The organism is Ensifer sp. EB106-03-01-XG145 (assembly GCF_058792075.1).
In genome coordinates this window covers 1,626,087-1,666,911 of sequence record NZ_JBYTEC010000001.1, presented here as the reverse complement: position 1 = coordinate 1,666,911, position 40,825 = coordinate 1,626,087, and the positions used below count along the sequence as shown (strand labels likewise).

Below are 40,825 nucleotides of genomic sequence, written 5' to 3'. Positions count from 1 at the left end.
TCGTCTATCGGTTAGGACACCAGATTTTCATTCTGGGAAGAGGGGTTCGACTCCCCTAGGGCGTGCCACTGTGTTGAATTTCTCCCCCACATCTCCAATATAGCTACGCAGCAAACTTGCGCTTGCGGCTCACTTTCGATCGAATCTCGCGACCTTGTCGCCGGAGCGATGCAGTTGGATTTATGTCGTCGTTTGCGCTGAAAAAGCATAATATCCGCAGCTGAATTGCTCACGGCCGCAAGACTGCGTTGCAAGTTCATCAGTCAGAAGCATGGGCGCCCATCGTCTAGCGGTTAGGACGCCGCCCTCTCACGGCGGCAACACGGGTTCGAGTCCCGTTGGGCGTGCCAATCCCTGCTCGCAAGAGCACCAGCCGCCGCTCAAATCTGAGCGATTCCTGTTCGGCGAGGTTACAGGGCCCTCGCCGCATCCGTGACGCGTAGCTGCACGCGGCGCTGACCTTGCCAAAGGTCCGCCGAGACCGAACCCGCCACATGAATAGACGTGCCGCGGCTCGCGAGCAGGAAATCGCCGAGTGGCGTCTCCGTTGCCCGGAACGCTATGCCGTCGAGCCGGCTGCCGTCCTGGCCCTCCAGCGTCACCTTGATGTGGTTGGCGCCCACCTGCCGGCTGTCGCGCAGCCGATGCTGCGGGAAGGCAAAGACCGGTTGCGGGTGCGCCGAGCCATAGGGGCCGGCCTGTTCCAGGAGATCGATAAGCTCCAGCGTCGCGCCGGAGGCGGCGAGCGCGCCATCGACCTTGAGCGTCTGGATGGCGACGAGATCGCGCACCGCCGCCTCCGCACGCTCCTCGAAGAATTGCCGGAGTTTGCCGAGCTTCGCACGCTCCACCGTCAGGCCGGCAGCCATCGCATGACCGCCGCCTTTGACCAGCAGGGCCCCATCGACGGCCGCCCGGACCATCTTGCCCATGTCAAAGCCATTGATCGAGCGGCCCGAGCCGGTGCCGCGGCCATTCGGATCGAAGGCGATGGCAAAGGTCGGCCGGCGGAATTTTTCCTTGATGCGGGCGGCGAGCAGCCCGACGATGCCGGGGTGCCAGTTTTCGCGCGCCGTAACGATCACCGAGGCGCCCTCGCCGGTGCCGTATTCCGCAAGAACTTCGGCCTCGGCCTCGGCCAGCATGACGGCTTCCATGGCCTGGCGTTCGCGGTTGAGTTCATCAAGCTGCGCCGCGATCTTTTCCGCCGCTCCGGCATCGTCCATCGCCAGAAGGCGGCTGCCGAGCGCTGCGTCGCCGATGCGGCCACCGGCATTGATTCGTGGCCCCACCAGAAACCCCAGGTGATAGGGCGTGACCGGACCGCCGATCGCCGCCTTCCTCAGCAGCGCCGCGAGCCCAACATTGCCCATGTGCCGCGCGGCAATCAGTCCCTTGACGACATAGGCCCGATTGAGGCCCTTGAGCGGCACGACATCGCAGACGGTCGCCAGTGCCACCAGATCGAGCTGCGCCAGCAGATCGAAGGATGCAACACGGCCATCGCCGGCATTGCGGAGAACGCGCAGCGCGTTGACGAGAACGAGATAGACGACGCCGGCGGCGCAGAGATGTCCCTGCCCGGAAAGATCGTCCTCCCGGTTGGGATTGACGAGCGCATGACAGGCCGGCAGCGCTGAGCCAACCTGATGGTGATCGATGACGACCACATCGATGCCGCGTTTCGCCGCCACCGCGAGCGATTCATCGCTCGTCGAGCCGCAGTCGACGGTCACGATAAGTTCGGCGCCGTTGTCGATCAGTTGTTCGATGGCCACGGGATTCGGCCCGTAACCCTCGAATATCCGATCGGGAATATAGATCTCCGCATCGATGCCGAAATGACGGAGGAAGCGGGTCATCAGTGCCGAAGAGGCGGCACCGTCGACGTCGTAATCGCCGAAGACCACGACCTTTTCGCGCCGCTTGATGGCCACTGCCAGGCGATCGGCGGCCTTGCGGCAATCGGTGAGCGTATCGGGATCCGGCATCAGCGACCGCAGCGTCGGATCGAGGAAGCTCGCCGCGTCGTCAAGCACGACACCGCGGCCGGCAAGCACGCGACCGAGCAGATCGGAATAGCCGTGGATCTGGCTGATGGCGAGCGCCCGGTTCTGGCCGGCCTGATCTAGCCGCGACACCCAGCGCTGACCGCTGATCGACTGCTCGACGCCGAGAAAGGCCCGCTGTACCGGATCCACCAATTCTTCCATGCTCGTCCACCCGCCTGCGCTTAACGTTTCTTAGCGCATAACCCCGAAAATCGTGACCGTTTTTGGAACGACATACACAGAGATCCACGTTCCGCGATCCCTTTTTGGCACCAACCTCCTGCCCTGCCCAAATCAGGAAGCCTCGCCGGCATGCTTGCACGACGAGGCTTCCATTCTATCGGTGGCAGTCCAGCGCTACGCGCCGTCGTGCCTTGCGGCCTGAGGGCTATGCCGTCCTCAGTTCGCCTTCGGGCGTTCGATGCGGATGACCTGCGGTTCGCCGACCAGATAGCCCTCGCCCTTGATCGCCTTGATGGCATCGCGAACGGAATGCTCCGAAGTCGCATGCGTGACCAGGATGATCGTCTGCGGCTCGCCGCCTTCCATGAGTTGCTTGGAGTGCTGCATGATCGATTCCAGCGAGATGCCGTTGTCCGCCATGCGGGTGGCGATGCTGGCGAAAACGCCGGTGCGGTCGACGACCTTCAGGCGGATGAAATAGCCGCCCTCGTGGCTCTGGATCTGTGCGCGCTTGTAGGGAAGCAGCGCATTGGTCGGACGGCCGAAGGCCGGAACGTGCTGGGCGCCGGGACGGCTCTTCGCAATGTCGGCGATATCGCCGAGAACCGCCGAGGCGGTTGCATTGCCGCCGGCACCGGGGCCGACCATCAGCAATTCGCCGAGAATGTCGGATTCGATCGCGACCGCATTGGTCACGCCGTCGACCTGCGCGATGACGGAATCATAGGGCACCATCGTCGGGTGGACGCGCTGCTCGATGCCGCTGTCGGTGCGCTGTGCGACGCCCAGAAGCTTGATCCGGTAACCGAGATCGGCTGCCGCATGGATGTCGTCGATCGAGATGTTGGTGATGCCTTCGAGGTAGATGTCGTCGGCCGCAATCGCTGTTCCGAAGGCAAGGCTCGTGAGGATCGACAGCTTGTGCGCCGTGTCGTTGCCTTCGATGTCGAAGGCGGGATCGGCTTCGGCATAGCCGAGGCGCTGCGCTTCCTTGAGGCAGGCTTCGAAGGAAAGCTCTTCCTTCTCCATCTTCGTCAGGATGTAATTGCAGGTACCGTTCATGATCCCGTAGACGCGCGAGATCGTGTTGCCGGTCATGGATTCGCGCAGAGCCTTGATGACCGGGATACCGCCGGCAACCGCCGCTTCGTAGTTAAGCAGCGCGCCCTTCTCCTCGGCGATCTTGGCGAGTTCGATGCCATGAGCCGCAAGCAGCGCCTTGTTGGCGGTCACGACATGAATGCCGCGCTCAAGCGCCGCCTTGACGGCCGAATAGGCCGGATCGCCCGAGCCGCCCATCAGCTCGACGAAGACGTCGATATCGGCGTCCCGCGCCAGCGAAACGGCATCTCCGAACCAGGTGGCCTTCGAAAGATCGACGCCGCGATCCCTGTTGCGGTCGCGCGCGGTTACGGCCGTGGTCTCGATTGCCCGCCCGCACGTTGTCGCAAGCATCTCGTGACGATCCTGGAGGATTCGCACGAGCGAGGCACCGACGGTACCCAAGCCCGCAATGCCGATTTTGAGGGCATCTGCCATAGCCATTTCCTAACATGTAGAGGGCGAGCCGCGAGAACCGCGGTGCCGGCGTGGAAGGAGGCGCACACGTAGCGCGCCTCCCGTCTTAATCACCTGTGTGCGTTGAGCGAGATGACGTTATGCATCGTCTCGTCGGCAGTCGACAGGAATTTCTTGATGTTGCGCGCCGCCTGGCGAATGCGGTGTTCGTTCTCGACGAGAGCGAGACGCACGTAGTCGTCGCCCTGCTCGCCAAAGCCGATGCCCGGAGCAACTGCCACATCAGCCTTCTCGACCAGGAGCTTCGAGAACTCGAGCGAACCGAGATGACGGAACTTTTCCGGGATCTTTGCCCAGGCAAACATGGTCGCTGCCGGCGGCGGCACTTCGAAGCCGGCCTTGCCGAAGCTCTCGACCATCACGTCGCGACGGCGCTTGTAGACGTTGCGGACTTCGGCGATGTCGCTGCCGTCGCCGTTCAGCGCCTGCGTGGCCGCCACCTGGATCGGCGTGAAAGCGCCGTAGTCGAGGTAGGACTTCACGCGCGTCAGCGCTGCGATCAGCCGTTCGTTGCCGACGGCAAAGCCCATGCGCCAGCCCGGCATCGAGAAGGTCTTCGACATCGAGGTGAACTCGACGGTGCAGTCGATCGCGCCCGGAACTTCCAGAACAGACGGCGGCGGCGCGTCGTTGAAGTAGATTTCCGAATAGGCGAGATCGGAAAGCACGATAATGTCGTGCTTCTTCGCGAACGCGATTACGTCCTTGTAGAAGTCGAGCGTTGCCACCCGCGCCGTCGGGTTCGACGGATAGTTGAGGATCAGCGCCAGCGGCTTCGGGATCGAGTGCCGCACGGCGCGTTCCAGCGGCCCGAAGAACGTTTCGTCGGGTTCGACCGAGATCGAACGGATAACGCCGCCCGCCATCAGGAAGCCGAAGGCATGGATCGGATAGGTCGGGTTGGGGCACAGGATCACGTCGCCGGGCGCTGTGATCGCCTGCGCCATGTTGGCGAAGCCTTCCTTGGAGCCCAGGGTGGCGACGACCTGCGTATCCGGGTTCAACTTGACGCCGAAGCGACGGGCGTAATAGGCGGCCTGGGCACGACGCAGCCCGGGAATGCCCTTCGACGACGAATAACGATGCGTGCGCGGGTCCTGAACGGCCTCGCAGAGCTTGTCGACAATCGACTGCGGAGTGGGAAGATCCGGATTGCCCATGCCGAGGTCGATGATGTCAGCACCGGCCGCTCGCGCGCTTGCTTTCAAACGGTTGACCTGTTCGAAAACATAGGGCGGCAAACGCCGGACTTTGTGAAACTCTTCCATCTCCAAACCTCATTTGGCGCACGCTCCCGCCAGCGGCTCAAGCCTTGGGAAACCGTGCGCTGTGGTGAACGGCCGTCCATGCGGCCATTGAACGCTTTGCGTCCAAATCACCGGAAAGGCAAGCGCTAATTCTGGATCTCTTTCAGCGTGTCGGTACCGTGCTGTTCGGCGAGTGCACGCATTTCTTTCAGACGACGCTGATATTCGGCCTCCGAGATCGCGCCGGACTTGCGCGCAGCGCCAAGCGACGTCAGGCGCGCCTGCATGTCGGCCGCCTCCTCATTGGTCATCTGCGTCGTCGCGGCCGGCTTCTGGCCATAGACCGAAGGATAGTTCTCGAAGTTTGTCTTCTGACTGTTGCAGCCTGCAAGCGTACCTAGCAGAACGATCCCGGCAAGCCAGGTGATGGAACGCTGTTTTCCGACGGCAAGCATACTGAAGACGACCTCTGTTTTGACACGCGACGATGCGCTAGCCCTTGTAATCATTTTCGGGCAGAATGTAAAAATACAAAACAAACAAGATGCTGTGGAGGACGCCGGGTGACAGCAGAGAGGAATGCGGAAGGCACCGCTGGCAAGGACGGCTTCACGGGATTCGACCCCAAATCCGTCGAACCTTATATCGTCAAAGACCCGGAAAGCCTCGCCATCAACCTCGCCCGCGCCATGGAGCAACTCGGCAAGGCAGCCTCCGCCTGGCTGGCGCCGCGTGAATCGGGACAGAAATCGGACGTCTTCGCCGAACCCGTCACCGACATGGTGAAAACGCTCTCCAAGGTCTCCGAGTACTGGCTTTCCGATCCCCGGCGCACGCTTGAAGCGCAGACGCACCTGATGGGCAGCTTCTTCGAGATCTGGTCGCGGACGCTCCACCGCATGTCCGGCGACGTCGGAATGCCGGAGCCTGCCGCTCTCCAGCGCACTGACAAGCGCTTTACCGACGAGGATTGGGTGAAGAACCCGTTCTTCGATTTCATCCGGCAGGCCTATTTCGTCACGTCGGATTGGGCCGAGCGCATGGTCGAGGACGCCGAAGGGCTCGACGATCACACCAAGCACAAGGCGGCTTTCTACGTCCGCCAGGTTTCGAGCGCGCTCTCGCCCACGAACTTCGTCACCACCAATCCGCAACTCTATCGCGAAACCGTCGCATCGAACGGCGCCAACCTCGTCAAGGGCATGCAGATGTTCGCCGAGGACGTCGCCGCCGGCCGCGGCGACCTCAAACTGAGGCAGACGGATACCAGCAAGTTCGCGATCGGCGAGAATATCGCAATCACGCCAGGCAAGGTCATCGCCCAAAGCGACGTCTGCCAGGTGCTGCAGTATGAAGCAACGACGGAGACGGTGTTGAAGCGTCCGTTGCTGATCTGCCCGCCGTGGATCAACAAGTTCTACGTTCTCGATCTCAACCCGCAGAAATCCTTCATCAAATGGGCCGTCGACCAAGGGCACACGGTGTTCGTGATCTCCTGGGTGAACCCGGATGAACGGCATGCGACCAAGGACTGGGAAGCCTATGCGCGCGAAGGCATCGGCTTTGCGCTCGATATCGTCGAGCAGGCGACCGGCGAGCGCGAAGTCGATGCCATCGGCTATTGCGTCGGCGGCACCTTGCTTGCGGCGACCCTCGCGCTGCATGCCGCCGAAGGCGACGATCGCATTCGCTCCGCGACCCTCTTTACCACGCAAGTCGATTTCACCCATGCGGGCGACCTCAAGGTCTTCGTCGACGAGGAGCAGATTCGCCAGATCGAACAGAACATGAGCGTGACGGGCTATCTCGACGGCTCGAAGATGGCGACCGCCTTCAACATGCTGCGCGCCTCCGAGCTGATCTGGCCTTACTTCGTCAACAACTACCTCAAGGGGCAGGATCCCCTTCCCTTCGACCTGCTCTACTGGAATTCCGATTCGACAAGGATGCCGGCCGCCAACCACTCCTTCTATCTGCGCAATTGCTACCTCGAGAACAAACTCTCGAAGGGCGAGATGATGCTGGCGGGCCGGCAGGTGTCCCTCGGCGACGTGAAAATCCCGATCTACAATCTCGCCACCAAGGAAGACCACATCGCCCCGCCGCGGTCGGTTTTCCTGGGCAGCTCTTCCTTTGGCGGCAAGGTCACCTACGTGCTTTCCGGCTCCGGCCACATTGCCGGTGTCGTCAACCCGCCGGACAAGGGCAAGTATCAGTTCTGGACCGGAGGCGCGCCAAAGGGCGAATTTGACGATTGGTTCAAGGCTGCGAAGGAAACGCCGGGATCCTGGTGGCCGCATTGGCACCAATGGATCGAGAAGCTCGACAAGAGGCGCGTTCCGGCCCGCAAGCCCGGCGGCCCGCTGAATTCGCTCGAGGAAGCGCCGGGCTCGTACGTTCGCGCCCGGGCATGAAACAGTTGCAGGACATGTCTTGATCTTCGACCCGCCGCTCGCACAGGCAACCCTCGTGCAGCGCTACAAGCGCTTTCTCTTCGATGCGATCCAGCCCGACGGTACCGCCATGACCGGCTCCTGCCCGAACACAGGCTCGATGCGAGGCCTGACGACGCCGGGCTCGCGCATCTGGATGTCGGAACACGACAGCCCGACGCGGAAATACCGTCACATGCTCGAAATCGTCGAAGCCGACGGCACACTCGTCGGGATCAATACCGGCTTGCCGAACCGACTCGCTGAAGAAGCCATTCGGCTGGGCCTCGTTTCCGATCTGCATACATATCAAGGCTTCGCGCGGGAACAGAGATACGGCCGCAATTCGCGGATCGATATCCTGCTCAGCGACGCCGATCGAGGCCTTGCCTATGTCGAGGTGAAGAACGTGCATTTCAGTCGCACGCCCGGTCTCGCGGAGTTTCCAGATAGTCCGACGGCACGTGGCGCCAAACATCTCGACGAACTCGGCGACATGGTCGCAGCCGGTCACCGCGCCGTCATGATCTATCTTGTGCAGCGCGGCGACTGCGACCATTTGAGAATCTGCCGCGATTTCGATCCGGCCTATGCGCAAGCCTTCGATCGCGCCATGGCGCGTGGGGTCGAGGCCTATGCGATCAAATGTCAGGTATCACCGACGCAAATCCGTCCGACCGGATTGATGGCAGTGGACGAAGGCGCCCTCGCTGCTCTATGAAATCCGACTTGGAACAAATGAGAGCTTTGGAATGGTGACTTACATCGAGGCAGGGTCTGCCCCCTACAAAAACACCGGCGTTATCCGGCTCTACGCACCGGAAGATTTTGAGGGCATGCGCAAGGCCTGCCAGGTGACGGCGCGCTGCCTCGACGAACTCGTTTCGCGCGTTCAGCCGGGCGTCACGACCGACGAGATCGATCGCTTCGTTTTCGAGTTCGGCATGGACAATGGCGCCCTGCCCGCGACGCTGAACTACCGCGGGTACACGAAGTCCTCCTGTACCTCGATCAATCACGTCGTCTGTCATGGCATCCCCAACGACAAGCCGCTGCGCGAGGGCGACATCGTCAATATCGACGTCACCTACGTCGTCGATGGCTGGCATGGCGACTCGAGCCGCATGTATCCGGTCGGCGAGATCAAGCGCGCGGCCGAGCGGCTGCTCGATGTCACCCATGAAAGCCTGATGCGCGGCATTGCCGCCGTACGCCCGGGTGCTCGCACCGGTGCCATCGGCGAGGCGATCCAGACCTATGCCGAAGCGGAACGCTGCTCGGTCGTGCGCGATTTCTGCGGCCACGGCGTCGGCAAGCTTTTCCACGACGCGCCGAACATCCTGCACTACGGCCGCGCCAACGAAGGCCCCGAATTGCGCGAGGGCATGATCTTCACTATCGAGCCGATGATCAATCTCGGCCGACCGCATGTGAAGGTGCTCTCGGATGGCTGGACCGCCGTTACCCGCGACCGGTCGCTTTCGGCGCAGTACGAGCACACGGTCGGCGTGACCGCCGCGGGGTGCGAGATCTTCACGTTGTCGCCGGCCGGCCTGTTCAAGCCGGGCCTCAACAACGTCGGCGCCGCATGAAGAAGCGTCCGATCTCCCCTGAAGGCGACGAAGCGCCATCGGCGGACGAGAGGACGTTTTTTCCGCGATTGCAGTTGGACGGGGGACCGGCGGCCAAGAAGACGCCGGCGCCCGAAGCGCATTATCACGGCCATCGCGATCGGCTGAGAGCGCGTTACCGCGAGCACGGCGACGCGGCGCTGGCGGACTACGAGATCCTGGAAATGCTCTTGTTCCGGCTGATCCCGCGCAAGGATACCAAGCCGATCGCCAAGGCGCTCATCAGCCGTTTCGGTACGCTTGCCGGCGTCTTCGGCGCGCCGATTGCGCTATTGCAGGAGGTGAACGGCATCGGCGAGGCCGTTGCCCTCGACCTAAAGCTGATCTCCACCATCGGCCATCGCACCCTGAAAAGCGAGCTTCGCCAGAAGCACCTTCTCTCCTCCTGGAGCGCCGTCATCGATTATTGCCACGCGGCAATGGCCTACGAAACCAAGGAGCAGTTCCGGATCCTGTTTCTGGACAAGCGCAACACGTTGATCGCCGACGAGGTGCAGCAGACCGGCACGATCGACCACACGCCTGTCTATCCGCGCGAGGTGGTCAAACGCGCACTCGAACTCTCCGCCACCGCGATCATTCTCGTGCACAACCATCCGTCCGGGGACCCGACGCCGTCGCGCGCCGATATCGACATGACCAAGCTGATCGTCGAAACGGCGAAACCGCTGGGGATCGCCGTGCACGATCACATCATCATCGGCAAGGATGGGCATGTCAGCCTGAAGGGCCTACGCCTGTTCTGACGGCGCAGCGCGATCAGAGCCACTTCGCGCGACGGAAGAGGCGAAAGAGCGTCAGGCACAAACCGATGATCACCGCCAGCACGACGAAGTAGCCGTAGCGGAACTTCAACTCCGGCATATCGTCGAAGTTCATGCCGTAGATACCGGCTATCGCCGTCGGCACGGCAAGGATCGCGGCCCAGGACGCCAGCTTGCGCGAAATTTCCGTCTGTTCGGATTGCCCGACCATCAGGCTCGCCTCGAAGGTAAAGGCAAGCACCTCGCGCAACGCATCGATATCCTCCTGGACGCGGCGCACGTGGTCCGTCACGTCACGGAACAGCGGCTGCAGCGCCGCATCCATGCCTGGCAGATCGATGTGCTCGTGGCGACGGCAGACATCGACGAGTGGCACCACGGCATTGCGCAACCTGAGAAGATTGCGGCGCATCAAGTAGAGCCGTTCGATGTCACCCTTGACCAGTCGCTCCCGCAACAGCCGATCTTCCAGTTCCTCGACCTCCTCATGGATCGCCTCGATGACCGGCATATAGTTGTCGACGATGAAATCGAGGATCGAATAGAGGATATAGTTTTCGCCATGGGCGAGTGCTGCCGGGGAAGATTCGCAGCGCTGACGCACCGCCATGTAGGACGTGGACGCACCGTGCCTGACCGAGACGACATAACCTCGCCCGACGAAGAGATGGGTCTCGCCGAAGGCGATCTCGTCACCAACCATGTGGGCGGTGCGCGCCACGACGAAGATCGAGTCGCCATAGATCTCTAGTTTTGGCCGCTGGTGCGCCTTGCAGGCGTCCTCAATCGCCAGGTCGTGCAGGTCGAACTCCTGCTGTATCTGGCGCAGCAGTTCCGCATCAGGCTCATGCAGCCCAATCCAGACCACCGCGCCCGGCCGCGAGCGCCATTTGCCGGCATCTTCGATGCCGATATCGCGTACCCTTACGCCGTTTTCATAGACCGCCGCCGCAACGACACCCGGCCGATGGTCCGGTTGCCGGATGACGCCCTCGTCGTCAGGCTGCGGCACCGCCCTGTTCGTCAGCTCCAATCCCATCGCCACCCTCCCAGGCAAATACGACACCGATGGGCCCGGCATGTCGTAACGAAGCCAAGCATACGCACATTCCCTTATATTCTCATCCAGCTGTTTCGGCTATGAAAACCACTTCATTAAACCGTGCCATTGACGGTATAGACGCTTGCAAGCGAGAGTTTTTGCGATGCACAACGATTCTTCCCTTCAAACGGAAATGCCCATGACTCAGTTCGATCTCATCGTCGTCGGAAGCGGGCCCGCCGGCCGCCGCGGCGCCATCCAGGCCGCCAAGCTCGGCAAGAAGGTCCTCGTCATCGAACAGGGAAAACGCGTCGGCGGCGTTTCGGTGCACACGGGCACCATCCCCTCCAAGACGCTGCGGGAGACGGCGCTCAATCTTTCCGGCTGGCGCGAGCGGGGCTTCTACGGGCGGGCCTATCGCGTCAAGCAGGAGATCAGCGCCGACGATCTCCGGCAACGGCTGATCATCACCCTCAATCACGAGGTCGAGGTCCTCGAACACCAGTTTGCCCGTAACCGCGTGCAGCAGATGCGCGGCAAGGCAAGCTTCGTCGATCCGACCACGCTCGAGGTCGTCAAGGACGACGGCGAGACCCTGCTTGTTTCAGGCACCAGCATCATGCTTGCCGTCGGCACCAAGCCTTTCCGTCCGGACTACATGCCCTTCGACGGCAAGAGCGTGCTCGACAGTGACGAACTGCTCGATATCGCAGAACTGCCGCGTTCGCTCGTCGTCATCGGCGCCGGCGTCGTCGGCATCGAATATGCGACGATCTTCAGCGCGCTCGACACGCACGTGACGGTCATCGACCCGAAGACAACGATGCTCGACTTCATCGACAAGGAGATCGTCGAGGATTTCATCTACCAGCTGCGCGATCGCAACATGAAGCTGCATCTCGGACAGAAGGCCGAGACGGTCGAGCGGCTCGACGATGGTAAGGTCCTGCTGACGCTCGACAATGGCCGCAAGATCGTCACCGACATGGTGCTTTTCGCCGCCGGACGCATGGGGGCAACCGATACGCTCAACCTGCCGGCCGCCGGGCTCGAGGCAGACAGCCGCGGGCGGCTCAAGGTCAATCCGGAGACGTTCCAGACATCGGTCCCGAACATCTATGCCGCCGGCGACGTCGTCGGATTCCCGAGCCTTGCCTCGACCTCTATGGAACAGGGCCGCATTGCGGCTCGCGTTGCTGTCGGCGCGATTGCCATGGAACCGCAGAAGTATTTCCCCTACGGCATCTACGCGGTGCCGGAAATCTCCACCTGCGGCCTTTCGGAAGAAGAGGTGAAGGAACGCGGCATCCCTTACGAATGCGGCATTGCCCGTTTTCGCGAGACCTCGCGCGGTCACATCATGGGTCTCGAATCCGGTCTTCTGAAGATGATCTTCTCGATGAAGACCCGCCGTCTTCTCGGCGTGCACATCATCGGCGAAGGCGCGACCGAGCTGGTCCACATCGGTCAGGCTGTGTTGAACCTCAAGGGCACGGTCGAGTATTTCGTCGAGAACACCTTCAACTACCCGACGCTTGCCGAAGCCTACAAGATTGCCGGCCTCGACGCCTGGAACCGCATGGGCGAGATCAAGCAGGAACTGCCGAAAGCGTAAGCCGCTAGCGACATATCTGAGCACGCATCAAACGACGACAACGGCAGTCAAAGGGATCCAATTCGATAGGTGACGAGCAATACCGCTTTGTCACCTATCGCCCAGAGCGCCGTTCAAGATTGCGTGCACGCCACCATGCCAGCGAATCGGGTAGCCTTGCCGCTCCTGATGAAGAGACATGAACGCCATGCGCATCCTTTCCCTCAATGCCTGGGGCGGCAAGCTCCATTCCCCATTGATGAGATATCTGGCGGAAGTCGACGCCGATGTCCTGTGTCTGCAGGAGATCGCGCGGTCGCCGACGACCGACGCCGAATGGCTCACCTATCGCGATACAGATGTCGAACTGCCGCAGCGCGCCAACCTCTTCGATGAGATCGCGGCAGCACTTCCTTGGCATGATGGCTGCTTCTGCCCGACGGCGCGCGGCACGCTCTTTGACGGCGACAGGCCGGTGGCCTCGGAATTTGGGCTCGCGACCTTCGTCCGACGCTCCCATTCCGTCATCGGTCAGGCGCTCGGCTTCGTGCATGGCAGCTTTTCATCCGAGGGCTGGGGGCCACATCCACGTGCCCGCAATGCCCATTGCATCCGCCTGTTCGACCATGATGCCGGCACGGCAATCACCATCGCCCAGATGCATGGCCTACGGGAGATCGGCGGCAAGAACGACACACCGGCACGGCACGCGCAGGCAGACGCGCTGGTAAACCTCATCCGTCAGGTCTGGCCGGGCGATGAGCGGCTTGTCGTGTGCGGTGACTTCAACGTGCTCCCGGACAGCGTGACCTTTCAGGTGCTCGCAGAGCTAGGGCTGACTGACCTGGTCGTTTCCCGTGGCCACACGGATACTCGGACGTCGCACTATCTGAAGGGCGGCCGCTTTGCCGATTACATGCTGGTGAGTGGCGAGGTTGATGTCGCCCGGTTCGATGTCGTCGAACGGCCGGAAGTCTCCGACCATCGCGCCCTCCTCCTGGACATCGGCCGGGCCATTTCGCCACGCCGCTGAGACGGCGACGTCACCGACGCCCCTCAAACGAAAAAAGCCCTGCCGCAAGCGGCAGGGCTTTTTGATTCCTAAGGCTTCGGTCCGATTACTCGGCGCTGTCGTCAGCGGCCTTCTTCTTGGCCGGAGCCTTCTTCTTCGGAGCGGCGGCTTCTTCGCCTTCGGCGGCTTCAGCCTTGGCAGCGGCCTTCTTCTTGGCCGGAGCCTTCTTGGCAGCCTTGCCTTCGCCCTCTTCGTCGTCAGCCGTCAGCTCTTCCTTGGAAACCGTCTTGTCGGTTACCGAGATTTCGCCGAGCAGGTGGTCGACGACCTTTTCTTCGAACAGCGGAGCGCGCAGCGAAGCGGCAGCACCGGGGGTGTTCTTGAAGTAGTCGAGGATCTGCTTTTCCTGGCCCGGGAACTGGCGGAGCTGTTCGAACAGCGAACGCTGCAGTTCGTCGTCGCTGACCTGGACGCCGGCCTTTTCGCCGATTTCCGAAAGAACCAGGCCGAGGCGAACGCGACGCTCGGCGAGCTTGCGGTATTCGGCGCGGGCTTCTTCTTCGGTGGTTTCTTCGTCAGCGAAGGTCTTGCCGGCCTGCTGCAGGTCGGTGTTGATCTGGCGCCAGATGTTTTCGAATTCGGCTTCGACGAGGCGCTCCGGCGTTTCGAACTGGTAGAGTTCGTCGAGCTGGTCGAGGATCTGACGCTTGACCTTCTGACGGGTCAGGTTGCCGTACTGGCTTTCGATCTGGCCGCGGACGATTTCCTTCAGCTTGTCAGCCGATTCGAGGCCGAGCTTGGTGGCCAGTTCGTCGTTGATTTCGATGTCCTGGGCGGCAGCGACGTCCTTGACGGTGATGTCGAAGGTCGCTTCCTTGCCGGCGAGGTTTGCGGCCGGGTAGTCAGCCGGGAAGTTGACAGTGATGGTCTTTTCGTCGCCGGCCTTCAGGCCAACGAGCTGCTCTTCGAAGCCCGGGATGAAGCGGTTGGAGCCGAGAACCAGCTCAGCGTCTTCGTCCTTGCCGCCGTCGAAGGCAACCCCGTCGACCTTGCCGAGGTAATCGATCGTGACGCGGTCGCCGTTGGCGGCCTTGCCCTTCTTCGATTCGTAGCTGCGGGCGCTTTCGGCGATCTTCAGGATCTGCTCGTTGACTTCCTCGTCAGCGATCTCGACGACTTCGCGGGTCACCTTGATGCCGCTCACGTCCTTGAGTTCGATCGCCGGGATGATTTCGTAGGCAACGGTGAACTCGAGGTCAGCTTCCGCGTTGAGGATCTTGTCGGCTTCGGCCTCGTCCTCGGTCATCGCGACTTCCGGCTGGGTCGCCGACTTCTCGCCGCGGCCCGACAGGATCTCGGTCGGCTTCTCGCGGACGATCTCATTGACGAGGTCAGCCATGATCGACTTGCCATAGACCTTCTTCAGGTGCGCAACCGGCACCTTGCCCGGACGGAAGCCGTTGATCTTCACACGGTCCTTCACTTCGGCCAGGCGCTCGTTCATCCGAGCTTCCATGTCCTTGGCCGGGATAACGACCTTGAGTTCGCGCTTCAGCCCTTGAGCGAGCGTTTCGATAACCTGCATGTTCAAACCTTCATTTCACGTTGACTGTGCTCTTCCCCTTCGAAAGGTCTGGCGAGCACGTGAGCCGATCCATTTGCCGGGAGTGGCTTTACGCAGTTCTGCAACCGTTTTGCAAGCAAAATGGCACTCCAGCCCCCTTCATCCTCGCAGAATCCGGACTTTAGGCGCGATCGCTGTCTGGTGCGGGTAGAGAGACTTGAACTCCCACGCCTTGCGGCACCAGAACCTAAATCTGGCGTGTCTACCAATTTCACCATACCCGCGTTCAGACAATCGCACCGCCTGACCGTATTTCCGCAAGTCCAACCAGCGGAATACCGCGGATACAATGGGCATGCTGAAAGTTCAGGGCTTTCCCGAGCGCGGCGTCTCTATATCACTCGTTTTCACGGGATCAAAGGGAAAATGCGGAATTCCACGACGGATCGGAGCGCGTTCGCGGAGCCTCAATAAAGGGGCTCTTCATAGACCGGGCTGCCATTGACCGCGATCTCGCGGATCTGTGCTCTGCCCTTGCCATCAACGCGGATGTTGACGGAGAGCGCCTCGGCATTGCGCGCCTCTTCCAATGTGCGCCCTTCGCCCTCCGGCACGTAGAAGCGCTCGATGCCATAGTCCACGGTCAAGGGTAACGGCGACGGCGACGGATAGTAGGAGAATGGAAGCGAGCGGAGCACGACGCTGTCGCCGGTCACCGGCAGCGGCTGGAACGACGCTTCTGTCGCCGTCCAGAAACCGTCTGGCTGCTTCGCCAGCCGAACATAGAGCATCACCTCGCCCGATTGTGTCGGAAGTCCACCTTTGAACAGTTCCGGCTGCAACCTTGAAATATCATAGCTCAGTATCACGTAGTCGCCTCTGAGCAGGTCGCGCGGATCGACGGGCACGGTCTTCAGAAGGACATCCCGCCCGCTTCTGAGGATCGAAGCCCTGCTTTCGATCATGTAACCGAGCGCCGCCGTCTGGACGCCGGCCACAAGCAGGGCGGCGAGCAGCGGGTTCAGCCAACGTCTGGTCGATGCACCACTGTTCATTGAGAAACCTCCGCCTGGCGCGTTCGCGCCATATGCCCCTCGATCCGAATGACCAGCCAGGCGATGCACGCGACGACCAGGCCCGAAATCAGGAAGAAGCCCGATGTGCCAAGCATCGATCCCAAGGTTTCGAAGGCGAGATAGAGAAGCTCGCCGGCAAAGGCGATGTAACCGAGATAACGCACCGCCCCGTTCTGCGCACCGGCAAGCGCAATGCCCAGGAGCGCAACCAACAGCGTGCCTGTTCCGGTCGCGACCTCCGTCGTCACCCCAACCGCCTCGTATTGAAGTCCGGTGAAACCAAGCAGGGCGAGCGCGAAGGAATAGAAAGCGGGCGCTGAACCCGCCTCGAGCGCAAGTTGGCGCACGGGCGAACCCGGCAGGGTCGCCGCCAGAAAGGCCGCAAGGCCGAGGACTGCGAGGCCGACCGCGAAAGCAAGTGACGGACTATCCAGATAAAGCCAGCCGAGCCAGGAAAGGACGAGCAGATAGGCCAGATGCCGGGCCCTGCCCGCCTCCGTGAAGCGGACCAGAAGAACGACGATCACGGCCAGAACCGGCACGGACCACAAGTGCCAGTCAGAAGCCGTGCTGAAACCATTTTCCGTCAACATGGTACCGAAATAGAACCAAGCGAGCCCGCCAGCGGCCGTTGCCATCGCTGCAGAGCGAAACGCGAGCGCCGAAAGGCAGGCGCCAACGAACCAGAGCAGCGCTGCATCCGCCGCATCGCCCGACAAATGATACATCTGCCCGATGAGCGCGATGCCGCCGCCAAAGGCCGCCGCGCCCAGAACCAGCGCCGCGGCGGCAAATGTCGTCCTGCCATTCTGGATCAGCCAGGCAGCGGCGAAGTGGAAGCCCCAGATCAAGGCGACGATGCCGGCGACGCGCGCGAGGCGCGGCAGTTCCTCCCAATTGGCGGCAACAAGCAACAGGATCGATGCGGATAACAGAAGGGCCGCCAGCATAAGCAGGACGCGCCCTGCCCGGAACGTCGACTCGCGTCCGTCATACTCGGCAAGCATGGCGCGCGCGGCATCTTCCTGCAGCAGCCCCTTGTCGATCCAGTGTTTGAAGTCTCGCTCGAGACGCGCGCGATACATCCTGCCCCCAGCCCTAAGAATCCAATGCTTGAAATGATCCCGTTGCGTCACCAGCTAACCACGTATCGGCGCGGAAACACAATCGCTCTGTCGCGACTGAGGCCCCGAGCCGAAAGGGACTGATGAACGGCTTGCGCGATGCGCATATCTTCCATGCGGATATTGCACTGCACAAATCGATTTAAAGCCCCTATATTCAAATCATCAAAGGCGAACGACGGCATGAAGCCAGACGGTCGCCGGCGGAAGCGGCCAACCGCCTCAGTTTACTGAGAAAGGCCCGGGCAAAACCCGAGAGAATTCGGTCGAGCGTACTCCTCCTCCCAACGCTCCTCCGATCAGATTGGCAACACTCCTCCTCCCAGTTGCCAATCACTTCAAATGACGCTCGCTGGACCTCCTCCCCCAGCGGGCGTTATTGTTTTCAGCCCTCCCCCAGCAAGAAAATCTCCGACTTTGCGCAATTGCACAATATTCGTGCACACTTTCTCTGTATTCGCTCGCAGCCATGCACTCGATGCATAGGTGCCATTCTGGATCAGCGCTACCCTTCCGCCCGACTCCATACTATCTTCAACTCATCGATCGGGGCGGCGCACTCCTCCTCCCAGCGCCCCTCGATTTGGATCGGCGACACTCCTCCTCCCGGTTGCCGATCAGAACAAAGCGACGCTCGCTGGATCTCCTCCCCCAGCGGGCGTTGTTTGTTTTCCGGCCCTCGATTTGGGTCGAAAGCTTCAATCATCAGAACCTGATTGCAGATGCGTTTCGAACGCCATCCGACATCTGTCCGCCGCGCTCAGGCTTGCACGTGCTGCATGGGTGCGATGCAGCATTATCTCTGTAACTTCTGCTCAAAACGATTATATTCCAGACCATCAGATGACGGCCAGCAAGAGAGATGAGCGCTGGCACACGACCCTAGAAAGGATAGGATCATGAACCTCGCACGTTCTTTCAACAATTGGCGCAAGTATCGTCAGACCTGCAACGAACTCGGCCGCATGAGCGACCGTGAGCTGAGCGACCTCGGCATCGGCCGCGGCGACATCCCCTACGTTGCTCGCCAGGCGATCAAGTAATTCAGGCTGCGCTTCAAGCGCGACCGACCTCCAGTAAACGCCCTCCGGTTCATTCCGGGGGGCGTTTTCTTTTGCCTCTTGCTCTGGCATCACCGCCGCCCTTTCGCACGTGCGAAATGCTGTTGCGCACCTCGCCGGCGAGCAGCGAGCACCACCCTCGTGCCACGCATTGCAACCGCTCGCGCTCCAATTCCAAAAACATATGAAAAACAAAACACTAGAGCGTAGTGATCCGCATTTTAATCAATCGTTAATTGATGCCACCTTTTGAAGCGGTGCCCATCTATGCGGCGATGCACTGCACAAATGCATAGCAGCTGCATTTTCTTTGCACTCCACCTTCTAATTAGACAAGCGTATAAGAACCTCAACGACGCAGACAGATGGCTGTCGCGACAAACCGATCTTGAGGAAAAAGTCATGAACCCGATTCGTATCGCAAAAAGCTGGATCAACTACCGCCGCACCGTCAGCGAGCTCGGCAACCTGTCGAACCACGCTCTCAGTGATATCGGCATCACCCGCTACGATATCCGCAACATTGCGGCCCGTTCCTTCCGTTAATCTCAACGGTTCGAACTGACTTCCAAAACGGCGCCCTTCGGGCGCCGTTTTCGTTTATTGACATTGGAACGAAGGGCCGAGCCGTGATAGGAAGCCGCCCATGAGCAAAGACACCTCTTCCCATTCTCCCATCCATGTCGTCGGCGGCGGCCTTGCCGGTTCGGAGGCTGCCTGGCAGATCGCCGAGGCCGGAGTCCCGGTCATACTGCACGAGATGCGCGGCGTGCGCGGCACCGATGCGCACAAGACCGACGGTCTCGCCGAACTCGTCTGTTCCAACTCGTTCCGCTCGGATGACGCGACCAGCAATGCGGTTGGCGTGCTGCACGCGGAAATGCGCCTTGCCGGCTCGCTGATCATGAAGTCCGCCGATGCCAACCAGGTTCCGGCCGGCGGCGCGCTCGCCGTCGATCGCGACGGCTTCTCTGACGCCGTCAGCGCCGCGATTGCCGCCCATCCGCTGATCACGGTCGTGCGCGAAGAAATCACCGGCCTGCCGCCGAGGGAATGGGATCTTGCGGTCATCGCAACCGGCCCGTTGACGGCACCCGATCTTGCAGAAGCCATCCGCACGGAAACGGGCGCCGATGCGCTCGCCTTCTTCGACGCCATCGCGCCGATCGTCTACACCGAGACGATCGACATGGACGTCTGCTGGTACCAGTCGCGCTACGACAAGGTCGGCCCCGGCGGCACCGGCAAGGACTACATCAACTGCCCGATGACCGAGGAGCAGTACAACGCCTTCGTTGACGCGCTGGTCGCCGGCGACAAGACCGGCTTCAAGGAGTGGGAAGGTACGCCCTATTTCGATGGCTGCCTGCCGATCGAGGTCATGGCCGAACGCGGCCGCGAGACTCTACGTTACGGACCCATGAAGCCGATGGGCCTCACCAACGCCCATACCCCCACGGTCAAGCCCTATGCCGTCGTGCAGCTGCGCCAGGACAACGCGCTTGGCACGCTCTACAATATGGTCGGCTTTCAGACGAAGCTGAAATACGGCGCCCAGGCGGAAGTCTTCCGGATGATCCCGGGCCTGGAGAATGCCGAATTTGCACGCCTCGGCGGCCTGCACCGCAACACCTACATCAATTCGCCAACGCTGCTCGACCGAACGCTGACGCTGAAGTCGCGCCCGGGCCTGCGCTTTGCCGGTCAGATCACCGGCTGCGAAGGATACGTGGAGAGCGCCAGCATCGGCCTGCTCGCCGGGCGCTTCGCCGCCGCTGAGCGCAAGGGCGCGACTTTGGCCGCACCGCCAGCGACCACCGCCTTCGGCGCGCTGCTGAACCATATCACCGGCGGGCACATCGTTTCCGACGATGAGCCGGGCAAACGTTCGTTCCAGCCGATGAACGTCAATTTCGGCCTGTTCCCGCCGCTCGATCCGGGAGCAATCACCAAGCCGGAGGGCGCCAAGCGCTTCCGTGGCAAGGAAAAGGCCGCTGCCAAGAAGCAGGCAACGGCGTCGCGTGCGCTCGCCGATTGCGCCGCATGGCTCGGCAAGTCCGCCTGACGGCGAATATGAGACCAGAACAACGAAACGGCCCGCTCGTGATACCGCCAGCGGGCCGTTTCTTTTGAATGGAACTGTGAAGTCGCTACTCGCTCGACTGCGCTGCAGGGGACGGTTCCGAGTTGGGCTGCGTGAATTCCGATTTCGGGTTGAAGCTGCCGAGCAGCCAGAGAGAAACTTCCGCCGCCTCGCCGGCGTTCTGGAACTCGAAGGCATTGTCCAGATAGGCAAAGTCGGGGAAATGCACGATCAGCCCACGGCCGGTCTCAGAGCTGTTCACCCGGACCTTTCCAGGCTGGATGACGTGGCAGACATAGTGCGTGCCATGCGATTGGATGAAGCCCGCCTTGCCGTCGTGCAGCCTCAGGAAGATCGCCTTCCGATCCGCGGTGGAATGCAGTGCCCGGATCGCCTCATCCGGAAATGCGCGCCCGAATTCCACCATCGCAGAACCTGCATCGGGATTGTCCCAATCCCGCTCGGCACGAGCGTTCATCCACATGTAGAATGCGCCGGCCAGAACAATGACGGCGATGAGCAATAACCAAAGCATCCGCGGGCGCTCCCCTTCGCTCGGCATGACGCCGATAAACCGCTTCTATAGACTACGAGGCTTGTGCCAATTTGGCGTCCCGTCGGGCGCGCCGACGCGGAACGCATCGGGTTCTTAACAAGTAGCGCGTCTGCTTTGCCGCCCTAGAAGCGACGCCGCCGAGCGGCGCGCCACATCCACCATTGCCGCCGCCATTGCGCCGGCCGGATGGGTGTCTTTAAAAGTCCAGCGCCAGCCGCCTCGGCGCGATCGAAGATCGGCTCGGCCAGCGCGAGCGGCACGAACGCCGGAAAATTCGACGGCGAGATCGCCGCCATCTGAGCCCGTGCCTTGGCAAGATGATCCCGCCCGAACCCAGAAAATGCCCTAATCGCCCGGCCGATACCGTCGCTGTCTTTGCCGGCAATAAGCGTTTCCCGATCAAGGCCGGTCGCGCGCAGCAGTTCTGCCGGCAAATAGACCTGGCCGCGTCTCAGATGCAGCGGCAACAGCATCAGGAGGCCGGCGACAGTCTGCGCCACACCGGCGTGACCAGCGGCTTCCGCCGATTTGGCCGCATTCTGCGGGTCGAGCACCAGCGACGAGAGCTGGATCAAGGCCGAAGCGGTCTCGCCGGCATAACCTTCGAGCGCCGAGCGGTCTTCCAAGGGGTCGTCATAGAGATCGAAGATCCGGGCATCGATCATGTTCTGCAGGACCGAGACCGGCAGCCTGTGCTCGCGAATGCACTGCAGAAGCGCTTCGGCGAGCGGATGCCCCTCACCGGAGGCTGCATCGTTGCCGATGAGATCGCGCCACCACTGCATGCGGATTTCGCCTGGAATCGGCTCATGCACGAGATCGCGAATTCGCGCGATTTCCGCGTTGAAGGCATAGAGTGCCGCGAGCGAGCGCTGCTTGTCGGCGGGGGCAAGCAGGCAGGCGAGATAGCGGTCGCGGTCCGTATCCCTGAGGTCGGCCAGGATCTGAGCGGAAATATCTTGCACGTCGTCTTCCCCGAATGCCCGATCAGACAGCGATCAGCGCGACGGCGACAGCACGCGATTCGGCCAGCATCACATTGTAGGTGCGAACCGCAGCCCCGGTGCTCATCGGATCCGACGATACATTGACGGCACGCAGCGCGGCCTTCAGGTCTGCGGGCAGCGGGCGGATGTCCTTACCGGTGCCAACCAGCAGCACTTCGATGTCTTTCGCCTCATCGATGACCCTGAGGAATTTCTCGACGGCCAGGGGATCGCCTTCGGCCACGTCCCACGCATAGACGCCCGAGGGCAGCATCAGGATCGAGCCGCGATGCGACATGTCCGCAAAGCGAAAGCCGCCGTTGCCATAGGCATCGATCGGTGCGCGGCCCGGAAAATGCGCTTCGCGAATTTCAATACCCTTGGGCATTTCAAACTGTACCCTTTGCCGCGCCGGCAGCACCCGTATCCGCGCCGGACGCGTTTTCGTCCCCCGGAATGTGGTCGGTCCGCTTCCCGAAGAGGATGAGGATCGGGCCGGCGATATAGATAGAGGAGATCGTCCCGGCGACGACACCAAACAGCATGGTGATGCTGAATGAGCGAATGAGGCCGCCGCCGAAGAGATAGAGCGCGGCGAGCGCCAGAATGGTCGTCAGCGCCGTCAGGATCGTGCGCGAGAGTGTCTGGTTGATCGACGTATCGATCAGCACCGAAAGCGGCATGCGGCGATAGCGGCCGAGATTCTCGCGAATGCGATCGTAGATCACAACTGTATCGTTCAACGAGTAGCCGACGATGGTGAGAACGGCGGCGATACTGCCGAGATTGAACTCGATGCCCGTCAGCACCAGGAACCCAATCGTCAGCAGCACGTCGTGCACGGTTGCGATAATCGCACCGACGGCAAAGCGCCACTCGAAACGCAGCCAGACATAGAGCAGGATCGCCACGAAGGAGATTGCGAGCCCAAGCGTTCCCGCGCGCGTCAGCTCGCTCGAAACAACCGGGCCAACCACTTCGACGCGGCGGAAGTCGTATTCGTCGGCCAGCTCCGTCCTGATGACGCTGGCTGCGGTCTGCTCGGCATTGTCGCCCGCTTCTTGAGACGGAACCCGCACCAGCACATCCTCGCCCGAGCCCAGTTGCTGGACCTGGACCTCGCCAAAGTTCAGCTCGTCGAGGCGGGTGCGGAGGTCGGCAACGTCGACGGGACCGCCCTTGGAGTGCAGCTCGATGATCGAGCCGCCCTTGAAGTCCACACCCAGATTGAGCCCGATACCCGCAAGCAGGAGCACCGAGGCCGCCGACAAGGCGGCCATCAGGATGAACACCGGATTACGGATCTGCATAAAACGGATGTCCAGATCGCTGAAGCGCCCGGTTCGAATGCCCTTCGGCAGGCGTTCCGACTTCCACTGCCGGAGCCAACGCTTCACGATCAGACGGGTCACCGTATAGGCGGTGAAAAGCGTCGTGACGCTGCCGATCGCGAGAGTGACGGCGAAACCGCGCACTGGCCCGGAACCGAGGTAGAACAGGATGGCGCTGGCGATCAGCATCGTCAGGTTGGCGTCGAAAATGCTGCTGAAGACGCGAGAGAAGGCGTTGTTGATCGTGCGGAGCAAGGGCTCGCCACCACGAACCTCCTCGCGAAGGCGCTCGTAGATCAACACGTTCGAATCGACCGCGACGCCGATCGTCAGGATGATGCCGGCAATCCCCGGCAGGGTCAGCGTCGCCCCCGACACGGAAAGCGTCGCAAGGATCAAGACAATATTCAAGGCGAGCGCGATGATGGCAAAGACACCGAAAACGCCGTAGAAGAAGATCATCGAGGCGGCGACGGCGATCGCCGCGACAAAGCCGGCCTTGAGGCCATAGGCAATCGCGTCGTCACCGACACCCGGGCCGACCGTCCGCTCCTCGACGAAAGTCAGCGGTGTTGGGAGCGGTCCGGTCCTGATGAGAGCGGCGAGATCCGCAGCAGAGTCGGCCGGAAGCTCGGCAGAAATGCGCGCCGTGTCGCCTTTGACGGCTTCCGAAAGCTTGGGCGTTGCGGCAACCTGGCCATCAAGAACGATCGCAATCTTCGCCTCCGACTGCTGCGCCGTGACGGCGGTAACCCGCTGCTGCGCGGCCGCCTCGAGCTTGACCGCGACCGACGCCGTATCGGCGCCGGCATCTGCTTCCGGCTGCGCGGCGACAAAACTGGCCGCCGCCAGCAATGGTTCCTTCTGGACCAGATAGGGAACCGGCGGATCGTCATAGGAATAGAGGACTTCTGCGCCCGCTGGCACCTGGCCATCGACGGCTCGCTCAACGGGCACGGACGTATCCAGCAATCTGAAAGTCAGATGTGCGCTTTGGCTGAGCAGATCTTTCAGTCGTTGTGGGTCGTCGAGCCCCGGCACCTGGACGATGAGCCGATCTTCGCCACGGCGCTGGATCAGCGGCTCCAGAACGCCAACTTCAGCGACGCGGCGACGCACCACATCGATCGATTGCGCAAGGGCCAGTGACAGCCGGTAGTCGATGCCTTCGTCGGTCAGGCGCAGACGGACGAGTTCATCCTCGTCGGCGCTGTCAAACACAACTTCGGAAATCGACCCGGAGCCAAATCCGCCGGCATCGACCGGCGCCGTCAGTGTCTTCAGCTTATCGCGAGCGGCGGGGAGTTGCGCACGGTCCCGAACCCGGAACGAAATCGACTGACCTTCGCCCGATAGGCCGATATAGGCGATATCGGCATCGCGCAGGGACTTTCCGACTTCGCTGGCGACCGCTTCGAGCCTCTCGGCGACGATGTCGCTGCGCGCGGCCCGCAGCATGAAGTGCGAGCCTCCCTGGAGATCAAGGCCGAGCGCCACCTGGCGATGCGGCAGCCAGGACGGTAATCCGGCTGCCTCTTCACGGCTCAGAACATTCGGCAACGCACAGGCGATGCCGGCGAGTGCCACCAACCAGACGAGGATACGTTTCAACGGCGGAAATCTGCGCATGCCTCAAACGCTCCAGTTGTTCGTCGGATGGTGGCTGTCCGCGTCCCTTATTCTTTCACAGGTTCGCCTTTGACGCGAACTTCAGATACGCCGCTGCGAACGACGCGGATCTTCACGCCTTCGGCAATTTCGACTTCGAGTTCGTTGTCATCGACGACCTTCGTAACCTTGCCGACGATGCCGCCGCCGGTCACCACCTGATCACCGCGGCGGATGTTCTTCAACAGCTCCTCGCGGCGCTTCATCTGGGCGCGCTGCGGACGGATGATCAGGAAATACATGACAACAAAGATCAGCAGGAACGGCAGGATGGACATGAGAATGTCCGCGCCGCCGGTGGAAGGGGCACCGGCTGTCTGCGCAAAAGCTTCGGTAATGAACATCGATCACTCCTTGAGTTCAAATATCGGCGGTTCCTCCGCACCAAATCGGCCGGAATATAGGGGCGCGCGGCCGCTCTGCAAAGCGGCGGCACCCTTACCCGTTCCTGTGCCTCTGACACAATTTGCACAAGAGGAGAACCCCCCGCACGGGGCTCTGCGGCCTTTTCCAGCGCAAACCTGCGTGCTACCGGGTGTCTGTTAACGGTAGCGTCGCAATTGCGGGGCAATCGCGTGCCGTTTCAGGCGCCCCGTTTTCATTGCAGTGCGACCAAATGATTGATTCAGTTGTTGGAGATAGACATATGCCGGATGCAAAGATCGACGTTCTCATCAGGGAAATGCAGAAGCTTTCCGCGGCGATCGAGCGCATGGCCGGTCCAGCCGCAGCAAGCAATGACTGGGACGGCGCCGAATGCTTCGTCTGGGCTCCAGCCACACATCACCTGCAACCGGTTGCCAAGCCCAACCGTATCGAGTTGTCGCTGATATCAGGAGTGGATCACGTCCGTGACATCCTGCTCGACAACACGCTGCGCTTCGCCGAAGGTTTTCCTGCCAACAACGTTCTCCTGTGGGGCGCCCGTGGCATGGGCAAGTCTTCGCTGGTGAAATCCGTGCATGCGCAGGTCGCCCGCGATACCGGCGTCGCGGTCAAGCTCGTCGAGGTGCATCGGGAAGACATCGCCACCCTGCCCGCGCTGATGGACATCCTCAAGACCGCACCGGTGCCCGTGATCGTCTTCTGCGACGACCTGTCCTTCGATCATGACGACACGTCCTACAAATCGCTGAAGGCCGTACTCGACGGTGGCGTCGAAGGTCGGCCGTCGAACGTGCTGCTCTACGCGACATCGAACCGGCGCCATCTGCTGCCGCGCCACATGATGGAAAACGAGCAGTCGACCGCCATCAATCCTTCCGAGGCGGTCGAGGAAAAGGTGTCGCTGTCCGACCGCTTCGGGCTGTGGCTTGGCTTCCACAAGTGTAGCCAGGAAGACTACCTTGCCATGGTCGATGGCTATGCAAAGCATTACGGCTTTGCGGTCGAGGCCGAGACCCTGCATGCGGAAGCACTCGAATGGGCGACGACCCGCGGCGCAAGGTCCGGCCGCGTCGCCTGGCAATTCATTCAGGATCTTGCCGGACGCATGCGCCATCGACTGGACGCATAGGCGTTAGCGATCGGATCGTTGGCCAAATCTGCTCGACCATGGACAAAAAATACCGCCCGCCGAAATCCGGCGGGCGGCTTCTGATTCTTACGCTTCCTACAGCGCCGCGCGTCTTATCAGACGCGCAAAGGTCGCTGTAGCACTTTGATTTTCTGCATGTCTTTGTCCTTAGATCGAGGTCGATTTAAGGAGACATGCAGTAGATCCAGTCGGACCCGGAGGCCGGACTATTCGAGGAAGGTCGAAGGGTTCACCGCCGTCGCATTCTTGCGCACCTCGAAGTGCACCTGCGGCTGGCTGGCGCGACCGGTCATGCCGGAAGCCGCGAGCGTCTGGCCGCGCTGTACCTTCTGGCCGCGCTGAACCTTGAGCTCGGAAGCGTTGCCGTAGACCGTGACCGTGCCGTCGTCATGGCGGACCAGGACAGCGTTGCCGAGCTCCTTCAGGCTGCTGCCCGAGTAGATGACGACGCCGTTCTCGGCCGCCTTGATCGGCGTGCCCTCAGGCACCGAGATGTTGATGCCGTCGTTGCGGTTGCCGTCGACGTTGGCGCCGTAGCCGGCGACCACTGCGCCGCGAACAGGCCAGCGATATTTGCTGATCCCGGTCGACTTCGGCGAGTCCTCATCGACATCCGCCTTGAGCGCAGCAACGTCCGTAACGCTCTGCTTGGCGGCCGGCGGCTGGTATTCTGCCGGCTTACCTTTTTCGAGTGAGGCAACCTGCGGCTGCTCAGTCTTCTTGCTCGGAACCGATGCGGTTTTGACCTGGTCCGGCGCGGCACCCGCCGCGCCCGGCAACTGCAGCGTCTGGCCGACGCGGATCGATTCTGCGCTCAGACCGTTCGCCTGCTTGAGGGCTGCGACAGACACGCCCGTCGTCTTGGCAATGCGATTGAGCGAGTCGCCGGGCTTCACGGTGTAGGTGCCGCCGCCACTGCCTTCGCCGTTCGTTGCCGGCTTGCCCGCAACGACATCCGTCTTGCCAGCGTTCTTGTCGCGAGACTGGGCGGAGCCCGGCAGGATTGCAACGTCGCGCTGATCGTTGGGCAAGGGCGAAGGCTGGCGCTTGCTACCATCGAGACCAGCGATCGAGTTGGTCGCAGCCCCCTTCGCAGGGCTACCGACGGAACCAAAGGTCGGGATGACCAGGCGCTGGCCGGTTTCGACCTGAGCAGCCGATTGCAGACCGTTGGCCTTCAGAATTTCCTTCTCGGGAACGCCGAAGCGCTTGGAGAGAACTGCGACGTTGTCGCCGGGCCGAACCATGATCGTCGGCGCATTCTGCGTCGTCCAGCCGCTCTTGCTTGCGGTTTCGTTGACGGCCGCCGGGAGCGTCTGCTGCGTCGCGATTGCCGCCTGCTGACGAGCAGCGGGGAACGGCTGCGCTTCTGGACGCTGACGCGTCGTCGCGCTCGGATCGGCCAGGGTCGTGCGCTGGACGGAGATCGGCGTTGACGCACCACGGGCAGCCGACACCGGAGTGGAAGCGGTATTCACTGGATCATAGCCACCCTGCGCGCTTGCAGTCGGATAGGGTTGGCCGAGAGCACCGTTATCCGCCGGAGAAGCTGCCGCCATCTGGCCGACTGCCACGTCGCCACGCGGAACCGGCGTCGCATCGCGCGGAATTGAATTTGTGGTGATGTTGTCCGACCGGGAGAACAGGCCATCAAATCGGCTGGCATCCGAACTGCAGCCCGTTGCGGCGCCTGCTAGCAGGACCGCCACGCAAAGGCGGATCGTGGACTTTCCAACCCCGGGAGATACAAACTGACGCATGACGCTTACCCACTCCGAACGCAACTCGATGTGGGATGATTAAAGCGTATTAGAGTTACCGCCCGGTTAAGGTCAGCACCACCAAAGGACTAATTTGACGAAACGCTAACCATAGGCCCGGCCGGCCATCTGAGAATGCCGATCGGCCTGGCCGCACGCCGCGAGCGTCCCGCCACGCTTCGCGGGCGCAGAAGCCCCGCGTGCGGCAATCGCGAGAACCTAGCTCAGTTCGGAATAGAGACGCTCGATTTCCGAAACGGAACGCCGCTCCGTTGGTTCATCTTCATAGCTGATGCTTGTCAGATCCCAGGCGAAAATCGGACGCCCCTCGGGACGGACCGGGGTTTCGGACTGAGCGGTCTTGTCTTCTTCAAGCAGGACACTCACCAGCGTCTGGAACGTGGTGTCGCCGTCCGCACCGCTCGCCCGTTCATATTCAAGCGACCGCAGACCGGCCACGGCGGCCTCACGCGTCCCAAAATAGCGCAGGCTGTCCTGATCTTCGGGACGAAGGCTGTCGTAGTAGTCGATGAAGTTCTTGTAGTAGCCCTCATGATCCCCGGCATCGAGAAATTTGCCGAAGGCCTGGTATTCGCGCAACGCCAGCTGCGGAGACAGGCGGTTGTTCCACTCGTCGCGGCTGAGCGCCGGCTGTCCGTCCGATGCCTTCTTCGTCTGGCTGAGATAGAGCAGAGCATCGGCGGAAAGCGAGATGCGCGGAGTGGGGTCGAAGAGACTCGCCGCGAGCGCCTGTGCGGACTGTTCGTCCTTGCCGGCGGAATTCGCCTGGCCGGCGTTGCGCCCTGCAAGATTATTCAGCCCGTCGCCCGATGCTGCGGCCGTCAGCCTGTTCGCGATCTGCATTTGCCGTCTCCGTCAATCTCACGATCCGGCAACAACATCCCAGTCGTGCAAGAGCGACGACTCGCGGGCGGAACCTATCGTGCACTGGAGGGGTATGGCGCGAAGCTTGCGCGAGGCTGGACGCGGTTAAGAATTCCTTAACGCACCAAAGTGCCGGCGGAGATGTTCGGCAGCGGCCGTATCACAGGAACGACGCGAGCTGCGGCACGATCGGAAGGTAAGGCGCATCAAACAGATCCTCGCGATCGAAGCGGCTTCCCGTTCGGTTGACCCGAACGACCCGGCAATGAGTCTCACTCATCATGATCGGCACCACCAAGGTTCCGCCTGAGACGAGATGATCGGAAAACATGCGCGGCAGGCTATTGAAGGCAGCGGTGATCAGGATGCGGTCGAACGTACCCTCGCCCGGCACCCCGGCGCTGCCATCGGCATGGCGAACGATCACGTTGCGAACGCCTGATTTCTCAAGGTTTTTCTGGGCCGTACCGACGAGTGTCTGATAGCGGTCGATCGTCAGGACGCGTTCAGCCACACGCCCCATCACAGCTGCGGTAAAGCCGCTGCCGGTACCGACCTCGAGGATGCGCTGTCCTGTCTTCAGGTTCAGACAATGCAGCAACCGCACCGCAAAATCATAGCCTTCCATGAACGAGCCGCACTCGAGCGGAATCGTCCGCTGCGAGTAGGCCTCGGCCTGATATTGCGGCGGCGCGAACTGGCCGCGCGCGGTCTGCTCGACCGCCTTGAGGAGGTCATGATTGATGATGCCGGCGGCGCGCAGCCGTAGCACCATCTTGGCAAAGCCTTCCTGTTCCGAAACGCGCGCGCTCAATCAATGAGCCCCTTCGTTCAAAGCCCGCATCAGACGGTCCTGGACGCTATAGTCCGTCAAGTCGAGCTTGAGCGGCGTCACCGAGATGTGATTCTCGCGCAGAGCGTGAATGTCGGTTCCGGCGCGAAAATCGCCGAACCGCTCGCCGAAGCGCAGCCAGAAGTAGGGAAAACCACGGCCGTCCGTCCGCTCATCGATCGACAGGCCAAAGTCGAGCTTGCCTTGCGACGTTACCTCGATCCCGGCAACGGTGTCAGCCGAGCAGTTCGGGAAATTGACGTTGAGGAACGTGCCATCGGGCAGGTCCACGGCCATCATTTTGCGGATCAGGCCCGGCGCGTGTGTCTCCACCACATCCCAAGGCACAGCCTTGCCGACGGCGTGGTGATAGGCCTGGCTGAGCGCGATCGCGCGAATACCCTGCAACGTGCCCTCGATAGCGCCCGCCACCGTGCCGGAATAGGTCACGTCATCGGCCATGTTGGCACCGATGTTGACGCCGGAGAGCACGAGATCAGGCTTGCGATCCAGCACCTTGCGAACCGCCATGATGACACAATCCGTCGGCGTGCCCCGAAGGGCAAAGCGCTTTTCTGCGATCTGCCGAAGCCGCAGCGGCTCCGACAGAGTCAGCGAATGCGCCAAACCGCTCTGGTCCGCTTCGGGTGCCACGACCCAGACATCGTCCGAGATCGTCCTGGCGACCCTTTCGAGCACAGCGAGACCTTCAGCGTGAATGCCGTCATCGTTTGTCAGCAGGATCCGCATGGTTGCCGTCCTTCCCTTGACGTCCGCTCAGACGGCCTTCTCGATGCGCTTCTGGCCGCCCATGTAGGGCAGCAGCACATCCGGCACCGATACCGAGCCGTCTTCATTCAAATAGTTTTCAATGACGGCGATCAGCGCGCGCCCGACGGCGACACCGGAACCGTTCAGGGAGTGAACGAAGCGCGTGCCCTTGTCTTCCTTGGTGCGATAGCGCGCATTCATCCGGCGCGCCTGGAAATCGCCGCAGACCGAGCAGGACGAGATCTCGCGGTAGGTATCCTGTCCCGGCAACCATACTTCCAGATCATAGGTCTTGCGGGCGCCGAAGCCCATGTCGCCGGTGCAGAGCGTCATCACACGGTAGTGCAGACCCAAGCGCTTCAGCACCTCTTCCGCACAAGCCGTCATGCGCTCGTGCTCGTCGACCGAAGTTTCGGCATCGGTGATCGAAACCAGTTCGACCTTGTTGAACTGGTGCTGGCGCAGCATGCCGCGGGTGTCACGGCCGGCCGAACCGGCCTCCGAACGGAAGGACGGCGTCAGCGCGGTGAAGCGCAGCGGCAGCTTTTCGCCTTCGAGGATCTGCTCGCGAGCGATGTTGGTGAGCGGCACTTCCGCAGTCGGGATCAGCCAGCGACCGTCTGTCGTGCGGAACAGATCTTCGGCAAATTTCGGCAGCTGTCCCGTACCGTACATCGCGTCGTCACGCACGAGGAGCGGCGGCTGCACTTCGGTATAGCCATGTTCCTGGGTGTGCAGGTCGAGCATGAACTGGCCGAGCGCACGCTCGAGCCGCGCCAATTGTCCCTTGAGGATCGTGAAGCGCGAGCCGGAGATGCGGGCAGCGCCTTCGAAATCCATGAGGCCGAGCGCCTCGCCGATCTCGAAATGCTCGCGCGGCTGGTGATTCCAAGTGGGCTTGTTGCCGACTACGCGCTTGACGACGTTGCCGGTCTCATCTTCGCCGACCGGAACGTCCTCCAGCGGGATGTTCGGAATGCGGGAGAGCGCGTCGTTGAGCTCTGATTCCACCTTGCGGCTGTCTTCCTCAAGCGCCGGCATGGCGTTCTTGAGTTCGGCCACCTCGGCCTTGAGCTTTTCGGCAAGCTCGGCGTTCTTCTGCGCCATCGCCGCGCCGATATCCTTCGAGGCGGCATTGCGGCGCGACTGCATGTCCTGCAGCGACTGGAGGATCGTGCGGCGGCGTTCGTCGAGGGCGATCAGCGACGCCGACAAAGGCTCCGCGCCCCGCTTCGCCAGGGCGGCGTCCAGCATCTCGGCATTTTCACGGATCCATTTAATATCAAGCATTGTCGTTCCACGCGTTGGTCAACTCACGGCGCGAAATCTCGAATGCTCAGCCCTTGGCGGGGCCGACCTCTCCGGAAGATCCTTCCTGCGACTCGGCAACTTCGCTCTTGAGCGCGTCCGCTGCCCGCTGTCTTTCGATGAGTCGCGCCGTATAGATCGAAATTTCGTAGAGAAGGATGGCTGGCAGTGCAAGGCCGATCTGGGAAACGGGATCGGGCGGCGTCAAGATGGCTGCGACGAAGAACGCAATGACGATCGCGTACTTTCGCTTATCCTTGAGGCCCTGGGAAGTGACGAGCCCGACGCGCGCAAGCAACGTCGTCACCACCGGCAACTGGAAGACGAGGCCGAAAGCGAAGACCAGCGACATGATCAGACTCAGGTATTCCGATACCTTTGGCAGGAGCTGGATTGCCACCTGCCCTTCGCCGCCGCCCTGCTCCATGGCCAGAAAAAACCACATAACCATGGGCGTGAAGAAGAAATAGACCAGGGCGCCCCCCATGAGGAACAGTATCGGCGACGCGACCAGGAATGGCAGGAAGGCAGCGCGTTCGTTCTTGTAGAGGCCTGGGGCGACAAACTTGTAGATCTGCGCGGCGATCACGGGAAAGGCGATGACCATAGCGCCGAACATCGCCACCTTGATCTGGGTAAAGAAGAATTCCTGCGGGGCCGTATAAATCAGCTCGACATTGCGATGGTTCAGGCCGGCCCAGCCCACTGCCCATTTGAACGGCAGCACCAAAAGGTTGAAGAGGCCCTTGGCAAAGTAGAAGCAGACGAGGAACGCCATGAAGAACGCGCCGACGGCCCACATCAGGCGTCTGCGCAATTCGATCAGATGCTCGATCAGCGGCTGCGGCCGGTCCTCGATATCGCCGCTCATGCTTCACCTTTCTTGCGCGTGCTGGCGCGCGGCTTGGACGTCTTGGTAGCCGGCTCGGCTGGAGCGGGCTTCGACGACTTCTTCTCGGCCACCGCCTTTGCGGGTGCCTTTGCCGGAGTTTTGGGCGCAGCCGCCTTTGGCGTTGCAGATTTCTTTGCCACCGGTGCCGGATCGGCCTTCGCCTTTGGCATCCGCTTGGGCTTTTCAGCCGGGACGGCAACCTCGGCGCGCTCGAGCTGACGAGTGGCAGAGCCTACGGCCGCAGCGGCGACCGCATCTGCGGGCTTCGCTTCCGCGACAGCTACCGGAGCGGCCATGACCGGCTCCGCAGTCGCGGGCTCGGTGGTACCCGTCGTGGCGGGCTTGTCAGGCGTCGCAGCCTTCTGCAGGTCCGATTTGATATCGTTGCCGATCTGGCGAAGCGGATTCATCGCATCCCTGAGCGCATTGGCCGGGTTGAGACTTTGCGCATCGCTGATCGTTTTTCGGACGTCGTCCAGATCCGCTTCGCGCAACGCTTCATCGAACTGCTGACGGAACTCGGAGGCCATGCCACGCAATTTCGTGGTCATGCGCCCGAATGCCCGCAGCATCGGCGGCAGATCCTTCGGCCCGACAACGACAATGAGAACGATTGCAATGACGACAAGCTCGGTCCAGCCGATATCAAGCATTTGATATGTCCTGCAAATCCATGATCCAGCCCGCCTGGCATCAATGCCAGCCGGGCCCTACGGACGCTTGATCGTTAGCGAACTTCGTCTGACTTGTGGTCGACCGTCTTGTTGTCGATCGTCTTGTCAGCCGAACCGGCGTCGTCCTCGCTCATGCCCTTCTTGAAGTTCTTGATGCCTTTGGCAACGTCGCCCATCAATTCCGGAATCTTGCCACGGCCGAACAATAGCAGGACCACCGCCAAAAAGATTAGCCAGTGCCAGATGCTTAAGGACCCCATGCTCTTACTCCCTTGAGGCTCTCATCAAAATTAAGAGCCTGCCACATGTCAAATTTCAGGCGTGCCACGGACAATCGCGCCTTGCGATCGACCCTAAGACGTTGATGCGTCTTTTTCAAACAGCAATATATCCCGCTCGTTAACCGAAAGCATTACGTCACGCAATCCTTGCGGCAATTGGTCCGCGCGGATACGGGCGCGCACAATGTCCTCGCAGCCCGGCACGGCCAGTTCCAACAACTCCACCACACCGATGAACCGGCGGGAAACGATGCGCGCAGGCGTGTCGCCATTCTCCTCGCCGACGCGCACCCCGGAAAGCCGCACCGCGACCGAAACGCGCTCCCCTTCGCCGTGGCGCCCGGCCGCTACGGTGCCGACCGGCGTATCGACGCGGCCATTGCGAACCTGCGCATTGAACACGTTGATTTCCGAGAAGAAACCGGCCGCAAAGAGGTTTCTCGGATGGCGGTAAAGCTCATCTGCCGTACCAACCTGGACAAGTCGCCCATCTTGCAGCAGCGCAATTCGATCGGCCATGCGCATCGCTTCTTCCGCATCGTGGGTGACGACGATCGCCGTCGCCCGGGTCTCTCTGAGGATAGCGAGCGTATCGGCGCGGATCGAATCCTTCAGACGCGAGTCGAGGCCGGAAAACGGTTCATCCATCAGAAGCACGGCAGGACGCGGCGCAAGCGCGCGCGCAAGCGCCACACGCTGCTGCTCGCCGCCGGAAAGCACGTGCGGGTACTGGTTAGCGTAGTGGGAGAGCCCCACACGCTCGAGTGCCGCGTCCGCCTGGTTCAGGGCTTCCTTCTTTGGAATCGCCGTCAGGCCAAAGCGGACGTTGTCGCGAATGGACATGTGCGGGAAGAGCGCGAAATCCTGGAACATCAGCCCGACACCGCGTTTTTCGGGCGGCAGGAAAACCGTGGGGCCGGAAATCTCCTGGCCATTGAGCAGAAGGCGTCCCGTGCTCTGCTTCTCGATCCCTGCGGCGATACGCAGCAAGGTCGTCTTGCCGGACCCAGACGGACCGAGCAGGCAAAGGACCTCGCCGGCCTTGGCCGCCAGGCTGACGCCCTTGATCGTTTCCTTGGCGTGATAGCTGTGATGAATATCTTCGAAGGCCAGGCTCGCCGCGAAGGATACACCCGCCGTCCGTCGCGTTGTCATGACGGGAGCGTCCTGCGGATCTGAAACCATGCTTGCATTCCTTGACACCAGTCGCGCCCGCTGAAACGGCCGGGCGCCAGGGAAAGCCGATATCCCCATTCAGGTTTTAATCAGCTTCTTCGCCCTTCGGTGTCAAGAGCCCCAGTTCTTCAAGGTCTAGCTGGGTGATGGGGTCTTCGTTCTCGGCAAGCTCGTCTTCGCCTACCGGAACGGGAATATTGAGATTGGACGGCACGCGGCCGGAAAGCAGCCCCGCCCCCTTCAGCTCCTCGATACCCGGCAGGTCGCGCAGTTCTTCGAGACCGAAGTGATCGAGAAAATCCCGGGTGGTGCCGAAGGTGACCGGCCGGCCCGGCGTGCGCCGGCGTCCCCTGAAGCGGACCCAGCCCGCTTCCATCAGCACGTCGAGCGTGCCTTTCGACGTCTGGACCCCGCGGATATCCTCGATCTCCGCACGGGTCACCGGCTGGTGGTAGGCAATGATGGAAAGAACTTCGAGCGCAGCGCGCGAGAGCTTGCGGACCTCCTGTTCGTCGGTCTGCACGACGAAGGAAAGATCGGCAGCCGTGCGGAAAGCCCAATGGTCGGCGACCTGAACCAGGTTGACGCCGCGCGTCGCGTAGAGCGCCTTCAGCCGCATCATGATGCGACCGACATCGGCACCACGCGGCAGTCGACTTTCGATATAGGTCTCCGACACCGGCTGCGCCGAAGCAAACACCAGGGCTTCCGCGATCCGCTCGGCTTCCTGCTCCAAGCGAGGATCGAAGGTCGGCGCCGCTCCGATCTCCTCGTCCTCGTCGGAAGCTTCGGGCACATACTTTTGGGCTTCAGCCACGGGCTGCCTCCATTTCGGCAAGCGTCTCCGCATCGATCGGGTTCGGTCCGCGCCGAAGGTAGATCGGCGCGAAGGCCTCTTCCTGGCGGATCTCCAGCCGGCCCTCGCGAACCATCTCGAGCGAAGCTGCGAAGGAACTGGCGATCGCCGTTGCCCGCTCCTTCGGCGTCGTCATGTAGCGGATGAGAAAATGATCGAGCGCTGTCCAATCGTCGAGACCGCCGATCATGCGCGCCAGTATCAGGCGCGCGTCGGCGAGCGACCACACATGGCGCTTCTCGATCGTCACCTGCGTGATCGCCTGGCGCTGACGCAGGCTCGCATAGGCGCTCAGGAGATCATAGAGCGAGGCATCGAAGCCGGACTTCTTCTCCGTGACGATATGTTCCGGGGCACCGCGAACGAAGACATCCCGGCCGAGCCGGTTTCTATTGATGAGCCTTGTTGCCGCCTCACGCATCGCCTCCAGGCGTTTCAGCCGGAAAGCCAACGCCGAAGCCATTTCCTCGCCCGTTGGACCGTCATCCTTCGCCTGCTGCGGGATCAGCAGGCGCGATTTCAGATAGGCAAGCCATGCCGCCATGACGAGATAATCGGCGGCAAGCTCGATGCGGATGCTGCGCGCCCGCTCGATGAAGGCGATATATTGCTCGGCGAGTGCAAGTACGGAGATGCGCGAAAGATCGACACGCTGGCTACGGGCGAGATGAAGCAGGAGATCGAGCGGGCCTTCGAAACCGGCAAGATCAACCACCAGCGCTTCTTCATGCAGCCCGCGCTCTGAAGTCTCTTCCTGCCACAGGGGCTCCATCGGCGCCTTCGACGCAGGCTTGCCTTGTCTTTCGCCCGCATTGCTCACTGACAGTCCAATCCTTTCCTGCCGGCCGCGCCTACCTTACACCGTCGCGAACTGGCCGTTAAACTCCGTCCGTAGATCGCTTTCGCTCGCATCGTCAGGCGCCCGGAACGCCGCTTCGACAGCCTTCGCCCGACGCAGGCTCTCGCCGGCGAGAACCGGCACCACGTCGGCGACGGCCTTCATTTCTTCCATTATGCCATGACAATGCAAGACGAGATCAAGCCCCGCGGCGATGATGTTGCGCGCGCGAGTGGTCATGTCGCCGGCCAGCGCGTTCATCGAGACGTCGTCCGACATCAAAAGACCGTCGAAACCGATGTGACCGCGAATGATCTCGCGCACCACCTTCGCCGAGGTTGTCGCCGGATTGTCCGGGTCGATCGTCGTGAAGACCATGTGCGCCGACATCGCCATCACCTCGTCGTTCATGGCAAGGAAGGGCAGGAAGTCGTTGGCAGCAAGCTCTTCGAAAGTAGCACTGACCACAGGCAGATTGTGGTGCGAGTCGACGAAGGTGCGGCCGTGACCGGGCATGTGCTTCATGACAGGCAGCATGCCACCGGCCTTCAACCCCTCGCCCATCGCGCGGCCGATCGCCGTTACGGCCTCAGGGTCGTGACCATAAGCGCGATTGCCGATGACGTCGTGGCTGCCGGGCACCGGCACATCGAGCACCGGCAGACAATCGACCGTGATGCCGAAGCGCATCAGGTCGAAGGCGTGGAGGCGTCCCATCAGCCAGGCAGCACGCAGACCGAGCTCCCGGTCGCGGCGATAGATTTCGCCGATCGCCGCGCCATTCGGGTATTGCTGGACGAGCGGTGGCCGAATGCGCTGCACGCGCCCGCCTTCCTGGTCGATGAGCACAGGCGCGTTCGGATTGCCGATGCTGTCGCGAAGTGACGCCACCAGATCGGAGATCTGCTGCCCCTCGCCGATGTTGCGCCCGAACAGGATGAAGCCCCATGGCCGCTCGCCGGCAAAGAACTGGCGTTCGTCTTCGTTAAGAGAAAGGCCCTTGCAGCCCGAGATAAATGCTTTTGATTCGCTCATTGAGAGAGCATAGAGCGGGCGCCGCCCGGCGCGAAGCCACAAAGACGAAGCCCCGCCGTTCATGCACAAGGCCATGGGGCAAACGAAAGCCCTGAAATGCGAAGGGCGCGGCCTATGAGCCGCGCCCTCCTCAACTCTATCCGTTGTGCCCGACTTACTTGGTCACCAGGCAGCTTCCGCCAGCGCCCTTGTACTTGGAGCACAGGGCATTTGCCTCTTCCTTGGAGCCGGCCGGGATGCGGACGCGATAGTAGGTGCCCTTGCCGGCGATCTCCGCCTTGCGGATATCGACGCCACGGCCGCCAATGACGCTGCCGAACTTGCTGGAAAGGCTGTTGTAGGACTTCTGTGCTTCGGCCTCGGACGGCAAGGATGCGACCTGGATGAAGTATCCGCCGGTCGGAACCGATGCGGTTGCAACCTGCTGCGCCGGCTGGGCTTCTGCAGTGGCAACCGCCTGCTCTTCGGCCGGACGCACGTTGCCGCGCTCGGTAGCAGTGCCGGCAACTTTAGCCGGCTGCTCGACCGGACGCGCCTGCGGCGTCGGCGCCTTGTCGCCTGTTGCCGTCGTCGTCACGCTGCGAACCGGAACCTGTTCGATATCGGCATTGCCCGTTGCGGCAAGCGCCACCTGATCGACATTGGCCGATGCCTGACCGGCAGCAGTGACATCAGCCGAAGCGACTTCCTTCGAGGGCGCTTCCGGCAGCGGCTGCGTCGCACCGGCGACATCGGTCGCCGGTGCGGCAACCGGCTCTTCACGAGCAACCAGCGTGCCATCCGGCTTGACGATCATTGTGCGCACTTTGCGCGGTGCGACGGCCGGTGCCTTGTCTTCTTCCTGAGCGGCAGTCTGGGCGCCGCCATCCGGCAGCAAGCGAGCGCCGTCCTCGTCATCCGCCGGCAGGTTGGCCTGCAGGCCGTCCGAGTCGTCGCTGCCTTCGAGCGGCAGCGTTTCCGGCGTCAGCGTCTTCTGAACGACGTCCATCGGCTCTTCGGTCGAAGAAACCAATGCTTCCTGCTGCGGCGCTCCGGCTTGGGCTCCAGCGACGCGATCGTAAACGGCCTTGTCCTGGTTCGGTACGGTCTTGCCGCCCTTTTCTTCCGGCACGACCTTAACCGGTCCCTTGTCGGCGAGAATGATCTTGGGACCCTCGGCAGAGGTTACCGCACCACTGCCGCCCATCCAGGAGTAGACAGCCGCACCACCGAGAATGATGACGCCAGCAACGCTTGCCGCGAGCAGCATCGTGCGCTGCGACCGCCGACCCGAGCCGTAGTCGCGATAGTCGCCCGCATCGTCCTGGCTCTGCACCGGGGAAACCCGCTCGGCATCACGCGTCGGGGACTTCCGTTCGGTTATGGAGCGGCGGAAGTCCTCTTCCATCGCCTTTTCGAATTCGTCGAAATCGTCGAGCGCGCCGCCTCCGAACGACGGATTTGCATTTGCTGCCGGGGTCGGACGAGCCACTTCGGCCTTTTCAACCGCGGCCGGACGGGGATCCTTGGCGGCCGGAGCCGGCGTGCCGAACAGCTGCGCCATTTCCGCATCGATATCGAGATCGTAGTCTGCCGGATAGGCGACCGGCTTTTCCGTTTCGATGACCGGCAGCTGCGGCACATCCATGTCGGCGATCGGCGCAACGCCATTCTCGGCTTCGGCGATCATCGAGGGATCGAAGGGCAGCGTGCTTTCAGGCTGCACGTCCTGCTGCTCCACCGGGGCCGGAGCCACGAAGGTTTCGACGGAACGTTCCGGTTCACGCTGCGGAGCAACCGCTTCGATGACCGGCTGCGCAGCAGCCTGCGACACGACCACAGGTGCGACGGCAATCGGTTCGGTCGGCCCGAGGTCCGCAAGATCGAGCTTCAGTGCGGCATCGGAGAGCTCCATTTCGAAGTTCTCGATGTCGAAGCCCGGCTCGTTCTCCTGTTCTGCAACGGGCTGGACCGGCTGGGCAGCCTCGACAACCGGCGTAACGGCAGGCGTGGCGACTGCGGCAGCTGCGGGTGCCGCAACAGGCGCTGCCTGCGTCACGAGCGGACCGGCGAAGGCGCGCTGCTGGCTGGCGCCCGAGGGCGAAGCAACAGGCGTCGCCCGGCTGAAGGTCGGCGTAAAGGGATAGGGGCTCTTCTTCGCCGGTGTCGCAACCGTATTTACCGGGGCGGCGGGAGCGACCACCGGCTGCTCTGTGGCGTGAAGGGCCGGATGAGACTGCACGGCAGCGGCAACCACGGCGGTCACCGGCGGAACCGGGAAGCGCTCGATATCCGCAAGAAGTTCGTCGCGGGCAGTGTCATGGCCAGCGGGCTCTTCCGGGGTCGTGTCGTTCACGTATACGGCCTCGTCCAGGCGCTCCTCAGGAGCGACGTCGAGGCTAGCAACGTCAAGGTTGGCAACCTCAAGGCTCGGCTCGTCGTAAACCGGGAACGGCTCGGGGACAGCAGAGGGCTCGGACCAAGCCGTCGACAATTCTGCGACCGGTGCCTGCCAGTCGTCGACTACCTGTTCCGTCGCCTCAGATACCGGCTCTTCTTCGAACGGCAACAGATCGGCTTCGCCGAGCGACAGTTCGAGCTCGCGCTCCAGATCGAACGCCGGCTCGTCGGCGACGAATTCGGCGCTATCGACTTCGGCACCCTGAGGGGCGGCCGAGAACGACTGCACCTCGACAACCTGCTCCGGTTCCTCTTCGGCGACAGCGGCCGGCGTTGCGACCGGCTCGGGCTGACGGAATATCGGCGCCTCGTACTCTTCCGCGAATTCGGCTACCGGCTCGATCCGGGCCTCTTCGACCGGCTGCGGCGCCGAAACCGGCTCCACAGCAGGCTGCTGCCCAGCACGCGGCGCATCGTAGCTGTCGAAAGCGCGAAGGAGTTCGTCTTCGAGATCGAAGGCGGGCTCCTGACGGACCGCCTCCTGATGTCGTTGCAACTCTTGCAATTGCTGTACGGCCGGACGGGCATCGTAACCGACGATCCGGGCGAGTTCGGCCA

The 40,825-nt window shown here is 62.0% G+C and carries 36 protein-coding genes and 2 tRNA genes (1 of these 38 running past the window's edge); 11 read left to right on the top strand and 27 right to left on the bottom strand.

Features of this window, described 5'->3' with window-relative positions; all coding sequences use genetic code 11:
• Positions 1 to 275: 275 nt before the first annotated feature.
• A tRNA-Glu gene (locus AC3WWH_RS08125) sits at positions 276 to 350 on the top strand.
• Positions 351 to 410: 60 nt separating this feature from the next.
• On the opposite strand, the gene recJ is transcribed toward AC3WWH_RS08125, so the two are convergent.
• The 4 genes from recJ to AC3WWH_RS08105 all read right to left on the bottom strand — a co-directional run bounded on the left by recJ (position 411) and on the right by AC3WWH_RS08105 (position 5,514).
• The gene (recJ, locus tag AC3WWH_RS08120; RefSeq protein ID WP_058320633.1) at positions 411 to 2,213 is read right to left on the bottom strand and encodes a single-stranded-DNA-specific exonuclease RecJ; all 1,803 of its coding nucleotides are present in this window, start codon (positions 2,211 to 2,213) and stop codon (positions 411 to 413) included.
• 237 nt (positions 2,214 to 2,450) lie between these two features.
• Positions 2,451 to 3,773, bottom strand: a complete 1,323-nt coding sequence (locus tag AC3WWH_RS08115; RefSeq protein ID WP_058320632.1) for a homoserine dehydrogenase — start codon at positions 3,771 to 3,773, stop codon at positions 2,451 to 2,453.
• Between the two features lie 89 nt (positions 3,774 to 3,862).
• Entirely contained in the window at positions 3,863 to 5,080 is a 1,218-nt protein-coding gene (locus tag AC3WWH_RS08110; protein ID WP_058320631.1) for an LL-diaminopimelate aminotransferase, read from the bottom strand.
• Positions 5,081 to 5,205: 125 nt separating this feature from the next.
• A complete protein-coding gene (locus AC3WWH_RS08105) occupies positions 5,206 to 5,514 on the bottom strand; it encodes a hypothetical protein (RefSeq protein ID WP_057255859.1) in 309 nt (102 codons plus the stop codon).
• A gap of 108 nt (positions 5,515 to 5,622) precedes the next feature.
• Here AC3WWH_RS08105 and phaC point away from each other — a divergent pair, with 108 nt between their 5' ends.
• Genes phaC through radC form a run of 4 tightly spaced genes read left to right on the top strand, consistent with a single transcriptional unit; the run spans position 5,623 to position 9,868 of the window.
• Positions 5,623 to 7,473: a poly(3-hydroxyalkanoate) polymerase subunit PhaC gene (gene phaC / locus AC3WWH_RS08100; protein ID WP_058320630.1), complete on the top strand. Its 1,851-nt coding sequence runs from the start codon at positions 5,623 to 5,625 to the stop codon at positions 7,471 to 7,473.
• 19 nt (positions 7,474 to 7,492) lie between these two features.
• Complete coding sequence (gene sfsA, locus AC3WWH_RS08095) at positions 7,493 to 8,212, top strand: DNA/RNA nuclease SfsA (protein ID WP_058320629.1); 720 nt, start codon at positions 7,493 to 7,495, stop codon at positions 8,210 to 8,212.
• Positions 8,213 to 8,243: 31 nt separating this feature from the next.
• Positions 8,244 to 9,083: a type I methionyl aminopeptidase gene (gene map, locus AC3WWH_RS08090; protein ID WP_058320628.1), complete on the top strand. Its 840-nt coding sequence runs from the start codon at positions 8,244 to 8,246 to the stop codon at positions 9,081 to 9,083.
• The gene (gene radC, locus AC3WWH_RS08085) at positions 9,080 to 9,868 is read left to right on the top strand and encodes a RadC family protein (protein WP_058320627.1); all 789 of its coding nucleotides are present in this window, start codon (positions 9,080 to 9,082) and stop codon (positions 9,866 to 9,868) included. The genes map and radC overlap by 4 nt, the downstream gene beginning before the upstream one ends.
• 13 nt (positions 9,869 to 9,881) lie before the next feature.
• Here the strand turns inward: radC and AC3WWH_RS08080 are convergent, their stop codons facing one another.
• A complete protein-coding gene (locus tag AC3WWH_RS08080; protein WP_082640668.1) occupies positions 9,882 to 10,925 on the bottom strand; it encodes a magnesium and cobalt transport protein CorA in 1,044 nt (347 codons plus the stop codon).
• A 202-nt stretch (positions 10,926 to 11,127) separates the two neighbouring features.
• On the opposite strand from AC3WWH_RS08080, the gene sthA reads away from it, so the two are divergent.
• The gene (gene sthA / locus AC3WWH_RS08075; protein WP_057255851.1) at positions 11,128 to 12,543 is read left to right on the top strand and encodes a Si-specific NAD(P)(+) transhydrogenase; all 1,416 of its coding nucleotides are present in this window, start codon (positions 11,128 to 11,130) and stop codon (positions 12,541 to 12,543) included.
• Positions 12,544 to 12,730: 187 nt separating this feature from the next.
• Positions 12,731 to 13,555 carry an endonuclease/exonuclease/phosphatase family protein gene (locus AC3WWH_RS08070; RefSeq protein WP_057256075.1) on the top strand — a complete coding sequence of 275 codons (825 nt, stop codon included), beginning with the start codon at positions 12,731 to 12,733 and terminating at the stop codon, positions 13,553 to 13,555.
• Between the two features lie 85 nt (positions 13,556 to 13,640).
• Here AC3WWH_RS08070 and tig read toward each other — a convergent pair whose 3' ends face one another.
• From tig to AC3WWH_RS08050, 4 genes are all read right to left on the bottom strand, one after another.
• Positions 13,641 to 15,119: a trigger factor gene (gene tig, locus AC3WWH_RS08065; RefSeq protein WP_057255849.1), complete on the bottom strand. Its 1,479-nt coding sequence runs from the start codon at positions 15,117 to 15,119 to the stop codon at positions 13,641 to 13,643.
• Between the two features lie 178 nt (positions 15,120 to 15,297).
• Positions 15,298 to 15,382 (bottom strand) — tRNA-Leu (locus tag AC3WWH_RS08060).
• 183 nt (positions 15,383 to 15,565) lie between these two features.
• Positions 15,566 to 16,153, bottom strand: coding sequence for a GDYXXLXY domain-containing protein (locus AC3WWH_RS08055; protein WP_057255847.1), 588 nt, complete (start codon positions 16,151 to 16,153; stop codon positions 15,566 to 15,568).
• Positions 16,150 to 17,259 (bottom strand): DUF2157 domain-containing protein, encoded by a 1,110-nt coding sequence (locus AC3WWH_RS08050; protein WP_057255845.1) that lies wholly within the window; start codon positions 17,257 to 17,259, stop codon positions 16,150 to 16,152. The genes AC3WWH_RS08055 and AC3WWH_RS08050 overlap by 4 nt, the downstream gene beginning before the upstream one ends.
• Before the next feature lie 938 nt (positions 17,260 to 18,197).
• Between AC3WWH_RS08050 and AC3WWH_RS08045 the strand changes: the two genes are divergently transcribed.
• The 3 genes from AC3WWH_RS08045 to trmFO all read left to right on the top strand — a co-directional run bounded on the left by AC3WWH_RS08045 (position 18,198) and on the right by trmFO (position 20,424).
• Positions 18,198 to 18,341, top strand: coding sequence for a DUF1127 domain-containing protein (locus AC3WWH_RS08045; RefSeq protein ID WP_065376908.1), 144 nt, complete (start codon positions 18,198 to 18,200; stop codon positions 18,339 to 18,341).
• A gap of 420 nt (positions 18,342 to 18,761) precedes the next feature.
• Positions 18,762 to 18,905: a DUF1127 domain-containing protein gene (locus AC3WWH_RS08040; protein ID WP_082616298.1), complete on the top strand. Its 144-nt coding sequence runs from the start codon at positions 18,762 to 18,764 to the stop codon at positions 18,903 to 18,905.
• Between the two features lie 100 nt (positions 18,906 to 19,005).
• Positions 19,006 to 20,424 carry a methylenetetrahydrofolate--tRNA-(uracil(54)-C(5))-methyltransferase (FADH(2)-oxidizing) TrmFO gene (gene trmFO, locus AC3WWH_RS08035; protein WP_058320626.1) on the top strand — a complete coding sequence of 473 codons (1,419 nt, stop codon included), beginning with the start codon at positions 19,006 to 19,008 and terminating at the stop codon, positions 20,422 to 20,424.
• 85 nt (positions 20,425 to 20,509) lie between these two features.
• On the opposite strand, the gene AC3WWH_RS08030 is transcribed toward trmFO, so the two are convergent.
• From AC3WWH_RS08030 to yajC, 5 genes are all read right to left on the bottom strand, one after another.
• Entirely contained in the window at positions 20,510 to 20,977 is a 468-nt protein-coding gene (locus AC3WWH_RS08030) for a hypothetical protein (RefSeq protein WP_058320625.1), read from the bottom strand.
• Between the two features lie 143 nt (positions 20,978 to 21,120).
• A complete protein-coding gene (locus AC3WWH_RS08025) occupies positions 21,121 to 21,963 on the bottom strand; it encodes a phytoene/squalene synthase family protein (RefSeq protein ID WP_057255840.1) in 843 nt (280 codons plus the stop codon).
• A gap of 22 nt (positions 21,964 to 21,985) precedes the next feature.
• Entirely contained in the window at positions 21,986 to 22,372 is a 387-nt protein-coding gene (locus tag AC3WWH_RS08020; RefSeq protein WP_057255838.1) for an Mth938-like domain-containing protein, read from the bottom strand.
• Position 22,373: 1 nt separating this feature from the next.
• Positions 22,374 to 24,944 (bottom strand): protein translocase subunit SecDF, encoded by a 2,571-nt coding sequence (gene secDF, locus AC3WWH_RS08015; RefSeq protein ID WP_058320624.1) that lies wholly within the window; start codon positions 24,942 to 24,944, stop codon positions 22,374 to 22,376.
• A gap of 47 nt (positions 24,945 to 24,991) precedes the next feature.
• Complete coding sequence (gene yajC / locus AC3WWH_RS08010; RefSeq protein WP_057255835.1) at positions 24,992 to 25,327, bottom strand: preprotein translocase subunit YajC; 336 nt, start codon at positions 25,325 to 25,327, stop codon at positions 24,992 to 24,994.
• A 302-nt stretch (positions 25,328 to 25,629) separates the two neighbouring features.
• Here yajC and AC3WWH_RS08005 point away from each other — a divergent pair, with 302 nt between their 5' ends.
• On the top strand, positions 25,630 to 26,499 hold the full coding sequence (locus AC3WWH_RS08005; RefSeq protein WP_058320623.1) for an ATP-binding protein: 870 nt from the start codon (positions 25,630 to 25,632) through the stop codon (positions 26,497 to 26,499).
• Positions 26,500 to 26,726: 227 nt separating this feature from the next.
• On the opposite strand, the gene AC3WWH_RS08000 is transcribed toward AC3WWH_RS08005, so the two are convergent.
• The 13 genes from AC3WWH_RS08000 to AC3WWH_RS07940 form a co-directional block, all read right to left on the bottom strand.
• Positions 26,727 to 28,280: a peptidoglycan DD-metalloendopeptidase family protein gene (locus AC3WWH_RS08000; RefSeq protein ID WP_058320622.1), complete on the bottom strand. Its 1,554-nt coding sequence runs from the start codon at positions 28,278 to 28,280 to the stop codon at positions 26,727 to 26,729.
• A gap of 219 nt (positions 28,281 to 28,499) precedes the next feature.
• The gene (locus AC3WWH_RS07995) at positions 28,500 to 29,144 is read right to left on the bottom strand and encodes a hypothetical protein (RefSeq protein ID WP_057255829.1); all 645 of its coding nucleotides are present in this window, start codon (positions 29,142 to 29,144) and stop codon (positions 28,500 to 28,502) included.
• A gap of 181 nt (positions 29,145 to 29,325) precedes the next feature.
• The gene (locus AC3WWH_RS07990) at positions 29,326 to 29,979 is read right to left on the bottom strand and encodes a protein-L-isoaspartate(D-aspartate) O-methyltransferase (protein WP_058320621.1); all 654 of its coding nucleotides are present in this window, start codon (positions 29,977 to 29,979) and stop codon (positions 29,326 to 29,328) included.
• On the bottom strand, positions 29,980 to 30,747 hold the full coding sequence (gene surE / locus AC3WWH_RS07985; protein WP_057255825.1) for a 5'/3'-nucleotidase SurE: 768 nt from the start codon (positions 30,745 to 30,747) through the stop codon (positions 29,980 to 29,982).
• 27 nt (positions 30,748 to 30,774) lie between these two features.
• Complete coding sequence (serS, locus tag AC3WWH_RS07980) at positions 30,775 to 32,058, bottom strand: serine--tRNA ligase (protein ID WP_058320620.1); 1,284 nt, start codon at positions 32,056 to 32,058, stop codon at positions 30,775 to 30,777.
• Between the two features lie 46 nt (positions 32,059 to 32,104).
• Positions 32,105 to 32,947: a twin-arginine translocase subunit TatC gene (tatC, locus tag AC3WWH_RS07975; protein WP_057255820.1), complete on the bottom strand. Its 843-nt coding sequence runs from the start codon at positions 32,945 to 32,947 to the stop codon at positions 32,105 to 32,107.
• Positions 32,944 to 33,621 (bottom strand): Sec-independent protein translocase protein TatB, encoded by a 678-nt coding sequence (gene tatB / locus AC3WWH_RS07970; RefSeq protein ID WP_057255818.1) that lies wholly within the window; start codon positions 33,619 to 33,621, stop codon positions 32,944 to 32,946. The genes tatC and tatB overlap by 4 nt, the downstream gene beginning before the upstream one ends.
• A gap of 74 nt (positions 33,622 to 33,695) precedes the next feature.
• Complete coding sequence (locus AC3WWH_RS07965) at positions 33,696 to 33,902, bottom strand: twin-arginine translocase TatA/TatE family subunit (RefSeq protein WP_057255816.1); 207 nt, start codon at positions 33,900 to 33,902, stop codon at positions 33,696 to 33,698.
• A gap of 93 nt (positions 33,903 to 33,995) precedes the next feature.
• Entirely contained in the window at positions 33,996 to 35,108 is a 1,113-nt protein-coding gene (locus AC3WWH_RS07960) for an ABC transporter ATP-binding protein (protein ID WP_058320619.1), read from the bottom strand.
• A gap of 76 nt (positions 35,109 to 35,184) precedes the next feature.
• Complete coding sequence (gene scpB / locus AC3WWH_RS07955) at positions 35,185 to 35,916, bottom strand: SMC-Scp complex subunit ScpB (protein WP_058320618.1); 732 nt, start codon at positions 35,914 to 35,916, stop codon at positions 35,185 to 35,187.
• Positions 35,909 to 36,775, bottom strand: a complete 867-nt coding sequence (locus tag AC3WWH_RS07950) for a segregation and condensation protein A (RefSeq protein ID WP_373419810.1) — start codon at positions 36,773 to 36,775, stop codon at positions 35,909 to 35,911. The genes scpB and AC3WWH_RS07950 overlap by 8 nt, the downstream gene beginning before the upstream one ends.
• Positions 36,776 to 36,811: 36 nt before the next feature.
• A complete protein-coding gene (gene nagZ / locus AC3WWH_RS07945; protein ID WP_058320617.1) occupies positions 36,812 to 37,828 on the bottom strand; it encodes a beta-N-acetylhexosaminidase in 1,017 nt (338 codons plus the stop codon).
• Between the two features lie 154 nt (positions 37,829 to 37,982).
• A protein-coding gene (locus AC3WWH_RS07940; protein WP_058320616.1) for an SPOR domain-containing protein crosses the window boundary here: on the bottom strand, positions 37,983 to 40,825 show its 3' portion. It continues 67 nt past the right edge of the window; the window shows 2,843 of its 2,910 coding nt (coding positions 68-2,910); its start codon lies beyond the right edge, outside the window; its stop codon occupies positions 37,983 to 37,985.

Bases quoted from the DNA above. Each gene is read 5' to 3' on its own strand.
- recJ (WP_058320633.1), bottom strand. From the start codon at position 2,213: ATGGAAGAATTGGTGGATCCGGTACAGCGGGCCTTTCTCGGCGTCGAG.
- AC3WWH_RS08115 (WP_058320632.1), bottom strand. From the start codon at position 3,773: ATGGCAGATGCCCTCAAAATCGGCATTGCGGGCTTGGGTACCGTCGGT.
- AC3WWH_RS08110 (WP_058320631.1), bottom strand. From the start codon at position 5,080: ATGGAAGAGTTTCACAAAGTCCGGCGTTTGCCGCCCTATGTTTTCGAA.
- AC3WWH_RS08105 (WP_057255859.1), bottom strand. From the start codon at position 5,514: ATGCTTGCCGTCGGAAAACAGCGTTCCATCACCTGGCTTGCCGGGATC.
- map (WP_058320628.1), top strand. From the start codon at position 8,244: ATGGTGACTTACATCGAGGCAGGGTCTGCCCCCTACAAAAACACCGGC.
- radC (WP_058320627.1), top strand. From the start codon at position 9,080: ATGAAGAAGCGTCCGATCTCCCCTGAAGGCGACGAAGCGCCATCGGCG.
- AC3WWH_RS08080 (WP_082640668.1), bottom strand. From the start codon at position 10,925: ATGGGATTGGAGCTGACGAACAGGGCGGTGCCGCAGCCTGACGACGAG.
- sthA (WP_057255851.1), top strand. From the start codon at position 11,128: ATGACTCAGTTCGATCTCATCGTCGTCGGAAGCGGGCCCGCCGGCCGC.
- AC3WWH_RS08070 (WP_057256075.1), top strand. From the start codon at position 12,731: ATGCGCATCCTTTCCCTCAATGCCTGGGGCGGCAAGCTCCATTCCCCA.
- tig (WP_057255849.1), bottom strand. From the start codon at position 15,119: ATGCAGGTTATCGAAACGCTCGCTCAAGGGCTGAAGCGCGAACTCAAG.
- AC3WWH_RS08055 (WP_057255847.1), bottom strand. From the start codon at position 16,153: ATGAACAGTGGTGCATCGACCAGACGTTGGCTGAACCCGCTGCTCGCC.
- AC3WWH_RS08050 (WP_057255845.1), bottom strand. From the start codon at position 17,259: ATGTATCGCGCGCGTCTCGAGCGAGACTTCAAACACTGGATCGACAAG.
- AC3WWH_RS08045 (WP_065376908.1), top strand. From the start codon at position 18,198: ATGAACCTCGCACGTTCTTTCAACAATTGGCGCAAGTATCGTCAGACC.
- AC3WWH_RS08040 (WP_082616298.1), top strand. From the start codon at position 18,762: ATGAACCCGATTCGTATCGCAAAAAGCTGGATCAACTACCGCCGCACC.
- trmFO (WP_058320626.1), top strand. From the start codon at position 19,006: ATGAGCAAAGACACCTCTTCCCATTCTCCCATCCATGTCGTCGGCGGC.
- AC3WWH_RS08030 (WP_058320625.1), bottom strand. From the start codon at position 20,977: ATGCTTTGGTTATTGCTCATCGCCGTCATTGTTCTGGCCGGCGCATTC.
- AC3WWH_RS08020 (WP_057255838.1), bottom strand. From the start codon at position 22,372: ATGCCCAAGGGTATTGAAATTCGCGAAGCGCATTTTCCGGGCCGCGCA.
- secDF (WP_058320624.1), bottom strand. From the start codon at position 24,944: ATGCGCAGATTTCCGCCGTTGAAACGTATCCTCGTCTGGTTGGTGGCA.
- yajC (WP_057255835.1), bottom strand. From the start codon at position 25,327: ATGTTCATTACCGAAGCTTTTGCGCAGACAGCCGGTGCCCCTTCCACC.
- AC3WWH_RS08005 (WP_058320623.1), top strand. From the start codon at position 25,630: ATGCCGGATGCAAAGATCGACGTTCTCATCAGGGAAATGCAGAAGCTT.
- AC3WWH_RS08000 (WP_058320622.1), bottom strand. From the start codon at position 28,280: ATGCGTCAGTTTGTATCTCCCGGGGTTGGAAAGTCCACGATCCGCCTT.
- AC3WWH_RS07995 (WP_057255829.1), bottom strand. From the start codon at position 29,144: ATGCAGATCGCGAACAGGCTGACGGCCGCAGCATCGGGCGACGGGCTG.
- surE (WP_057255825.1), bottom strand. From the start codon at position 30,747: ATGCGGATCCTGCTGACAAACGATGACGGCATTCACGCTGAAGGTCTC.
- serS (WP_058320620.1), bottom strand. From the start codon at position 32,058: ATGCTTGATATTAAATGGATCCGTGAAAATGCCGAGATGCTGGACGCC.
- tatC (WP_057255820.1), bottom strand. From the start codon at position 32,947: ATGAGCGGCGATATCGAGGACCGGCCGCAGCCGCTGATCGAGCATCTG.
- tatB (WP_057255818.1), bottom strand. From the start codon at position 33,621: ATGCTTGATATCGGCTGGACCGAGCTTGTCGTCATTGCAATCGTTCTC.
- AC3WWH_RS07965 (WP_057255816.1), bottom strand. From the start codon at position 33,902: ATGGGGTCCTTAAGCATCTGGCACTGGCTAATCTTTTTGGCGGTGGTC.
- AC3WWH_RS07960 (WP_058320619.1), bottom strand. From the start codon at position 35,108: ATGGTTTCAGATCCGCAGGACGCTCCCGTCATGACAACGCGACGGACG.
- nagZ (WP_058320617.1), bottom strand. From the start codon at position 37,828: ATGAGCGAATCAAAAGCATTTATCTCGGGCTGCAAGGGCCTTTCTCTT.